A 41,674-nucleotide genomic window follows, 5' to 3' on the forward strand; every position below is an offset into this window, starting at 1 on the left:
GACGTGGCGGTGGCGCCCGGGATCGGCTTCGGCGAGCACGGCGACGATTACGTGCGCATCGCTCTCGTGGAGAACGAGCAGCGCATCCGCCAGGCGGCGCGCAACATCCGACGGTTCTTCGACCATGCCGACCAGACGCTCCACAATGTGGTGCCCCGATCAGCACCGGCAACGTAGGCTCACCAACCTCATACCCCACTTGGGCTGAGGGAACCCAACGAGCATTAGGGAGCGGTTGCGCTGCCCTGCTGAACCAGGAAGGCATCTCTGTCGTGCAGGATTACATCCGTAAGATCTTGACCGCTCGGGTCTATGACGTCGCGATCGAGAGCCCGCTTGATCCCATGCCGCGTCTGTCTCAGCGCCTGGGAAATCCTGTTCGGCTCAAGCGTGAGGATCTCCAGCCGGTGTTCTCGTTCAAGCTGCGTGGCGCATATGCCAAGATGGTTGGGCTATCGCGCGAGGCGCTTGAGCGGGGAGTGATCTGCGCCTCGGCCGGCAACCACGCCCAAGGTGTGGCTCTCGCGGCCCAGAAGCTCGGCGCCAAGGCGACCATCGTGATGCCGCGCACCACGCCTGCCATCAAGGTCCAAGCGGTAAAAGGGCAGGGCGGGCGCGTGGTCCTGCATGGCGAGGGCTTCGACGAGGCGTATACCCACGCCCGTCAGCTTGAGGCCGAGAAGGGCCTCACCTTCATTCACCCTTACGATGATCCGGATGTCATTGCCGGCCAGGGCACCGTCGGCATGGAGATCCTGCGCCAGCATCCCGATCCGCTCGAGGCCGTGTTCGTGCCAATTGGAGGCGGGGGGCTGGCGGCGGGAGTGGCCGTCTACACAAAGTTCCTGCGGCCCGAGGTGAAGGTGATCGGCGTTGAACCGGAGGACGCCGCCAGCATGGCGGGTGCTCTTGCAGCTGGTGAGCGCATCATCCTGAACCAAGTCGGGCTGTTTGCCGATGGCGTGGCCGTGCGCCGGGCCGGTGAGGAGACGTTCCGCCTCTGCCGCGAGCTGCTCGACGAGGTGATCACCGTCAGCACGGACGAGATCTGTGCGGCCGTGAAGGACATCTTCGAGGATACGCGTGCGATCGCCGAGCCATCCGGGTCCGTGAGCCTCGCGGGCTTGAAGCGATATGTGGAGCGGGAAGGGCCGCGGCCGCACGGTTTGGTTGCTGTCAACAGCGGTGCCAACATGAACTTCGGCCGGCTCCGGCACATCGCCGAGAGGGCCGAGATCGGCGAGCACCGCGAGGCTTTGCTGGCAGTCACCATTCCCGAGAAGCCGGGCAGCTACCGCCGCTTCATTCAGCTATTGGGCAAGCGCTCCATTACCGAGTTCAACTACCGCTACTCGGATCCTCAGGCAGCGCAGATCTCCGTGGGCGTGCAGCTCTCGGACGGCGATCCGGAGAAGCGGCAGATCATCGCCATGCTGCAGGAGCAGGGCTATCCGGTGCTCGACATGAGCAACAACGAGATGGCCAAACTGCATGTGCGCTACATGGTCGGCGGACAAGCGTCTGGCCTTCAGGATGAGCTGATCTTCCGCTTCCAGTTCCCCGAGCGGCCCGGAGCCCTTCTGAAGTTCCTCAATAGGCTATCCGGCAACTGGAACATCTCGCTCTTCCACTACCGCAACCATGGCGCCGATTATGGCAGGGTGCTGGCCGGTATTCAGGTTCCAGTCGCAGAGCGGGCGCAGCTCAAGCGCAGTCTGGATGAGCTTGGATACCCGTACTGGGACGAGAGCGACAATCCAGCGTATCGCTCCTTCCTGAACCGTGGCACAGTGGGCGCAACCAACCGGACCTGAGGCGTAACTGCCTGCGCCCTCCTTCTCGGCTGCGGGATTGGACCGGAAAGCGCTGGCCGGAAAGTTCCGGCCATGAGCCAAGCCGTACAAAGTGGCGTCGCTCCGGCTGGAGCAGCTTTGTTCTTCGTAAGATTGCCGCCAACACGGTCGCCCATAGGATGCTCCAAACTGAATAGTTGATCCTCGGGATCCGGAAGGCCTCTTTCTCCGAAACTCTCGGTTGAGGTCAGCGTGCGGGCGTGGGAGCTGGCTTGACCTTCCGCGTTGGCTTGCCACGCTCGGACTGAGAGCTCAGGTGAAAGGGGAGGACGAGTTGCTTCCTGCCTCGGACAGGGGCTTCCATCAGCCCAGCCCACTTGAGCCATTGCTGGAAATGAAGGTTGGCGGCCTGTTGAGCCTTCCTCTGTGTATCCTCGATGCCCTGCAATCTCACTCCGGCTGAGGCTGGAACGTCATTGAGATACCAACGGAAGCGACCCTGGTCGCTTCCGTTGGAAACACGATATACCCGCGCAAAGACGTGAAGGTGCAGGCTGCCCACCACATCATCAGGGTTGTTGTCGTCAGGAATGGTTGGCTTCCACCGCAGCGCCATCTCTCACCTTTCTCAGCACTCGCACTGGTTACGCGATTAGAGCTAAGGAGGTGTTATTGTGGTCGTGAGAGGGGTAAAATGCTCATCTCCGACTGCGCAATGGCATCAGCACGCGATGCGACCTGCTATTGGTCGAAAGGCCAACCTGAGTTGAGTCAACGAAGAGGTAGCATGAACCGAGTACGGAGATTTCAGCGGCTGCAGAAGTGAACTTTCACACCGGCAGGATCGCCGAATTATCTCAACACGAGGTTACTTCTTGCTCATGCAGGCTGGCGTTTCTCGTGAACATCATATTCCTATCGCCAAGTCTGGTCCTTTTCCTTGCCATCGCTCGACAAGCTCACAGTGATTGCAGTGTGAGACAGTTGATCGAGACTGCGGGTCAGCTCGTGAATGATCCAGCGTCTGGCCCGGCGTGCTGAGGATCGTTTCATCACCATCCTCCAAAGCTCCAAGAACGTCAGCGGCGCGGCCGGCTCGACGTATCGATCGTGACGAGGTTTCCGGTAATCGGATCAAGAATGGTCATGGGCAGTGCTCTCCCGTCAGGCACAAGACCAATGCCGCGCCGGCCGTTTGGATCAAGTTCGATCGAGATTGTGGTTACGAGACAATTACTGCACTCGGACATTCACGTCTCCAAGCAGACCGAGGCGGTTCATCCGCGCCCCGGCTGCTTTGGAGGAGAACGCTGATCTGTGAGCCGGATCTGCATGACCATGCTCGCTGCAAAATGGTTAATAGACCGCAAACAGGAGATTGCCCAGTCGCGACGGGCGCTCTTCGTCGGCTCGTTAACCTCCTGGTAACCACTTCGAGCGCGGAATGGACCTGCTTACGAGGGGCATGGCCGTCACTGCTTCAGTTCTCTTCGGCCTCGTCCCGTGTTGCTGTCTCTCGGTCTCGCTTGTGCCTGCGTGGGTGCCGTGCCTCCTCACGGTCTCTCTGGAGAAATGCCAGCGATGAAGAAGCCACGACCAAAGCAAACCAAAGCAAAGACGAAGGGCAAACAGGGCAAGGTTCTCGTTGTGACCTCCGGCAAGGGCGGAGTCGGCAAGACGACCTCAACCGCCGCTCTGGGTGCGGCACTCGCTCAGAACGGGCAGAAGGTGGTGGTCGTCGACTTTGATGTCGGCTTGCGCAACCTCGACCTCGTGATGGGTGCCGAGCGGCGGGTGGTTTTTGACCTGATCAATGTCATCAAAGGCGAGGCAAAGCTCGCGCAGGCTCTCATCCGGGACAAACGCCGGGACACGCTCGCTCTCCTGCCGGCCTCGCAGAGTCGCGACAAGGACAGTTTGACCGAAGAGGGAGTCGCACGAATCGTTGCCGATCTACGCACGCAGTTCGACTGGGTCATTTGCGATAGCCCGGCTGGCATCGAGAAAGGAGCCACTCTGGCGATGCGGCACGCCGATGTCGCTGTCGTGGTGGTGAACCCCGAGGTGTCCTCAATCCGCGACGCTGATCGGATCATCGGCATGCTCGGCGCCAAGACAGCCAAAGCCGAGAATGGGCAGTGCGTCGACAAGCATCTGCTTCTCACACGCTATGATCCCGTTCGTGCCAGGCGCGGCGAGATCATGAAGGTCGAGGATGTGCAGGAGATCCTGTCCATTCCGCTGCTGGGCATCATCCCAGAGAGTGGAGACGTGCTGCTGAGCTCAAATGTCGGAGCGCCTGTCACTCTGGGCAGTCCTGGCAGTGCTCCGGCTCAAGCCTACCTTGACGCGGCGCGGCGACTGATGGGCGAGAGTACCGGAATTGCTATCGCTAGCGACAAGCCTCGCCTATTGCACAGACTGTTCCCCCGACGAGCCGCATAGACTTGTGGGATTCTCTCACGAGAGCGGGATCTGATGCTGTTTGGGAGAGGTAACCACGCAGAATATATTCTGAAATCTGTAGGCTCACGAAGGTTACAGATGAAAGCCACGTGCTGCCTTACGGTTGACGTCATACGAGCGCGATCTTAAGGCACCATCTTTCCTCGTTAATAGCCAGCATGTGAGATGAAGCGGAACACCAGGCCCTTTTCTGTCGAGATCAAGAAATCCCGCATTCCAAGTCACCCTCATCACCTCCCGCCAAAGCCCCTATTCGAGCCGGCACCGGTTGAGCCCGCCAAAGTCTTCCAGAGGGAAGAGCCTGAGGCAGCTGCCAAGCCATCTCCTGTTCCACGCATGCTGCTGAGCATTATCGAGCCCATATGGGGTAGCTCGGATCCTGCTGAACCAGCCCGCCGCAAGCACTCTGCGCCAGGGGGCAATCGGGAACAAGTGGAGCTTGATCTGGCAATGAGCGCCTCCGAAGACGCGAAGAAAGCACACTCAGTTGTGCCGGGCGGCACCGAAGTCATGCCGCAGGCTGACATTGCTACGGAAGAGAATGCGATGTCCGGTCATGATGTTCAGGCTATGCAGGGCGAGAGTGCGAAAGCCAGTCCGCGGAGGCCGACGAGGAAAACTTCTGAAGTAGTTGAACAGATCGAAGCATCCCAGCCAATGGGTGACCTTGAGGAAACTCCAGACGCCGAGTTCACTTGGCCATCGGCGGTGACATCACCGCAAGCGGTCGACCGTAGGCTTATCAAACGTCAAGCAGCCGCTATTCAACTGCCGCGACATGAGCGGTGGAAGCGGCGTCTCCACCCTGCATCCTGGTGAGGTTAGCACCAAGCCGAGGCCGAACTGATTGGGCAGGGAGATCCCTGTCGGCATGAAAAGCCCTGCCATGTTCTCAGCGCAGTCCCTTCATGAGGCATGCTGCATTGCAGAAGGGCGCGATGCCGCCGATATCAGCAATGGCTGATTTCAAAGCGGCACCGCTTTTTTCCTCCCGGCGCTGTCGTATCGGCCGTCAGCTATGGTGGAACCTGGGTGATGACGGTGTGAGAAAGGCGGCGTATCGAGGCGGGTGTCGAGCCTGCCAGAACCTCTCCAGGAGAGCGATACGCCATGAACGAGACTACCAACATTGTCCGCCTTCGTCAGCCCGATATCATTGACGATCCCCTGACGGATATTCTCCGAGCCGGCGCCCGCAAGCTGCTGGCCCAGGCCATCGAGAGCGAGGCCGAGGCTTATCTGGCCAGCATGCGCGATCTAAAGCTGCCGGATGGCCGCGAGCGCCTGGTCCGGCACGGGCACGGTCCCGAGCGCACGCTCCAGACCGGCATCGGTCCCGTCGAAGTCAGCCGGGTCAAGATCCGCGACCGCGGCGCTGCGGGCGCGGATCGCATCCGCTTCACCTCGGCGATCCTGCCGAAATGGGCGCGGCGCACCAAAAGCCTGGATGCGCTGCTGCCGATCCTGTACCTGCGCGGGCTCTCCACCGGCGACTTCCAGGAGGCGCTCTCCGCCCTGCTCGGCCAGGATGCGCCCAACCTCTCGCCCTCGGTGGTCACCCGACTCACGGGCGAATGGCAGAGCGAGTACGAGCGTTGGCAGGCCCGCGATCTCTCGGCCCGGCGCTACGTCTATGTTTGGGCCGACGGCGTCTACCTGCAGGCCCGGATGGCGGACCAGGCTGAATGCATCCTGGTGCTGATCGGCGCCACCCCGGAGGGCAAGAAGGAGCTGATCGGCATCCAGGCCGGCGTGCGCGAGAGTGCCCAGAGCTGGCGCGAGCTGCTGGTCGAGATCAAGCGGCGGGGTCTGTCGATTGCGCCTCACATTGCTGTGGGAGACCGAGCGCTTGGGTTCTGGAAGGCGCTCGACGAGCTCTTTCCCGGCACGCATCATCAACGCTGCTGGCTGCACAAGACCGCTAACGTGCTCAACAAGGTGCCCAAGTCCGTGCAGCCAGGCATGAAGGGGGCCCTGCGGGAGATCTATCTCGCCCCGACCCGCGCTCAGGCCGAGGTCGCCCTCGATCTGTTCGAGGACGCCTATGGCGCACGCTATCCGAAGGCGGTGGAGTGCCTGCGCAAGGACCAGCGGGCGCTGCTGGCCTTCTTCGACTGGCCGGCTGAGCACTGGATCCATCTGCGCACGACGAACCCGATTGAGAGCGTGTTTGCGACCGTGCGGCACCGCACCGTGCGCACCAAGGGCGCGCTGTCTCCAACGACTGCTCGCCTGATGGTGTTCAAGCTCATCATGGCGGCTGCGAAAACCTGGCGCCGGCTGATGGGTGAAAACCAGTTGCCGAAGGTGATCGCTGGTGTCAGATTCCAGGACGGCAGCGAGGTCATCCTGCTGCCGACAAACAGCGCCGCCTGATCGGCCCCGTCACCTAAATTCCGTCATAGCTGATCGGCCGTTCCCTCTGGAAGGTTTTGACTGATTTGTCGGACCTAAACTTCGCCGGGCTTTGGCCCGGCTTTTCCTTGTCTGCCAATGCAGGCCGTTGACGTGTCTTAGCGAAAAGCTGGCCGTAGCGCATCTCGACTTTGGTCATGGACCGAGCGAGTGGACGAACCAGCTTGGCACAGTCGCTTTTCCCACGACAACAAGCCACAACTATAAGCTGTAGTCGGGCGTGCCCGGCTCGCGAAATCCCGCTTCTATACCAATCCTCCGTTGAATTGGCGCTCAGCCACAGAGCTGTCGCCAGCGATATTCCAGGTGCCAAGGTCGCTGCAGAGCGACTTGCAACGGACATCGTTGCAAGTCTGTTACATAAGGACCTGCCGATTTTCCGTCGTAATCTGGGGGAACACGATGAACCAGAACTCGAGCGTCCATCATTCTTCGTGCGCGAAACTACTGCCTCATTCGACGAACGCAAGAGCCACGCTGCCGGCCGCGCTGGCAGGCACGATAATGCGATCCGGCATTGCATGAGCACCAGCAATTTGCCCGGATCTGAGACTTTCGAGGACCAAATCAAGGGAGCGTGTTCGAAGGGTCAACGCGACCATGCGATCACCCTGACTTGTGGTGGTCACTGCCGCGCCGGCAAAGCGCCTGTCGACCTCAGCAGGGCTGAGAAAATGAACCGTAGCCTTGCCCGCCTGCAGGGCGTGACCACCGGAGACCTCGGTCACCGCTTCAGACCCAAAGATCGCCCGATAGAGGTCGGCTGTCTTCGATGGATCATTGGCCACGATTGTGAACTCGATGATATCGATGACGCCATTGGGATGCTGGCGCCATTCGTCACGCCAGACGAGTTCCGGTGTGAAATGATGGCAGAAGAAAACACGGCCGTTCGGGATCAGCTGTGACCCAAGCCTCACAACCCGAAACGCTGCATCCCGGGCGCCACCCGGAAGGGCGACGGGACGCGAGAACTCGGCCGGATTCTCGACGGGCACGCCTATGTCGGCAAGCGTGGAATGAAGTGCCAAAGACTCTGTTGTCTTGAACACCAGCCCTGTCAGGCCCGACGGATGCTTCCACAGATCCGCTCGCTCAGTCTGCCGCCCCGGTTCATACCCGAGCAGTTCGAGGTAGTTCTCGCCGAACACTGCGAGATGATTGCTCGATCCTAATGAGTGATGCCCCCGCTCGGTGAGCTGAAACCCCAGACGTCGGTACAAATCAGCCGCCGAATCGAGCTGATCGAGCACGTTGATAACCACATGGTCGAGCGTCGGTATGATCTGCCTCATTGTTATGCCCTTCAGTGCTCAGCCATTGGCTGTCTGAACTTTCTCCAACTTGCTCCGACGGCATCCGCCACCACGATCGTGGCACCTAGTGAGGCTGGGAGAGGCGCCACCTGCTGCTCCAAACAGGCCTTGCCAAAAGATCGAGCACGTTTGCATAGCAGTTCAATGCGCTCTGGTGAGAGGCCGAGGCTGACGTGTACGAGACATCGATCTTACACAACTGCTGAATTCATCGTCGGATAAATCCTTAGAACCTACTGTCTTATGAGTGCATTCAAGAGAGTCAGTTGTGCTCATTGCAAGCTGATGCAAGCGACGTCGTATGACCTGAGATCAACGATCGAGGCTTCGTTTCACATTCTGCTACTCGAAGATCATTGTGCATGCATCGACCGGTTCTGCCGGGGCACCAGACGATTGGGCCGGAACGGCGCGAGTGCCGCATCCGGGCGCTCTTCGAGCAACTCTGCTGCAACCATGGAACCTATCACCGGCGCGAGAGTGACTCCACTGTGCATGACTGAAATGTAGTATCCGTCGATTTCCGAAATAGGCCCGACTGCTGGCAGTCCGTCCGCCGGAATGGCTCGTATCCCAAGTTTGACGTCACTGGCCTTCATGGAAGTCAGCGCCGGAATAACGTGGCTCGCCTCTTGAATGAGAGCATTGGCCTCCGGCATTGCTGGACCAACGATGGAGGTGGGGCCAAGCGCGTGGGTTGCATCATTCTTGCAGATTAGAAGCCTACCTGACGTGTCGGGCCTGATGTGGCAACGCGGTGTGAACAGCACTCGGTCTAGGTGTATACCCGGGGCCTGCACATACACGAGCAAGCCATAGCTGGGATTCATCGGAACACGAAGTTCTTCCGGAAGCACAGGATCGTCAGCCCACCGGCCCATACAATTGACAACGATGTCAGCCCGACAGGAAGAGCCTGTCTCTGTCCTGACGCCCACAACCTTCTGGCCGGCCCACTCGACACCAGACACTCTTGTGTTGGTTACCACCGTCGTACCAAGCGCCGAGGCTGCCGCCAGCAAGCCACGCACATACGAAGCTGTGTCGACCCATCCCTCTTCAGGGAAAAACGCTACGGGAGCCTCGCCTATTGTGCCGGCGTCGATAAATGGTGCGAGGCTGACTGCCTGATCGGCTGAGATCCAGCGTGCTTTGTAGCCCCAGCCCTGAAGACGCTCGACATTGGTGACATGCGCCTCCTGGTCGCCCGCCTCGCGCCACTCCAGGCAGCCGGATTCATGGTACCAATCTCCGTCGAGTTCTTCGGCCAAGCGCCTATGGGCGCCCATCCCGGCGACGTTAAGGTCATGATACGCGCGTGGACTCTTATCGTGAGCATTGACCCAAGCGAAGCTGGTTGAGGATGTCCCACCGCCAATATCCCCAGCCTCGATCGCGGTGACTTTTGCTCCACCTTGTGCAAGCCGGAACGCGATCGAGGCCCCAACCACTCCTGCACCGATGACGATGAATGACTGTCGGGACACAGGCCCTCCCTTCCTAATCAGTTGATGCCAACGTGGCGGTGACAGCTATTACTCATGGGTGTCAGGACTTACCGAAAGGACCGGCGCGTCTGAAGATCGGTACTGTTCAGCCTCGTTTCCCACTGTGCCCGCAGAACTGTCTGGAGGATCCAGCGCAGATGAGCATGTACCCATTGATGCATCGCGTGGTCCTCCTTCCTGGCGTATCCAGAAGATCCCTCTTAGAATCTTGCGTACCGACGCGGTCTGAGGCCCGCATGGAACCAATTGACAAGCGAGACGGTATCGTAGACGGGAAGCCCAACGGCCTCGCTGATATCGGCCGAGAAGGGAGCCAGATTCGTGCATTCCAACACGAGTGCTCCGATCTCTGGATGATCTGACACAAAGCGTTTGGCGACCTCCAGAACTTCAGACCTAAGTTTCTCATAGGGCACGCTGGTGTCACCGTGCTTGATCCACCGGACAAAATCCGAGCTTTGGGGCATACCCGCGACGGGCGTGTCGTGCGGAATGCCAACAGCATCGAAGTATCGTCCGTTCAAAACTTCGCCGTTGTATGTCATTACGCCCACACGCTTGCCCGTCGGGATCAACTGTTGAACCATCGGGACTTGGAGGAGGCTGCTGGTCGCCACTGGCACAGAGCAAAAGTCTGCGAGTTCGCGCTGGTAGATCGAAAGGAACCCACATGTCGTGGTGATCCCGTCGACTCCGGCATCGATCAGCTCCTGCGCGGCTCTTTTGAACGGCTCAAGCAAGCTCACATTGTGAAGGTCCGTCATGCCGGTAGGGACAGCGTCCTGCACAATCTTGTACTGGACCGGGAAATCCCATGTTTCGGCGTTGCCGATGTCGCCAAGGTAGCGTTGGAAACTGGTGTTGACCATCAGGATGCCAATGGTGACGCCATAGTATGTCTTTTTACGCATGTGCTATCCAATTACAAACATGATGCCGTCCCATGACGTGGAATACGTTAAGCGGGCTCCAGCTCCACCACGAACGGCTCAAGGTAGTCATCCAAGTCAACCTCAAGGACCGAGTTGAAGATGTTCGTGGCGACCATCGTCCCGGCAAAGCCAACCAGCGTGACGACTCCAGTTTCGTCAAAGTGCCGTCTGAGTTCCTGCCAGATATCGTCGGAGAGCTTCCCACGCCGTTCCCCGATCGCTTGTCCAACCTTGAGGAGGATGGACTCGATCTCGGTCGGGTTGAAGTCCCGGGGCTCAATCCCGGCCTCTTTCAGCAGTCGGCGGAAGAAGGTGGCGCACAGGACGCAGTCGGAACCGGTCGAAATCGCATACGCGAAGACGTTGAAGGCCCGAACTCCGACAAGATCTTTCGCGGCTTTCTGCAGTTCGTAGAAGCCTTTGTACGTCCGATAAGCCGGAAGGGAATGCAGAATTGCCTTCTTCATATTTGTGACTTGGCCTACGCGGGCGACCTCGTCATCATATGCGGCATCCTGCTCGGAACTCCCGTGACCACGCTCGACAGCGCTAACCCTACTCATTGTAACCTCGTGTGTCTCAAGTGTCTCGATGTGTCTGATCAGTTCTGGAACTGATGAGGTGTCCTGCTACCATGCGGGAATCACGGTGCCGTTGAAACGTTGGATGATGTAGTTCTTGATCGGCTCAGACGCGAAAACAGCGATGAACCGCTTGACTTGAGGATCATCGACTTTGTCATTGCGTGCGCTCCAGACGATCGCCCACGGAGACGTCTTATCTTCGAGCATAATGGCGTTCTTAGGATCGAGGCCGGCCAAGACACCCTTGTTGAGGGTTACAAACGCGGCTCCGAGATCGCTTAACGACCGGGGCAGCATGATCTCGTCAAGCAGGATGAAATCAAGGTTCTTTGGATTCTCGGCAACGTCACGAACGCTGGCGCTGATCGAGGCAGGATCCTTGAGCTTGATCAAGCCTGCCTTCTGAAGGAGAGCCAAGGCGCGGGACTCGTTTGCCGGATCGTTCGGAATGCCGATCTTTGCGCCATTCGGGATTTCGGCAAGCGACTTGTACTTCGCCGAGTAGATGCCGCCGGGCGCGACGTAAGCAGGTTTGATCGCAGAGATCTTGTAGCCTCGTGACTCGTTCTGCCTCTGCATGTAGGGCACATGCTGGAAGTTGCTGACGTCGATATCGCCCGCCTGCGTGGCCTCGTTGATCTGAGTCGGTTCAGTGAATTCGGTCACTTCGACTTTGAAGCCTTCAGCATTGGCCTTCTTGGCAGCTTCCTTCAAAAAGTCAGCAAAAGGACCTGGAGATGCCCCAACGCGAAGGGCCGCATCGGACGCATAGCATAGACTGCTCAAACCAATCATAATTGCTGCGGTGGCGGTGCGAAGATTACTGAACTTCATCGGGCCATTCTCTTAGTGGTTGAACGTAAGCGTCAGGATCAATGGGTCACGATCGCTTAAACTCGGAAGCGAGATATTCGCGATCAAGCCTTGCAGCTGGCTACCCCTAAACCTTGCTTGGAAACGTGGTTATGACACTTGGGCGCGAGATACCGGGCGCGCTTGCGGCCGGTATCCCTTCACCTTACTTAACGAAGCCGGCCTCCCGGAACGCTTTTTCGGCGCCAGGGTGCAGTGGGACGGGCTGAACCCTCGCAGCCAAGGCTGGATCGTAGCGACCCATTGCTTGGTAGATATTCGCCAGTCGCGAGCGGTTGGAAATGATGGCCTTGGTCATCCCATACACGAGATCCTCGGGCAGATCGGAGGACACCAGGTAGATATTGCCCATTGAGCTGACTGAGACGTCGGCGCTCTGAAGCTCCGGGAAGGTGCCTGCTTTGATCACGCCACGACTGTAGCCGTACTTCTCCGAGAGGTTCTTCTGCAACTCCTCCGGAAATGAAGCAAACTTCACCTTGCGGCGTCCATCCACGATCTGGCTAGCAAGCCCGGACGGAATTTCACCGGCAGTCCAGAGCACGTTGAACTGATTGTCATTGAAGCCTTGGATGAGTTCGCCATAGGACGAAATCACTACTTTGCCACCGCCGTCACGGATCTTGGCAAAGGAGTTCCCGTAGAATTCGAGGGCACGCTGAAGCGTCAGGTGCTCGGAGGTCGCCGGCGCCGTGACGCCGATCGTGAGTTTCGGGTCGCTCAAAATCTCCGCAAGCGAACGCTTCTCTTCCACCGGTACATAGACCATGTAGTAGACGTCGACGCCGGTTGAGCCGAGGGTCCGCAGCTTGTCGTGCTTCTGCTTATAGGGTTCCTCACCCTTGAAGGCTGCAGCACTCAGGAAATCGATTCCCATACCAATCTGGCTGAGACCAGCCTGGATGCGGGTCGGATTGTCTTTACCGCCACCCGGAACAACGCGGATGCTGGTATCGGGTATCGCTTCCATCACGAGAGTCGAGACCCCCGTCGTCTGGGTGAACCAAGCACCGCCAGGCGAGCCGGAGGCCCATTCCAGGTTTTTCGTTTGAGCTGCGGCCGGAAGCGGTGCGGCGAGGATCGCGCCAAGCAGCGCAAGCTGTGACAGTCTTGAGAATAGACGGTGCGGCATAGGATTAGCTCCCTTCGTGCGGGTTAGAGGGACGGGCATCAGGTTGAAGGCGGAGACGCGAGGCCTCTTCAGCTTCGAACTCGGCGAGGGTCGCCGCATCGGCGGGGTACAGTCCAACCAGCTGGGCTCCGGCAGCAACACGCCTTTGAACCCAGGCCTCAAACCGGTTCTGCTTCTCCCCTCCAGTGGCGATGTCCTCAGCAAGGTGGGGTGGTACGACAAGAACTCCGTCCTCGTCGGCAACGATCAGGTCTCCTGGCCAAATCGCTGCGTCGCCACACCCAATCGGCTCACCCCAACCGGCAAAACTCAAACCTCCAATGGAGGGCGGCGAGGCGGTGCCGCTCGCCCAAACAGGAAGTCCAACCTGCCGCAGGCCGGGGAGATCCCGCACCACACCGTCGCTGATAATGCCCTGAACACCTTGGATACGAAGGCGATCGGCAAAGATATCGCCCACCGTGCCTGCGCCCTGATGCCCACGCGCATCAATGACAATGATGCTGCCTGCGGGTGCGGCATCGATGGCAGCGGGAAGAGCGTCGCGCCAGCCATAGCTCGCGGGCACGGCCTTGTCGTCACGCTCCGGTACAAAACGCAAGGTGAAAGCTGGACCGCAGATTGCCTGATCCCCAACCAGCCGGCGTGGGCCAGCGAGAAAGCTCCGGCGCATCCCGTTCTTGATCAACTGGCTCGACAGCGTCGGGGTACCGACGGCCGCAAGGCGGGCCAAGAGCGCGGGCGACGGCAGGGTAGAGTGATCGCACGATTCGGACATGGCGGCTCACTCGAACGCAGGATCGACAGGAACGCGGTAGGCTGTGACGAGCCGGTTGGTCTCGTTTGCCATGCCGATGACCGCGACAAGTTCGGCGAACATCGCGTCACTCATACCAGCCTTTCGGGCTGCAGCACTGTGACTGGCGATGCAATAAGTGCAGTTGTTCGTGACGCTGACGGCTAAATAGATCATTTCTTTGACCAACGGATCGAGAGCGCCCGGCGCCATCACCTCCTTGATGCTTTCCCAGGTCCGCTTCAGGGTCTTGGGATCACGGGCGAGATACTTCCAGAAGTCATTCACGTCGGCCACGTCGCGTGTGCGCTTGATATCGTCGATCACGGCTTGGGCTTCGGATGACATGTGCTCATAGGAAATCGGCTGCGGTCTGCTCATCGCTCTCTCCCATCGCTGTCCTCACCGCATTGCTTGCAGAACTCCACCGAGTTCGTTTGCACTTCTCCTCTTAGGGGGAGTGCGCCTGTGTGCATGCATCGAGCGACATTCACTGCACCTCTCCTTCCGGATGGCTGGCCAGCGCCGGCTGAAGCGGGGGATTGCTCTCGCGCGCTGCCATCGAGCGGCTTATCAAGATCATGGCACCGACCAGCGCTACGCCGACGGCGCCGCGTTGCCAGACGGGAACGGCATACCAGAGCGAGCAGAAGCACCCAGCTGTTATGAACCCGAGGCGCAACCACGCCGGAAGAGGTCCCCAGGCGTAGCCGACGAGACCTGCGGAGATTAGAACGAGCCCGGTTGCAAGAGCGGCGGCCGTGGCTCCAATGTCAAAGAGTGAGCCGCTCAAGATAAGACCGGGCTCGTAAATGTATGCAAGACCCGTCACGAAGCCTCCCAGCGCGAAGCGGCACGCATAGAAGCCCGTCTTCATCGGAGGCGATCCTGCGATCGTCGCCGCAGCGTCCGCAACCGGAGCCACAGGCGGCGAGGCGTCCGCCAGAACGGCGAAGTAGAAGATGAAAAGGTGAATCGCGATCAGCGGCACCCCATGCTCGGCGATCAGCGGCGCGCCAATCGCAGCTGTGATGATATAGGCCGGCGTTGTTGGAATGCCGACGCCAAGGAAGAGGCAGGTACCAGCGATCAACAACGCCAGCAGCAACAATGATCCGCCGGCCGCTGCCTTGATCATCCCGGTGAAGGCGAGCAGAAGCCCAGTATTGGTCAGTGCTGCGGTGATGATGCCTGCCGATGTGACCGCGACCGCAATCATCGAGATAAGGTACCCGCCATCCCGCAGTGCCACGAACACGACGCGCGGTCCCATGCGGGTGTGCCGCCTCAGCGCAGCGACGGCGACGGTTGCAATCGTCGCCCAGAAGGCCGCCAGATACGGCGAGAAGCGCATCATCATCAAGGTCACGAGGAGCGCCAGTGGCAGAACCAGGTGGGCGTCGCGCCCGAGATCGCGCAGGCTCGGCAAATCGCGCCTCGGAATGGCGCCGATACCAAGTTTCTTTGACTCGTAGTGGACCGCTGTGAGGATGTTCACGTAATACAGAATCGCCCCCATGGCGGCCGCAATGATGATTGCGGAGTAGGGGACCGCAATCATCTCGGACATGATGAAGGCTGCGGCACCCATCACGGGCGGCATCAGCGGCCCGCCGACACTGGAGGCCGCCTCAATGCCCGCAGCAAAGACCGGTCGGAAACCGAGGCGTTTCATGAGCGGGATCGACATGGATCCGGTCACGACGACATTGGCGACCGAAGAACCGCTCATCGTCCCGAAGAGGGCAGAAGAGATCACGGCCACTTTCGCTGGGCCACCCGTGAAGCGTCCGCCTGTCACGGCGCCAAAATTGCCGAAGAGGCGGCTCATGCCACTGGCCTGCATCAAAGACCCGAAGATTAGGAACGACGCAACGATGGTCGCGCTCATGACCGTCAAGGAGCCGTAAAGACCGCTGCCGACCGACAGGAAGTTGATCTCTGTAATATGAGCAAAGCTCAATGGTCGGGAATACCAAGCGCCTGGCAGAAGGTGGCAGACTGCCATGTAGCCGATCACAAGCAGCACGAGCCCAGCTAGCGTGTAGGAGATCGAACGCCGCGTCGCTTCGACAACGGTGAGCACCATCGCTGTGCCGAGAACATACTGAATGGGCGTCAGCGGATCGATAAAGCTCGTACGCTCATAAATCTCAGCCTGATTGAAATAGATATAGACGTTTGGGACGAAAGCACCAACGGCGAGCAGGCCATCGAGAACAGTGGGCCTACCCTTGGGAGAGGCTGGGCTCGCCGGAAAGATAAAAAAGACCGGCGGTACGAAGAGCGCCAAGTGCAGTGCGGCTAATTCCAAGGGCTCCGGATAGCCGTACCCGGCGAAGTAGAGGTGTAGCAGCACCGCCCCTACGGACCATAGGCCAAGGATCGCTCCAGGCACTCCCTCGATTTGCCGCATCATCGGTCCCTCATGGTGCAAACGGATCGAAGATCAGAACTCTTCGTCTCCGAAACCGGTACGTTGACTTGACCTTCGAACATTCCCCGCAGCAATTGTCGATTGCATACAATGATCAGAACAGCTTATACTCACCCGGTCAATTCCAAAGAACGGGCACTATGGAGAATAAAATTCTAAATGGCGAACGTTTTGTACGATAAGCCGAACACAATGATGCAATCAAGCCTGTTTCTGGTGATTTTTTGCTGCATGAAGGACAGCCTTGGGCCAAATGCTCGCGCACGATTGGGCACAACGATGTCAAGCACGAGAAGGGGGGCTGCAAATGACCGGGAATGAGGACCCATCGCCGATAGCCCGTGCTGGGTCATTCGACGTAGGGTCAGTGCCGGTTGCGGCCCAGCCGCTGCCGCAGCAAATTGCTGCGCACCTGCGTGACTTGATCATTCATGACATTTTGAAACCGGGTGAGCGCATCCGCGAGGTGCCGCTTGCAGAAGAACTCAATGTCTCCCGGACCCCGCTTCGTGACGCCCTGAAGATCCTCGCGGTCGAGCGGTTGGTCGACCTTGCTCCTAACCGCGGTGCTGTTGTCACCGATCTGAGTATTGAGGAAATGCGCGATCTGCTGCGGGTCTATTCCTCGCTGGAGGCGTTGGGCGCTCAGATGGCCTGCGAGCGGGCCCAACCAGCCGATATCACGGCAATCCACGGCTGGCAGAACGAAATGCTGGCCGCTTACGAGCGGAACGACCGTCTCCGCTACTTCCGGGCCAACCAAGCCTTCCATCTCAGCATCATCAAGGCCTCGCGTAATGCTTCGCTCATCGAGGTGCATGCGCAGCTCAATCTGCGGCTCTACCGCGTCCGCTATCTTGCCATTATGCAGCAACAGGACTGGACCTTCGTCAGCAGCCAGCATGAAGCCATTCTAGCCGCCCTCGATCGACGCGATGGACCGTTGCTCTCGCGTCTCCTCGTCGAGCATCTCTCCGGTGCCAGGCGAGCGATCGCAGCACTGGAGGCTGCGGGCCTATCCCAGGATCAGGAGACACCGGCCCGCTCGCTCGCCTGACCGGAGGGCAGGGCAGGCGGCAGTCTCCAATAAGGACGGACGATGCTACCATCACCAGACAAACCGACGCTGGCGACGCACTGGGGCACCTACCGGGTTCAGCTTGAGGAAGGCGTACCGGTGTTGCTTGCCCCGTATGAGGGTGATCCGGATCCCTCGCTGATTGCTAACGCAATGATTGCTGCCAGGACCAGCCCCGCGCGTGTTTTGCGGCCAGCGGTGCGACGCTCGTTCCTGAAGAACGGTGCCGCAACCGGCGGCGAAGGACGGGGCGCCGAGCCCTTCGTCGAGGTGAGCTGGGACGATGCTTTGGGGCTCGTCGCGCGCGAACTCGATCGGGTCCGGCAGGATCATGGCAACCAGGCGATTTATGGCGGCTCCTATGGCTGGGCGAGCGCCGGCAGGTTCCATCACGCGCAAAGCCAGATCCACCGCTTCCTGAACACGATCGGCGGCTACACGCGCTCGGTGCAGAATTACAGTTTTGCCGCGGCCGATACGATCCTGCCCCATGTGATCGGAGACCGGCGCGGGCTGGCAGCCGGACACACGCCGTGGCGTCTGCTCGCGGGCCATTCCGACCTGATCGTCATGTTCGGCGGCGCCTCTCACAAGAACGCACAGGTCAGCTCTGGCGGGCTCAGCCGCCATACCCTGCGTGAGGGGCTTCGTGCCTGCCGCGATGCCGGGCCCCAGCTGATCTCGATTAGTCCGATCCGCAATGACACTCATGTCGAGCTGGGGGCTGAGTGGTGGGCGCCGCGCCCGAACTCGGACGTCGCCCTGATGCTCGGGCTTTGTCACACCCTGCTGAGTGAGAGCCTCCACGATCGAGCCTTCCTGGCGCGCTATACGACCGGATTTGCCCAGGTCGAGGCCTATCTGACGGGTGACGAGGACGGCGTTGCCAAAACGGCCGAGTGGGCGGCGAGCCTCTGCGAAATTCCGGCGAACGAAATCCGCACCCTCGCCCGCCGGATGGCGGCCGGACGCACCTTCATCATGATGTCATGGTCGCTGCAGCGGGCGGACCATGGCGAGCAACCCTATTGGATGGCCATCACCCTGGCTGCCATGCTGGGCCAGATCGGGCTCCCTGGGGGCGGGTTTGGGTTCGGGTATGGTTCGGTCAATGGAGTTGGGAACGCCGACCACGAGCTTCCATGGCCCTCGCTCCCGCAGGGCACGAACGCGGTGGATGACTTCATCCCCGTGGCCCGGATTGCCGACATGCTGCTGAGTCCAGGCGAGAGCTTTGACTTCAACGGCGCACGGCGCGTCTATCCTGATATCCGGCTGGTCTATTGGGCCGGCGGCAATCCGTTTCACCATCATCAGGACCTGAACCGGCTCGTTCTGGCCTGGAAGCGTCCCGAGACGATTATCGTCCACGAGCCTTGGTGGACGTCGACCGCACGTCATGCCGACATTGTTCTTCCGGTCACCACGCAGCTGGAACGGAATGATATCGTCTGCGCCAATCGCGACCGGATGCTTGCGGCCTCGCATCGACTGACGGAACCGGCCGGGGAGGCTCGCGATGACTTCGCGATCTTTTCCGCACTGGCCTCACGGCTTGGGGCTGAAGAGGCCTTTACGGAGGGGCGCATTGAGGAGAGTTGGCTCCGGCATCTTTATGGGTTGGCACGCCAACGCATTGCCGCTGCGGATATGGAGGTTCCCGATTTCGATGCCTTCTGGCGCGAAGGTGTCACCCTGTTGCCGGAACCCGTCGCGGTCAAGCCGCTCCTCGCCGACTTCCGCGCCGATCCGGCACAGTTCCCGCTTGCGACCCCGTCGGGATTGATCGAGCTGTACTCGGAGCGGATCGCAAGCTTCGGCTATGTGGATTGCCCAGGCCATGCTGCGTGGTTACAGCCACAGGAATGGCTCGGGGCGCCTGCCGCAGATCGCTTCCCGCTTCATCTGATCTCGAACCAGCCGGTCACCAAGCTGCACAGCCAGTATGACCATGGCAGTCATGCCCGAATTGCCAAGATCAATGGGCGCGAGCCGATCCGCATGAACCCACAGGATGCGGGACGTCGCGGGCTTTCAGAGGGCGACATCGTACGTGTCTTCAATGATCGTGGCGCTTGCCTGGCAGGCGTGTGCGTTTCGGACGAGGTGCGTCCAGGCGTCGTCCAGTTGTCCACAGGAGCGTGGTTTGATCCCCTGGAGCCGGGTACGCCTGGTTCGCTGGATAAACATGGCAATCCCAATGTTCTGACGCCCGACCGTGGCACATCCGCGCTCGCCCAAGGACCGAGTGCGCATTCCTGCCTTGTCGAGGTCCAGATTTACGATGGCTCTCTGCCACCCGTCACAAGCCATCAACCGCCACCGATCCTGCGCGGGTCGTAGCTCATGTAATGGACCGAATTTGACCTCGACTCAAATTCCGGATCCCGCCAAAACGTTCGTTTTTCAGAACATCAGTTGGAACTCTGCCTTGGGGCCGAAATCGTAGCTACCACAATAGGATGCGTCTGCAGAAACTGCCAAGGTTCCGTTATATTGACAGTTTGTTCTTTATAAAGTACCTTACGTTCTGTTTGATGAACTCTGGGCAAGGATTATGGCCGCGACGGCAGAAATCATTGATCTCAACGAAGTGAGGCGCCAACGCCACGGGGTGACGCAGCTCCTAGCGCCGATGCCCGCCGTTGTGCCTGGGACCTGGGTTGCGGTATGGTTCTTCGTGCCCGTCTGGGTCGGGAATGCTTGGCCCATGCACCGGTAAGACGAGGGGCGCCGTGAGAGATATGCCTAAGGATCATCTCGCCGGTATCCCACATGAAGCTGAAGGCGATCTTGAGACTGAGGCTCACGAACTTGCCGAGATCGTCAGCCGCGCCATGTTGAGCCAGATTGAGCTGGGGCGGAGCGTTCCGACGATTTCGCTGTTGTGGAAGGTGGCGCGGGCGCTCAACGTCCCGTTTTCGGCGCTGACAAGCCCGAGTACTGGCAGCGGCACGGTTGTCATGCGTTCGAAGAGTGCGAAAATCCTGACGTCAGCGGATGGGAGCTTCACCTCAAGGGCGTTGTTTCCGTTCGAAGCGGAGCGGCGGGTCGAGTTCTATAAGCTCACCCTCGCCGCGCAGTCACAGGAGGACGCCGTTGCGCATGCGGCGGGCACCATCGAGAACCTGACCGTCGTGGTCGGCGATGTAGAGATCGAGGTCAACGGCTCCGTTTACAGTCTTCACGCGGACGATTCGATCATTTTCCAGGCCGACGTTCCGCACATCTACCGGAACCCCGGCCACGTGATGGCGATCATGTACCTGGTGATGTCCTACGTCGAGACGGTTTGATCGTTCGATCCTACGCCCCGAGTAGGCGCCGCCGCACCTTGCGGGCGGCAGCGCCTTTCAGAGAGGGCCTGTTCAGGCGCTCTTCTTCATCGGCTTGGTCTGCGCGCCCATGGCCGAGCCCATGCCAACGAGCATCATGCCGCCGCACATCATCATGCAGGGCATGCCCATTTCCATCATCCTCATCATGTTCTCGCAGCACATCTTGAACATGTCTGCGGACATGCCTTCCATCGGCATCATGGTGCAGGTCATGGAGCCGTCGGCGGCCATGTCGCAGGACATGCGGCACATCATGCCCGGCATCATCCCACCCATCTGCATCGGGGACATCATGCCACCCATCATCGGCATCATCCCGCCCATCGGCATCTGGGGCATCATGCCTGGCATCATTCCACCCATCATGGGCATTTGCATCTGAGGCGTCATGTTGGGCATCATGCCGCCCATCATCGGCATCATCCCCGGCATCATGTTGCCCATCATGGGCATTGCGGCTGAGCTGGTCATCTGTCTGTCTCTCGTCTGCTGGTCCGAAGTTCGCCAGCGTTTCCGCTGCGTCGAAGAAAAGGATGAGCCTGGCAGGGTTCCACAGCAACGCATCTCGCTGACAGGGCCGCTTCTTTCCTCCAATTTAATGGAGGTCGGGCCAACAGATCGAACAAACCGTCGTTTTATTGGATGCACCTCAGCTTTAGTGGACACCCCCGCGGACCACTCAACCAGCTTGCCAAACCCAAGTTTGTGCTGATCCTGCCAAAAGCAGGTGCCGGAATTAAGTCATGCCGCCGTGGGAGGCTACCGGCGCAGTGCCGGCTGGAGACGGGTGCGCACCCCGGATGCTGCGCTTTCCTCCCATAGGCGGAGAACGTTCAGCGTATTGGCCCCAGAACAGAGGAGTTCCTTCAGCTTGGCAAGTTTGTCCCAGTCTGTTTCGGGGTTGCCGGCCGAAGGGCTCCGCCGTAAGGAGACCGGCGGGCCAATGGAACTCTACCTCGTCTACTCAGCCGGCAATTTCATCCGCTGCGGGCCGGACGCCCCCTTCCTCCAGATCGGCGAGCGCAAGTACGGCAAGCCCATTCTGGATCGGGCCGTTCGCTACAACACGGACCTGTATGAGGCCTTGAAGATCAGCCTGACCTCGATGGACTCGACCATGCGCTCGAACATCGGAGTCGCCCTACCCATTAATCTGGCAATCGCCCGGCGCGATGCGTTCGCCTTCGAAGTGCTCCACCGGATCGAGCCGGGCGAGCCTTACTTCCATGACTTGATCGAGCGCTGGTCGGCTGCCTTACGCGCTGCTCACAAGAGCATTCCGCGTCCACCCTATGGACAGGAGCCGCCATGAGTGCTGGTTGCTGGTGACAGTCTGCTTCAGCGCTGCTTCCCGAAGCAGATTGTGCTCATCCGCTTGGCTTTGTGCCGAAACATCGATCAAGCCGGCCTGATCCGCCCTGATGTGTCGTCTTGCCGACAGACAAAGCATCTATATTCCTGCCACCATGCAGTCGGCCGGATAGTAGTCATGGAGGCCGGAGGTGAGCGACCAGCCCGAGAGCCATTTGATCATCAGCCGGAGCAGCGCAGGTTCGGCTGCATCTGTTGAGGATCATCCGCTGGTGCGATCGTTGCGTTCCATTCTGCGGGAGATCGATGATGAGTACGAGCGGGAGCGCGAGAACCTGCGCCGAACTCTGCCCAACAGCAATGTGAAGGATCGAACCCTAACGATGCTCAAGGCCAGGCACCTGCAGCGGCGGGAGAACTACGTCAGGGAACTGTCGGCGCTCCTGGACAGCCAAGCATGACAGCAACCCTCATCAAAGTGCCCGATCCGGAAGTCTGCTGGTTTTCCACCATGGAAGCCAATGTGTTGCGGCGGCTCGGCGACGGGGCCGGGGTCGACACGATCGCACGGGAACTTGGCCTGGCGGCACCTCTCGTTCAGGAATACGTCGGGTCGGTTCTACGAAAAGTGCGTGAGAGAGCTGACCAGCAGCGCTCCTGATCGACCGTCTCGTCGATCTCATTTCGCCCGGATGGCTTCCAAGCGAGGCAGAGTCGGCATTGGTCAACCGCAGGATGCTTCTCTTTGCCGCGGGCCTCGCGTGACTTACGCGCTCCAGGAATGCGGCCCCTGATGGGATGGGCCGTGCCGGTCAATTCGCATTGACGCGGTCACCGTACAGACCCGCTGGCTCTGCTCGTCTCGCACCTCGATGACGACATCACTGGTATCGCCCTTCGCCAGACGATTGGTGCCGATCTCAGCCGCTGAGCGGGCCGCCGCCTGCACGGCCGCCTCGAGGCTGTCGAACTCGGCTCCCTCGTCATCGTGCACGGGCGGCTTTCCACTCTGAACATCAAAATAGTAGCGGGCCATGGCACTCTTTCCTGTTCGCTGGCCCCGGTTTGGTTTTGATCTTCAACGGCTGTGCCGGTTGCGCGGCCAAGCGCCCTGGCCGAGGGTGCTGCCTCAAAATCCCTCAGCCAGGGCGTCAGCGGAGAGGAAGCCCTCCAACCACCCCGGCGCCATTGACCAACGGCACCAGAGCCTCTGTTAGGGCTGATACGCCACGCGCCGGTACACGCATCTTGCCGTAGCCATGGTAAACAATGTGTATGCGAAGACTGCCACGCCTTTCCCTTGGCCCATGACTTCACGCGCCATTGCATTGAACGTCGGCTGCGACAATTGTGCGCCGCACAAATGGCCTCTTCCCTCGTTGCCTTGTCAGATGCCGGGGAGAGGGTCATGGGTCACAAGAAAAGCATTCCTGCCGCGTGGGGCCAGCGTCGGACACGCTATGATCCGCCTGGTCTTGATGAGGCCATCGCGGCGGCACAGGGCCTGACACACCGGGTCGAGAGCCAGATTGCCATTGCGGCACAATTGATCGGCCTGCCGGAAGATGAAGTCCGAGGGCGCGTGCTGACGGTGCAGGCTCAGACCAGGCCGAGTCGACCGGGGGTTCCCCGAGGACGGCAGCCCAAGATCGTGGTTGTCAAACGGCGCGGTCTCCGCGCCACCTGAGCCTCCTCGTAACAGACCCGTCATGTCAGTTTGCTATCGCTCAAGACGTTCGAACGAGAGCGCACGCACCGGAAAAGAGCGTACAACAACAAACAGCCTGCAGGGGAAGCGCCAGAGGGCTCCAGACACATCAGAGGAGCCATGACATGGTCTTATACACGCTTTGCAAGCTGGCCGCCTTTGGTCGGCTGCCGCTGCCCCTGGTCATCGGCCGTCATCTGACTTGGATTCGCCATCAGCTTAAGCCCACAGATGAAGAGCGCGATGCGGCGCACCTCGCATCAGCCACAGACCTGCATGAACTGGAGTTCCGCATCCGGGGACTCGATCGTCCAGACCGGCACAGACGCGGACTGTTTCATCATTTCTGACGCGTTCACCAAATTACTCGACAACGAGCCCATCTTGTTACTGCGGGAGCTATGCCAGCGATCCGGTTTGGCGTGGAGAGTGCGATGCAATCTGCCTTCGTGGTTGGTCAGCTTGTCCGCGTCAGAGGAACTGGACGTCTGTGTGAAGTAGTGCGCGTTCTTCCTGTCACAGAGGATGGCATGCTCCTGTACGTGATCAGAAATGAGCAAGGGGCAAAACTGATTACACGACACCATGAACTCCGAAGAGCATAGGCCGGCATGCGTGGGCAATCGGCAGCCAGGACGCAGATCAGATACCAACTGACTACAGCTCACATCATGCACTGACAGATGAGATGATCATTCCCTGGTTTCCGAGTCGGGCGACGCCAAAGCGAAAATCATCTGCTCGTTCGGAATACCTTGTAGGACGAAACTGCCGAGAGGCTGAATTGTGTCAGCAGGAAAGTACGCTGCCATCTCTCGCGAACACACAGCAACCTGTTTCATGCTCTTGGCGACTGCTTCCAATCGGCTGATGAGGTTGACCGTGGGACCAACTACCGTGAAGTCCAGGCGATCGGCGCTTCCGATATTGCCGTAAGTGACAGGGCCAATGTGCAGACAGCCGACAAAGTGCAGATCACTCAGCTGAGCGGCCTTCCTCAGGGCTGCCTCCAAGGCACGGCGTGCGCGAGCACAGGCCTCCTCTCGTCCACCAGCTTCGACAGGAAAGATCGACAGCACGCCGTCGCCAATGAACTTCAGAACGTCCCCTCGCGCTGCGCGAACAGCCTCGACGATGACTTCGAGGTACTGATCGAGGCGCTCCAGGAGCTGGTCGGGCGCCAGTTGCTCCGCAAGCGCCGTGTACCCCCGCAGGTCCGTGAGCAGCACGGCCGCTTCGATCTCCACCTGATCGCCGCGGCGGATGGCACCGGCTGCGATGCGTCTGGCCGGACCATCGCCGAGGTAAGTCCGGAGCAGGCTCTCGGTTGAACGCCGCATGGCAGCTGGCTCTAACGCTGCGGCCAAGAACGGGCTGAGCTCCTGAATAAAAGCGACATCCTCCGGGCTGAAGCCACTGACGGCGTCTGTGGTGAATGCGGCCCCTTGCACCGAGCCGTCACCGTAGATGTAGGGAAGAGCAAGATAGTCGGTACTTCCAGCTGCGGCCAGTTCGAATAACACCGGATGATCCTTGGCCGGGTCCAAGTGCTGCAAGGAGCGCTGAAAGCGGGTACGGGTTTTGATCACGTGCTCGAAAGGGCTGCCGGCATAGGAACTCGTCGCCAGCATGCTGCGCGGAACGATGTACTCCTGGGCTTCAGCCCCGCGCACCCAGATGATTCCCCATGCTCCGATGAGAGGATTGGCCAGCCGCTGTCCGAGCCGCACCCGCCAGAGCGGGATGCCGGCCTGCACCAGCCGCTCGCAGGTCTGCGCTACGATCTCGACCGGCGTGAGGCTCACGCGAGCAGGGCCAGCCAGCCAGCTCGCAAGATCGAAGACACGGACATCTGGCTTCCGCCGGCTGGGCATGGTCGTCCCTTCAGAACCATCACGGAGATTACCTGCGGTGCGATTTTGCCATCACGAGGACGATCTCTCGTATCCCAGTATTACTCCTCAAAGCAGGAGCCACTGTCCAGGATTGTCCGAACCGCACTCACCGATGGCCTTGTACAGCCCTGCTTCGGATGATTTCTCAGTATCGCTCCCATGGCACCCTGATACACGCGGGATATCGTCGGTCGTCCAGCGCCGCCGTTCCGAGCCGCTCAAGATGTCGATTAGAGAGTTGGCTAGTTACAGTTATAACAGTAAACCTACCCCTGAGCCCCTGCTTAACTTGGCGGCTGGAAGAGAATTGCCACTTATTGGACTATAACCGTCCTAAGCCGATACTGCGGCCCAGAACTGTAGCCCTGCGCCCACGCTTGCGGAGGTTCCTGTGTTCTGCCGCCGTTTGCCACCCTGCTGGCGCGAGTGCTACCGGGACGGGGAAGGAACACCACGAAGGAGCAGCCGAATGAATGATCAGACGTCGGTGAGCCATGATGCAACCCTGACCCTTCATGCCGGAGCGGGGCCTCGGGAGATCGGATTGCCGGCATCGTCCCCTCCAGTGATGGCGACCAGCTTCTTCACCCATCCAGACGCGGTGGGTTTCTCAGCCAACGATCTGAATGAGGCCGCGCCTCATTTCTACGCGCGCTGGAGCAATCCGACCCTCGCGCTGCTGGAAACTCGCTTGGCTGCACTCGAAGGTGGCGAGGCGGCCCTCAGCTTTACCAGCGGCATGGCGGCAATCAGCGCCCTGTTTCTGGATCGCCTGAGCAGCGGTGATCACCTGGTTCTGTCCAATGTCTGTTACGCAGGTGTTGCAGAGCTTGCCCATGATATTCTGCCCAAGCACGGCATCGCCGTCACAGCCGTCGACGCGTCGAACCTTGAGGCTGTGGCTGCGGCAATGCGGTCAAACACCAAGCTCGTCCACGTTGAGACGCCAGCCAATCCGATCCTCCGCCTGTCCGATATAGCCGCCATCGCTAAGATCACCCATGCTGGCGGAGCCGAACTCTCGGTCGATGCAACCATCTCCACCCCACTCGGCACCAAGCCGCTGGCGCTTGGCGCCGACTATGTGGTGCACTCGCTGACCAAGTATATTGGCGGGCATGGCGACGCCCTCGGAGGCGCCGTGATCGGCCGACAGGAGCAAATCGCCGCCTTACGCAAGGGTAGCCTCATCCATCTGGGCGGCTCGCTCTCGCCCTTTGCCGCCTGGTTGATCCTACGCGGGCTAGAAACCCTGGCGCCCCGCATGATGATGCACGAAGTGAACGCCCGCCGAATCGAGGCTTTCCTGGCCGATCACCCCAAGGTGCGGTCGGTGTTTTGGCCGGGCTCTCCCCGCCATCCGCAGCATGAATTGGCTCAGCGCCAGATGCGGAACTTCTCCGGCCTGCTGGCTTTTTCGGCCAAGGAAGAAGGTGGAGCATTGGCCCGCCAGCTCGCCGAGCAGCTGCGGGTGGTCTCGTATGCGGTTTCACTGGGCAAGACCAAGAGCCTGCTGTTCTACATTCCTACAGACGACATTCTACGGTCATCGTTCCACTTGGAGGGGGCGGAGGCCCGCTCCTACCGCGATTGGGCAGGCGACGGGGTGTTCCGCTTCTCGGTCGGGCTGGAGGATCCGGACGACATTATCGCCGATCTGGAGCAGGCGCTCGGATGAGCAAGGCCGCCAAACCTCCTTCCGTTAGCTTAAGTAGGATCCCTAACTTTTCTTCCGGCATCTCTTCGGCTAGCTCGGGGTATGAAAGCTGATAACTCTGTCCTCGCTCCAGCTCCCAAGGTCAGCCATCGCGCTAATCGCCTTTTGGCGGCCCTGGAGCCGGACGACTTCGCGGCACTGGAGCCGCACCTGGACGGGGTTTCCCTGCAGCAGGACCAAGTGCTGTACGAGGCGGGGGATCCTCTGAGGCATGCCATCTTTCCTCATGACACGGTGGTGTCGCTGGTGGCCGTGCTGAAGGACGGCCGCTCGGCCGAGATGGCGGTCTATGGTCGAGAAGGGGCCCTAGGCCTCGTCAGTGCGATGACAGCCAGCCACTCCTTCGGGCGCTACATCGTGCTGAATTCCGGCACTGCCTCCCGAATCGAGCTGGAGCGCCTGCACGCGGTGATCGGCCAGCGCCCGAAGGTGCGCCAACTGGTGCTGCGGTTCGCCGAGGCGATGATGGCCCGGGTTCTGCAGAACGTCGCCTGCAATGCCGTCCACAGTGTCGAAGCCCGCGCCTGCCGCTGGATCCTGAGCATGCACGACCGGCTCGATCGGAACACCGTGCCGCTGACGCATGAGTTCCTGGCCGACATGCTGGGCGTGCAGCGCTCCACCGTCAGCAGCATCACCCGATCACTCCAGGAGGCAGGTCTCATCAAACAAGGCCGTGGTGTCATCACGGTGACCGACCGCGCCAGTCTGGAGCAGACCTCTTGTGAGTGCTACGGCACTGTTCGCAGCAGCTTTGAGCGGCTGCTCCCTCACACCTATGGGAATACCTCGACCACCAATCGACGTCAGCAGCCGCAATGTTCCTGATCCTCGTTCCACGCGCCGGCTGAGCGCACCGGCCTCGCAGGCGAAATCGGTCGCCCTACCTATGATCCTTGGATACAAGCAGGGAGGGTAGAATGTCCGATCACGTCTACAAGGTCGTTGAACTGGTGGGCTCGTCGACGAGCAGCATCGAGGATGCAATCCAAACGGCAATCAAGCGTGCCGACCAGACCTTACGCAACCTGAGGTGGTTTGAGGTGGTGCAAACCCGGGGACATGTGGAGAACGGCGAGGTTCACCATTACCAAGTCGTGCTCAAGGCGGGTTTCACGCTGGAAGGTGAACATCCATAACAGGATACGGCCTCGTGCGACGGGGCGCGATCAGGCGAAACGAAAGCCTGCCCTCAGCGGGTCAAGACGCGCGGCGCTCTACGCTCCACCACAACAGGTTGTCGGCCTGGCGCAACCCGAGCCTGAGTCAGTGGCCGGCTGGAGAGGCGTGGCCTGGCGGCGGCTGCCTTGAGAATCGCGGCTCTGACCTCTGCCTCCGACAAGCCCATCAGCCTTGCGGCAATCTCTGCCTGACCATCAACCCCGTCGGTGAGACCCTGCGCGGCATAGATCGCCTCTTCCAGGGAGGGAGGATTGAAGCGGAGTGAGGTCTGGACGCCAGACGGCTTCTTTTTGGGTGCGGGCATCGATCAGTTCTAACAATAGAACTTGTGGCTACGGATCTTGGACAGGATGTAGATAACGAACATGGAGGCCCCCAGCAGTGACCGGCCTTAGTGGCCGGCGATCATTGTTCTTGCTGCGCTGCAGCATAGAAGGATCGGGCCTTTCCTGAGGAGCAGCATCCTCGAAGAGGTGCTATGCCTTTATGTCATAGCATTCGGAAATGGCGGCTTCTTCAGAAGCAATTGATCGCATCCCTATGTAAATTCTTAGTTTCCATCTTTCGCTCGGCTCGGTTTAAGGCTTGAGGAAGTATAGCACTGGACCTCGGCACCCGGAGCGTTAACGCGACACTCTCCTGAACCTATCAAACAGTTGGTTCCCAGATCCCATCGACGGCAAACGCCTCGCCGTCGCCCGGCCACGGCGGCATGGTGGTTCCCACCGCCGTCAGGGGCTCGGGCGAGACGGAGCGAAACTGGAAGCGGGCTCCAACCGGGATTGAGATGGCGACCCCAGGCTCCACGTCCACGACTTCTTCCCGGTCATGCCAGCGGCGCCACATCTGCCCCCGACCAGAGACGAAGTACCAGACCTCCTCAACGCTCCGGTGCGCCATGGCCCTCGAGACCGCGTGCGGCGGCAGCGTGAAATGCGCCAGGCTGCCCCGGCTCGTGCTGCACAGGACCCGCACCTCGGAGCCATCTGGAGCAGTGGCATCTGGAAGCTCCCCGAGGCGGTTCGTCGCAACCGACATGGAACATACTCCTGCGGGCAGCGGGTGACGGTTACCACATTAGACTAAGCAATGCGATGTCAGGCCTCCGCCAGTGGTCTTCCCCCTGAAGCAGGTGCTCTCAGCAGAGGACACCGGCAGCGAGGCGGCCAGAAACTCCTGTTCATGCGTATGGTCGGAAACATCGCATCTGGACAAGCGGCTAGGAAGGGCAGGTCTCCGTTGCCGGCAGGCACTCGCAGCCAGTGCAATCAACAGGAGAGGTTGCGTTCGAAGCTCATCACTGAGGAAAGGGTTAGCTCGAAAGTCCGTCAGTTGCCCCCGACAACCATTTATCCGCTGCTGCCTGTCCCACATCACGAAGCTGAAGCAAGAACGGCCAATCCAGATTGAGCGCGCTCGATTGGCTCAGCAGCGGAAAGCTCTCCTCAGCCGCGATATGGTGGAGATGTAGCTTGCGGAGCTTGCGCGAGAGAACTGATCCTCCCGGCTCAGCGCCAGACAATGACCGCATGGCAGCGAGAGCGTCCATATCCCGCAGAAGTGAGCTGTTGAAGGTAATCTGCTCCATGCGCTTGGCGATCTCAGAGGATGTTGTTGGCATCTCTGCGCCAGCCGTTGGCATGATTTGCACAATCAGAGCTTCAGAAGCTCGTGAGGCAGAAACCAGCGGGATCAGTGGCGGGTTGGCCGAGTACCCGCCATCCCAATAGGCTTCACCATCAATCGAGACGGCATGATGAATAACCGGAAGGCAAGCGGACGCCAGAACGGCGTCGAGCGTTAAAGCCTTCTCACGAAAGATGTGCAATTTGCCATCGCGTACGCGGGTAGCTCCAATGAGCAGCCGCACACTGGGATTCGCCCGCAGGGCATCGAAGTCAATTTCGCTGGCCAACAGCGATTTGAGCGGGTTCACGTTAAATGGATTGAACTGGTACGGGGATAGGACGCTGGTTGCCATGGCCAGTGCGGCACCGGACTGCGTCCGAGGCGCAGTATCGCTGGCGCGCCTCCAAAAACGCTCCAGTTTCTGTCGCGCACCCAATCGGCCACCTTCGGACAGCCCCGAGGCCAGAAGAACAGCGTTGACCGCGCCGGCACTTGCGCCACTCACAGCATCCAGCACCAGATCATCCTCGGCCAGCAGGCGATCAAGGACGCCCCAGGTGAACGCACCAAAAGAACCACCGCCTTGGAGAGCCAGAGAGAGTCGTCTCCTGCTGGTCTTCGACGCGATGACCCGGCGCCGAATTGGGGCAGGTGCGTCGGCTTGGGTGCCGTGGGCAGGGTGAGAGCCGATCAGGAGGTCTTGGAGTGAGAGTTTCATGGCGAACAAACTGTGCAGTGCACCACAAAGTTCAACAAGGCAGACCTGCTCAAAATGCAGCCATTAGCGGGTCCCAGCAGATTATGCGCACAAAGCAGCTCGTCTGCCGAGAAACTGATCAGTTTTGGCGCAGTCAAGGAAGTGCTCTGGCGATCCATGTTATCGACGCATGGCGATGCAGATTGGTGCCCGCGTGCCGCATTGCAGCTACTTTCGCAGGAGCATGCTGGAGATGGGAAAAACGGCGCTCGGCTAATAAGCCAACCTTCGCCAAAAGCGGGGGAGGGCGTTCTTGATGCCAGTTTGCTCGCTTGAAGAGATCGCGTCACGGTGGAGGCCGCGCTGCTGGCCAAGAGATGTCAAAATAGCTATCGGAGCGATGTTCAGCTCCTAGTGAGTCCCTCTCAGCAGCCAATCATCTTTGGACGCATCGTTGAGTACACCAGGCTCGAAGAGCGACGGCTGTGCTGACTCCGAGATTGTCTCAGGCCGCAAGCCGGTGACATTCACAAATGGAATGATCCGGCTGATACCAGCAGCGAGAATACCAAAGACATTGATCCCCAGGGCATCAATAGTCTCGCAACCTTATGGTCCGCTCCTTGATCCGGTTCCGGCCATACGAGCATCTCACATGGGACATCAGTTGCAACCGCACGGTTCTCACCCACCTTTGTGCGGACGACCACAAGTGTCAGCGAGTAGATCCCCTGATGTAAGCACTTGTTAACCATGTGGGCGGATCCTGCTCTTCTGAGGGGCGCCATATGGCTCGACAACCGCTTGTTCTTCTGGTTTCCAAGGATCGACTGACTGGCATCCTGACCAGCAACGGCCTTCTTGGCTATGGGTATGACGTCTTGGTGGCGGCCAGTGTTGAGAAAGCTTTCGATCTTCTCCGCACAACCCCGCGCATCAGCGTTCTGGTCATCAACGTAGAGTTGGGGAACTTCTCCGAGGGTTTGGCACTCGCGAAGGCCGCCCGCAAGGATGACCCGAAGATCAAGGTCGTCTACACCTGCGGCATTCCCAACAGGCTCCCGGAGCGCGAGAAGGTCACTGGCGCTCCCTGTCTGCGAACGCCGTACCATCCGCACCAGCTTGTCGGTGTCATCGGGCAAATATCAAACCGGTCCGTTCCTGACGAGCATGAGATGCACGCCGTCTAACATCTCGGATCGGATCTGACGTGCTCTTGAGGAGCGAGGTGGCGTTAAGAATCTAGCCCGCAATGCTGGCCTCAGGCCAGTCTCAGGCGCCTTGCATTCGCCTGGACTTGCCTTCGGTAATCCTGCACGACCTGATGAGCCGACCCACCGGCAGCAACTGTCATCGCGGCGTCCATGAAGGCGAGCATCTTCTCTGTCACCATGAGCTGCGCCTCAGCCGGAGTACCCTGATCCATTGCAATCTGCGCCAAGCGCAGGCTTATCACACTTTGCGCTTCCAGGCCGAGCAGAGTCGTATCGAGGGTGAGCCTGACCCAGGATCCCAGCATCGTTGCTTCTCCAGTGCTACGGATTGCTTGGCGAGCCGTTAAGCTGATCAAGCAAGCGCCCTTGATGCAATCAGGAAGTATGCACAGCAGCAAACAGACGAGAGCGCCCGACGGCGAGCCGGACGCTCTAAACAGGCTGATGGTGCCTGTGATTACTTTGCACGCGCTGTAGACTTTGCCGGGGCAAAGGTCGCCTGCGCAGCAGAGTAGAGGGCACCGAACGGCGCAAGGCTGTCCTGGGCCAGCTTGGCATAGAGCTCACGGGTCCTCGTCGACTGAGCAACGAAGCCTTCGTAGGCGCTCTTCGCATATTCGGTCTGGATCTCGATCACCTTGTCGAGCGACTTGACGCCAACGAGCTTTTCGAACGTGGAGGCAGTCTGCTCAAACGACTTCTTGGCATAGTCGGCGGTCTCGACAGCGATCGCCTGCGTGCCGGTGGTGGCAACCTCGATGGCCTTCACGGTTGCGCCAAAGCTGTCTTTGCCGAGTTTCTGAACGGTTTCAAACGGCTGGTTCATGATGGTTCTCCAAAAGGGCGCCTTGCCCGCTGTAAGATGCAGCCGCTAAAGACTCCGGCTGCTGGTTTATTGTGCATCGCACCATAAAAGTCAAGGCTTATTGTGCGGTGCACAATCGCAAGGTTTGGGCTATATTGCCGCGTGCCGCTACCAATCCGTCCCGAATGCTTGCTCCCTCGTGTTGCACTGCCATATGAATGGTCGAGCTTGCTGCCTGCGGCTGTGCCGTTGTTGCGTTCCACAATCCAGCAAGCTTGCCTGCCCAATTGTGCGTACCTGTCTCTGGCGTTCTTTCACCCCTTGGCGGGATCTCGCCTTACGACCGCTGCAGGCTCTGTACGGTCGATGATGCCGGATCCTCTGCTTTGTCTGCGAGGAATGATGATCAACCGAACCATCGGCCAAACTCCGCCTGATAAGGCCAACGAACTCTTTGCCCAGCTGCTGGGGACAGCCAATGATGCTGCCGAGACCCGCGAACAGCTGCTCGCAAGCCTGGCCCATGAGCTGGATCTTCTGGCCAATCTGCAGGAGCAGCACCTGTTTCCGGTGCTGGAGAACCACCCAGAAACCGCCGACCTCGTCCGCGAAGCGCGGGATGACAATCAGCGGACCAGGGCTCTTCTGGACGAGCTTGCCGCCACGCCGAAGGACAGCGATACGTTCCTGCCGAAGGTCGAGGAGTTGAGGAAGGTGTTCCAGCAGCACATCCGCAACGACAAGAACGAACTGCTGCCGGTGGTGCTGAAGGTCCTGAACGAGGAGGAGGTCGAGGCGGTCGTCGAAAAGGTTGAGGAGGAGATCGCCGAGGCCACGCGGGCGGCCAGCGACCAGCCGGTCCGGCGCCCGAGGGCTAAACGCGCACCGCACGCAGGCGGCAACCTGCTGGCAGCAGTTGAGGCTATTCCGGAGGCCACCCAGGACGTCGAGCAGGGGATCCAAGCGACGGCTCAGGTCAGTCTGCCTGTCGCGGCCGAAATCGTCGACCGTGCCATTGAGGTCACTGGTGTCCAGGGTCAAGTGACATCAAACCTTCTGGATCACGCGCCACGATATCTGCAAGCCGTAGCCCGTTCGAACAGGATCCTGGCCCGCGGAACCGGCACGATCGCACTGGAATGGTTCGGCCTCAGACAGGAGCGCCTGCTCAAAAACCTTGATGGCATGAACGAGTTATTGGCCTGTCGCTCGATACCGGATCTCGTGAGCCTCCAGAGCTCTCTGATCCGTCAGAATGTTGAGCACATGATCGGCAACAGCCAGCGTCTCGCGCAGATCTCGGCCCAGGTTGCGCAAGAGGCCACGCAGACGATCATGTCTCCGACGGCGGATCGGCCCATCTCCTGACAGGCTCTATCAAAGCACTCCCGGCCCTGCTGCCGGGAGTGCGGCAAGGCCGTGTTAGTCAGGAGACAACCATTCTCTTGGACCGCGGCGTCGTTCATGACTTAGTAGTGATCATGCAATAGCCAAGCCACTTTCGATCCGGCATAGTCCGCGTCTGTGGGCCTGTAGCTCAATGGTTAGAGCCGGCCGCTCATAACGGTCTGGTTCCCGGTTCGAGTCCGGGCGGGCCCACCACATATCGACCCAACGCCGTTTAGACCTGCCCGCTCATCCAAACCAACCCGTCCGATAATGACCGATCCCTCTCCCTCTCAGGAGGCCGACCTCGTCGACCATCACGGCTATCGCATCCGCCTCAGCCCGAGCAGCTTGGACTGGATGGCCCTCGTGACCCGGCCCGACCATAAGCCCACCCTGATCATGGCCCCGGAGCGGGAGACGGTCCTGGCCAAAGCCCGAGAGTGGATTGATCACCAGCTGGCCCCGGACGCGAGCCCGCAATGACCTACAGCCTGATCCAGCTGGCGCCCGGCTCCTATGACCTTCTCCTCGGCGACACCATCGTGGCCAGCGTGGTGAGAAGCGGCCTGCGCCAGCCCTATACTTGGACCGCCGAACTGCTTGAGGAGTTGCCGCGGAGCAGGCGACCCGCACCGTTCCGGGAGATCGAGCACAGCTTTCCGTCCTTGGAGGAGCTGTGCGCCTGGCTTGGCCACCCAGCTGTGAAGACCAACAACCGAGGCACCGCGTCTCAGGGGGCATGAGAGAGAAACGCCCCGGCGGAGGCGCTGTCTGAAACCTCGACCGGAGCGGGTGTGCCAAGGGAATGACGCACAGCTTGAATGTACGTCATCCTAAGCCAGCGGCAATGCGGCTCTCAAAGGCCAGCAGATCACGCGCATCAAGGCCCGCCGTGTGACCTGCCGGCTACAGACATCAGCGTCGAAATCCGACATATCGCATCGCCGAGCGACACAATTGGATCGCCCTCTCCACCATTTTCCAGAACCTGCCGAGTTCATCGAGGTCTTCATCATGCCGCCGACAGAGGTTGCAGCGCCTGTCTTTGTTCCGACACATGCCCCGACATTCACACAAGCCGCCGTGCGGTTTGTCGTTTCCTTTGCCGCCCTGATCGGCCTGAGTTTGCTGCTGGCCGCGCTCTAAGGCCACATTGTTCGGCGCCTGTGCTGATTCCGATACAGCCAAAGCGCTGGCCATCAGGCATATTGGCGGCGTCCTTGAAGGAACGGCTGGGGGGCCGAATCTCCCTGGAAGGGGAGCGCCTCTGCCCTGCACGAGGCGCTTCTCTTTACCAGGACAGGCGTGATCACGCTACCAACGTGCGTGGCTGTGCCCAAGGATGAGCTCTCGCGACAAGTGCTGATCGATACGCTGGTGATCTCGACCTGGCATATGAGCGGAAACGCGAGGTCCTCAGCAGAGGCTCACGCGGCGCTACGCTGACGGCGCCGATGCTCGCAAAGCTCAGAGACGAGTGCCGCATCAGGCAGCCCTCCAGGCAGTCACCTGCGGCCCTCCCAAACCCACCTGAAATCCGCTTGAAACTCGGATCCCTTCATGCGGCGGACTACCGTCGACAGACTACCACGGTGAGCATGAGATAATTGGCCAACCGACGCAAGGCGCCCGAAATGAGGTGGCAGGATCGAGCGCTGCTCGGCCAAGTCGAGCTTAAAAGGAAACGCTCCAGCCAAGAGAGGTTCGCTTTAACTCTCAGCCGGAGCGCCGTAACTCCCGTAGGGGCAACTACTTGAGCCACGTCTCATAGGCTAAGTGGTCTCCATCCATCCGCAACTGAGCAAGAGGAGTGGGTCTTTGGTCCTGGACCACGCCCTGTTTCCTTTCAGGAGTAGCTCCAAAATCCAAATGCTTCGGCGAAGGTCGATCGGTCTATCAGCCAGGATGTCTGCATGCAAAATGAAGTGACATCGCGCTTTGGATCCAGGCCAGGCAGTCTGACAGTCGAGGCCGCCCGATGTAGCAGCTTGCCAGTTTAAGGATGATCACAGGCTTTTGCTCGCTCTCACGCGAATGCTCCGGTGGCTGTCGATCCCGCAAGTGGGTCCTAGGTCGTGTGGACGGATTTGATGAGGATGAAGCTCAAAGCAAGCGCGACGAAGGAGCCGTAGTTCTCGTCCGTTTTCTCGCAGCGTAAGGCAATGCGCTTGAACCGCTTGAGCTTTCCCATGGTCTGTTCGATGCGAGCCCGCCCACGATAGAGCGCTTTGGGAAAGAACTTCGGCTTGTCCTTGGTCGTCGTGCGGTACGGAATGGCCGGGCAGATGCCGCGGGCCCGGGCCGCCTGTCGGTTGGCTTTGGCGTCATAGCCCTTGTCGCCTACCGCAGCGCGGGGCGTGATGTCCGGCCCGACGTCGAGCAGGGTTTCGAAGTGCGGGCTGTCGCTGGCCTCACCGCCGGTCAGGCAAAAGCCCAGCGGGTCACCATCCCAGTCGGTCTTGAGGTGGATCTTGGTCGAGAAGCCACCCCGGGAGCGACCTAGCGCTTGTCGGCTCTGCCCCCTTTTGCCCCGGCCGCCGAGACATGGGCGCGTACGATGGTGGAATCGAACATCTGCACCAGATGCGCCGTGCCACTCAGGGCCGCCAGGGCCTCAAAGAAGGCCTCGAACACGCCCGCCCGGCTCAAGCGCCAAAAGCGTTTCCAGACCGAGTTCCAGTGGCCGAAGCACGCCGGCAGCGCCCGCCAGGTGATGTTGTGGACGGTGAAATAATGCAGCGCCTCCAGGAAGCGGCGGTCGTTGCGGCCCTTGGCGCCGCGCCGGGAGCACGAGCCGGCAAACACCCGCAGCACCGTCGCCCAGTCGTCCTCCGTCATTCCCGTCAGCATGGTCGCGCCTCCTGAAGCCGACCTGCCATGAATCATTGCCTGCCTGATTTGGGAATCCACTCACCCAATGCTCATCCCAATCCGTCCACATGGCCTAACCTGAATCTGCGGGAGACAGGGACAGAGAAACTAATCAGCTTTCTCCTAATGGCCTATGTGCCGGGCTCGAAATTTGAAGCAGCATTGGAGAACCTGAGAGCGGCTATCGGCGAAACCGGAGGCGCTTGACAGGATCGGCCGCACTGGGACGAGAGGCGAAGATGAATCGAGAACAGCAAGCCGCTCGGATCGAGAAGATTGTTGCGACGATTGCCGAGCGGGCCGTCAGCGTGCCCTCTGGTCACCGCTCCGCCTACATCGAGGATGAAGTTGAGAAGGTGCGGCAAGCCTTCCTGCAGACCTATGAGGCTGATGAGGGGCTGAGGGGTTACGCCATGGAGTTCGTCGACAAGATGAGCGGGTGGATCGAGGCCCGAGTTCACGCGCTGGAGACCGGGGCATCCGGCGAGCCGAAGCGGGAGGGAAGGGAGGAGCTAAAGTCCTGAGCCGGGAGCGCGCCATCGCGCAGATGGAGCGATCTGCGTTGCAGTCGACGCAGTGAATCTCTCGCATGGCAGACCAGGACGGAGGTTCTGATCAGATTCCAAACGCCGCTGGAGCCGCTCCCCACAGCCGAAGCGGCTTGCCAGGAGACCGTGTCGTTCGCTCGCTTGAGTCGATCGGCACGATGATGGAGGTCATTCCGCCATAGAGGACAATGTAGCCTTGCTGCCTGAGATCGCGCTCGGCGTGGTTCAGGGTTTCGAGCCAGGGGCGGAGAAAGTTCAGCATGCGAGCCTCACACCAGGAGAGTTCCTTGGGCTAAGCAAGAACCATGCCCAGCTGCCCGATAGAGGTCCGTCGCTAGCGCGGGCAAGCGGCGGTGAGACGATGGCTAACCCATCTCATTCCACGGCGCAGCAAGGAATCTCGATGGTGGGCTCTACCCTCAACTGGGCTGAGACACGGAGGCCCGCCCACAACTTCGTTAAGCACAGCTGAATGGTGCCTTGCCCTTACGTACTAATGCGTACCTCTTAGTGAGTAGATTGAGCCCTATCCCCTTGCTCAGCCAGGGTTCTTCATCATTGATGAACATGCAGGATTGGCTTGGGGCGACACGACGGGGGCAGGGGATGTTTGGCGATCAATACGGCTGTGCGGTCGGCTCGAATGGAGAGGCAGGTCGCTCCGATCAGCAGATCGTCACTGCATTGCTCTGCGGCAACGCGCTGCTGGGCGCGGGGCTCACGCATCTTCTGACGGGGACCCGCTTTAAGGTTATCGACGCAGGACGCCCCGGAGAGAGCGCGTCAGCTGGTCAGGCTGACGCAGTCCCAGGTCTGTATGTCATTGACGCCAGCGGATCGCCCCAGCAAACAATCACGCTTGTTGAAGACGCCAAGCGGCACCACCCCTCGGCTCGCATCGTAGTCATCGCCACGAGCTTTGATCTTGGCCTGGTCCGGCTTACGGTCGCGGCCGGGGTGGATAGCTTCTGCCTCGCTACAGTTGACCGTGAGGTGCTGATCAACGTTCTCGAGCTGACAGTTCTGGGCGAGCCGATTCTGCCGGGAAGCGTGCTCCAGTCCCTGCTCGATGAACCGTCCACGGTTTCAGCTCTGGCTCCCACCCCGTCGACATCCGAGCCCAACACTCCTGATCCGCGGGTGGAGAAACTGTCGCCTCGCGAGACGGTCATCCTGCAGTCGCTGATGGGTGGGGAGGCCAACAAGGTCATTGCCCGCAAGCTCGAGATCACGGAAGCGACGATCAAGGTTCACGTGAAGTCGATCCTGCGCAAGATCGGGGCCGCCAACCGCACCCAAGCCGCCATGTGGGCCAACGAGAACCTCCGCCCTGGCGATCGCCCGTTCCTCAATGCTTAGTACCTCACCAGAGACGGTAGTCGCCAACAACCTTCTGCTGAGGATCATCTCGGCTCATCGCCGTCCTTCGGTGCCCACGGAGACATCGGGCGCGATCAGGAGATGCTGGTCGAGTGCCGGGTTAACCACCGGGTTGCGTTTGGAGCAGATCCCGCCAAACTGTCGTGCCCTGTCGGTCGTCGTGACGTAACATTGCATCGATTGAATCGACCAGCACCTCTTGTGGAAGGCGCACACCCGATGAGCACCACCCGTGTCTTTCTGCTCGCCTCCTCCCTGGCTCGATTGATCGAGAGGGAGAGAGGAGGTCAGCTTGTCCGACGAGGCTACTTCCCGGAAGGACCAAGCCGCAGCACCCATGTCCAGCTGGAAGGCGAAGCAGGGCACCTTGTCCTGGTCTCCCCTCATCCCGCCGGGATGCACGAGGATCTGACCGCGATCTCCCGCCTGCAGGCCGAGGCTCTGCTCGAGTTGGCCGCCGGACAGGTCGAACTCCAGAATGTCAGCGTGGACATCGGCTCCTACATCGCCGCCGTCCATCGCTTCATCAGTCCGGGACCGCTCGATCTGATCACTATCGTGTTCAAGCACGACAAGGCAGCGCGAAAGTTCCAGCCTCCGGCCTGGTTCGGGCCCGAGGTCACCAGTGATCCCAACTATCAAACTCGCGCCATCGCTCTGGCCGGTCTGCCATCCCCTGCAATGATAGAGGTCACGGACGCAGCCCTCCACAGCCTGCTCGATATCTTGGACAATCGCGCTGGCGAGCCCCAGCCGCAGCCATCCCAGGCGGCGCGTCCGCCCGCGGCTTCGGAGCCGGTCTTAGATCCTGCGGCCGAACAGGAATTCGACAGGCTCAACATCGAGGACAGCGTGATCCGGGAACTCGCCCGCTCATTGCAGCCACAGGGACGCTGATCTTGTCGTCAATATAGTTGAGCTTGCATCGGAGAGGATCCTTGCCTGGATCCATGCAGGGAAAGCACTGGCGGCTTAATCAGCTCGGGGTGTCTGTGTCAGGGGAGGCACAGGTCATCCGCCGAGGATGAGGACAATTGATGGTTGCCGCCCAGGCCGAAAATGATGATGGATTGATCGGCAACTCGCCTCTGACAAGAACCGACAATGACCTACGGCCTGATCCAGCTGGCGCCCGGCGCCTATGATCTCCTCCTCAACGGAGAGGTCGTGGGGAGTGTGGTGCGCAACAGTTCCTCTCAGCCTTATACGTGGACAGCGGAACTCCTCGAGGATTTACCGCCAGCACGCAGGCCAGCACCCTTTACCGACCTTGAACATGTCTTCGCTTCGCTGGAGGATCTTTGTGATTGGCTCGGAAGTCCGGCGATGCATGGTGACGCCTGGGAGCGGTGAGCATACCCTTTCGATGGAGTTCAGACGGGATGCTGATCCGCGTTCACCACTGGTTCAGTGGTGGGCCGGCATCTTAGGATACCGGTTGCCCGACCGTACTCCCGGCCAAGCCCAGGACCCTCGCTCCCTCTCATCGTTGGACTGGGTCGGGTTCTAGCCTCAATCCGTAAATGTTGCCCCGTAATAGACCCCATCTGTCCAGATCAAGCGAACCCGAGCGGCCGCCCCATGGTCTGGAATTTGCAGCTGAAACTCCATGGGAATGTCGGCTGGCTCAGACACCACAAGACGCACTCCGGTCTGAGACAGATCCCAAATGGCGCATTCAATCGGTGCCGGAGCCGTCTTGTCTGCGATCCACCCTTTCAAGGGGGCGGAGAAGCGCTCACTCGAACGACGCTCGGGCGTTCCAAAGGGCATGCACATGGTCCTACGACGGAAGGCCACTCATAGGAGAGCAGGCTGACTTGGGGCTTTGCTGCTGAGAGAGCCGGCGGCCTCGATATCGCGCCAGGTCCGACGAGGAGCCCGGTAGGACAGTCCATCCGTGCCAACTCCCGGGGCTCGTCGATAGCTGTCGTCGACAGGCAGCTGAGCTCAGACTGAGCTGATTTGCCGGAGGTGACAAGCGGCTCAATTGGGGCGCGGCAGCGTGGCACACTTCTCGAGATCCAGTATAGACGCACCTCCGGGCAGCCGGTTCTCTCTCGGCGGATGGCGATGAACCACAGGTTTCCCGAAGTCGAAGTCGACCGACAGAAACTCATCTCTCTGATGCGAAGCCTTGACTGATCATCCTGCTGAAGCCGGAAACAGCCTTGTTGCAGACCGCGCCAGAGATTTTCCGCATCTGAGATCTCTGGCGCGGTGTTCTAAAGGTCCCTGGGGGCGGGCAGGAGGAAGGATCCCATCGCCTGGGACGGCCGCAGGAGCGGCTTTTCAGGTCCTTTGACCACGAACCGGGTGGCGGCTGGATCGAAGTCGAGTTCCAGGTCCATCGCGGCCTTGAGAGCTTCAGCGTTGGCCGGTCCATAGATCCGGTCAAGAAACGCCGCATCGTCAGCGGAAACGAGGATCGAAAGATCCGTCTTCTTGGCGGCTGCGGTTAGCGCTGTCATTCCCGAGATCGGCTCGGCCTGATCGGTGTTTGTGAAGATGAACACGGCTGGCCGCAGTGGCTTGTCAGCCACCTGTTCGTTGCGGCCGTGGATCGCTTCGTCAATGATCTGCTGCCACAGGAGGCGTGTCAGGAGATTGTAGGCCGCGGCATGCTGGCCGTGTCGGGTCGGGCAGCACACATAAACGGT

General features: G+C 60.0%; 45 protein-coding genes, 1 tRNA gene and 3 pseudogenes. 27 read left to right on the forward strand and 22 right to left on the reverse strand.

Features of this window, described 5'->3' with window-relative positions:
- Positions 1 to 177 (forward strand): annotated as a pseudogene (locus tag KBI52_RS32935) (aminotransferase); the annotation flags it as partial.
- 95 nt (positions 178 to 272) lie between these two features.
- On the forward strand, positions 273 to 1,814 hold the full coding sequence (ilvA, locus tag KBI52_RS13525) for a threonine ammonia-lyase, biosynthetic (protein ID WP_210808084.1): 1,542 nt from the start codon (positions 273 to 275) through the stop codon (positions 1,812 to 1,814).
- Between the two features lie 226 nt (positions 1,815 to 2,040).
- Here ilvA and KBI52_RS13530 read toward each other — a convergent pair whose 3' ends face one another.
- Positions 2,041 to 2,409: a hypothetical protein gene (locus KBI52_RS13530; RefSeq protein WP_210808086.1), complete on the reverse strand. Its 369-nt coding sequence runs from the start codon at positions 2,407 to 2,409 to the stop codon at positions 2,041 to 2,043.
- A gap of 965 nt (positions 2,410 to 3,374) precedes the next feature.
- Here KBI52_RS13530 and minD point away from each other — a divergent pair.
- The 3 genes from minD to KBI52_RS13545 all read left to right on the forward strand — a co-directional run bounded on the left by minD (position 3,375) and on the right by KBI52_RS13545 (position 6,635).
- Complete coding sequence (minD, locus tag KBI52_RS13535) at positions 3,375 to 4,238, forward strand: septum site-determining protein MinD (RefSeq protein WP_210808163.1); 864 nt, start codon at positions 3,375 to 3,377, stop codon at positions 4,236 to 4,238.
- A 186-nt stretch (positions 4,239 to 4,424) separates the two neighbouring features.
- Positions 4,425 to 5,078 (forward strand): hypothetical protein, encoded by a 654-nt coding sequence (locus KBI52_RS13540; protein ID WP_210808088.1) that lies wholly within the window; start codon positions 4,425 to 4,427, stop codon positions 5,076 to 5,078.
- A 291-nt stretch (positions 5,079 to 5,369) separates the two neighbouring features.
- Positions 5,370 to 6,635 carry an IS256 family transposase gene (locus KBI52_RS13545; RefSeq protein WP_210808090.1) on the forward strand — a complete coding sequence of 422 codons (1,266 nt, stop codon included), beginning with the start codon at positions 5,370 to 5,372 and terminating at the stop codon, positions 6,633 to 6,635.
- A 491-nt stretch (positions 6,636 to 7,126) separates the two neighbouring features.
- Here KBI52_RS13545 and KBI52_RS13550 read toward each other — a convergent pair whose 3' ends face one another.
- The 9 genes from KBI52_RS13550 to KBI52_RS13590 all read right to left on the reverse strand — a co-directional run bounded on the left by KBI52_RS13550 (position 7,127) and on the right by KBI52_RS13590 (position 16,234).
- Positions 7,127 to 7,969, reverse strand: coding sequence for a VOC family protein (locus tag KBI52_RS13550; protein ID WP_210808091.1), 843 nt, complete (start codon positions 7,967 to 7,969; stop codon positions 7,127 to 7,129).
- Between the two features lie 374 nt (positions 7,970 to 8,343).
- Positions 8,344 to 9,477, reverse strand: coding sequence for an FAD-binding oxidoreductase (locus tag KBI52_RS13555; RefSeq protein WP_210808094.1), 1,134 nt, complete (start codon positions 9,475 to 9,477; stop codon positions 8,344 to 8,346).
- Between the two features lie 221 nt (positions 9,478 to 9,698).
- Complete coding sequence (locus KBI52_RS13560; RefSeq protein ID WP_210808096.1) at positions 9,699 to 10,409, reverse strand: aspartate/glutamate racemase family protein; 711 nt, start codon at positions 10,407 to 10,409, stop codon at positions 9,699 to 9,701.
- Positions 10,410 to 10,456: 47 nt separating this feature from the next.
- Complete coding sequence (locus KBI52_RS13565; protein ID WP_210808098.1) at positions 10,457 to 10,993, reverse strand: carboxymuconolactone decarboxylase family protein; 537 nt, start codon at positions 10,991 to 10,993, stop codon at positions 10,457 to 10,459.
- A gap of 66 nt (positions 10,994 to 11,059) precedes the next feature.
- Entirely contained in the window at positions 11,060 to 11,848 is a 789-nt protein-coding gene (locus KBI52_RS13570; protein ID WP_210808100.1) for a MetQ/NlpA family ABC transporter substrate-binding protein, read from the reverse strand.
- Positions 11,849 to 12,032: 184 nt separating this feature from the next.
- Positions 12,033 to 13,019: a TAXI family TRAP transporter solute-binding subunit gene (locus tag KBI52_RS13575; protein WP_210808102.1), complete on the reverse strand. Its 987-nt coding sequence runs from the start codon at positions 13,017 to 13,019 to the stop codon at positions 12,033 to 12,035.
- Positions 13,020 to 13,023: 4 nt separating this feature from the next.
- Positions 13,024 to 13,797 carry a ribonuclease activity regulator RraA gene (locus KBI52_RS13580; protein WP_210808104.1) on the reverse strand — a complete coding sequence of 258 codons (774 nt, stop codon included), beginning with the start codon at positions 13,795 to 13,797 and terminating at the stop codon, positions 13,024 to 13,026.
- A 6-nt stretch (positions 13,798 to 13,803) separates the two neighbouring features.
- Complete coding sequence (locus KBI52_RS13585) at positions 13,804 to 14,196, reverse strand: carboxymuconolactone decarboxylase family protein (RefSeq protein ID WP_210808106.1); 393 nt, start codon at positions 14,194 to 14,196, stop codon at positions 13,804 to 13,806.
- 109 nt (positions 14,197 to 14,305) lie between these two features.
- The gene (locus KBI52_RS13590) at positions 14,306 to 16,234 is read right to left on the reverse strand and encodes a TRAP transporter fused permease subunit (protein WP_210808108.1); all 1,929 of its coding nucleotides are present in this window, start codon (positions 16,232 to 16,234) and stop codon (positions 14,306 to 14,308) included.
- Positions 16,235 to 16,559: 325 nt separating this feature from the next.
- On the opposite strand from KBI52_RS13590, the gene KBI52_RS13595 reads away from it, so the two are divergent.
- From KBI52_RS13595 to KBI52_RS13605, 3 genes are all read left to right on the forward strand, one after another.
- A complete protein-coding gene (locus tag KBI52_RS13595; RefSeq protein ID WP_210808110.1) occupies positions 16,560 to 17,309 on the forward strand; it encodes a GntR family transcriptional regulator in 750 nt (249 codons plus the stop codon).
- Between the two features lie 42 nt (positions 17,310 to 17,351).
- Positions 17,352 to 19,673 carry a molybdopterin guanine dinucleotide-containing S/N-oxide reductase gene (locus KBI52_RS13600; protein ID WP_210808112.1) on the forward strand — a complete coding sequence of 774 codons (2,322 nt, stop codon included), beginning with the start codon at positions 17,352 to 17,354 and terminating at the stop codon, positions 19,671 to 19,673.
- Between the two features lie 401 nt (positions 19,674 to 20,074).
- On the forward strand, positions 20,075 to 20,626 hold the full coding sequence (locus KBI52_RS13605; protein ID WP_247654382.1) for a helix-turn-helix domain-containing protein: 552 nt from the start codon (positions 20,075 to 20,077) through the stop codon (positions 20,624 to 20,626).
- Between the two features lie 72 nt (positions 20,627 to 20,698).
- Here the strand turns inward: KBI52_RS13605 and KBI52_RS32940 are convergent, their stop codons facing one another.
- Positions 20,699 to 21,082 (reverse strand): hypothetical protein, encoded by a 384-nt coding sequence (locus KBI52_RS32940; protein ID WP_247654374.1) that lies wholly within the window; start codon positions 21,080 to 21,082, stop codon positions 20,699 to 20,701.
- Between KBI52_RS32940 and KBI52_RS32945 the strand changes: the two genes are divergently transcribed.
- The 4 genes and pseudogenes from KBI52_RS32945 (at position 21,069) to KBI52_RS13625 (ending at position 22,640) form a co-directional block, all read left to right on the forward strand.
- Positions 21,069 to 21,380: a hypothetical protein gene (locus KBI52_RS32945; RefSeq protein WP_247654375.1), complete on the forward strand. Its 312-nt coding sequence runs from the start codon at positions 21,069 to 21,071 to the stop codon at positions 21,378 to 21,380. The genes KBI52_RS32940 and KBI52_RS32945 overlap by 14 nt on opposite strands.
- A 141-nt stretch (positions 21,381 to 21,521) precedes the next feature.
- A pseudogene (locus KBI52_RS13615) lies at positions 21,522 to 21,980 on the forward strand (peptidase); the annotation flags it as partial.
- A gap of 280 nt (positions 21,981 to 22,260) precedes the next feature.
- Positions 22,261 to 22,440, forward strand: coding sequence for a hypothetical protein (locus KBI52_RS13620; RefSeq protein ID WP_210808116.1), 180 nt, complete (start codon positions 22,261 to 22,263; stop codon positions 22,438 to 22,440).
- A complete protein-coding gene (locus KBI52_RS13625) occupies positions 22,437 to 22,640 on the forward strand; it encodes a hypothetical protein (RefSeq protein WP_210808118.1) in 204 nt (67 codons plus the stop codon). The genes KBI52_RS13620 and KBI52_RS13625 overlap by 4 nt, the downstream gene beginning before the upstream one ends.
- A 105-nt stretch (positions 22,641 to 22,745) precedes the next feature.
- Here KBI52_RS13625 and KBI52_RS13630 read toward each other — a convergent pair whose 3' ends face one another.
- Positions 22,746 to 23,015, reverse strand: coding sequence for a hypothetical protein (locus KBI52_RS13630; RefSeq protein ID WP_210808120.1), 270 nt, complete (start codon positions 23,013 to 23,015; stop codon positions 22,746 to 22,748).
- Between the two features lie 372 nt (positions 23,016 to 23,387).
- On the opposite strand from KBI52_RS13630, the gene KBI52_RS13635 reads away from it, so the two are divergent.
- Together KBI52_RS13635 and KBI52_RS13640 are read left to right on the forward strand one after the other, a co-directional pair.
- A complete protein-coding gene (locus KBI52_RS13635) occupies positions 23,388 to 23,666 on the forward strand; it encodes a hypothetical protein (protein ID WP_210808122.1) in 279 nt (92 codons plus the stop codon).
- 146 nt (positions 23,667 to 23,812) lie between these two features.
- Positions 23,813 to 24,037: a DUF3563 family protein gene (locus KBI52_RS13640; protein ID WP_210808124.1), complete on the forward strand. Its 225-nt coding sequence runs from the start codon at positions 23,813 to 23,815 to the stop codon at positions 24,035 to 24,037.
- Between the two features lie 342 nt (positions 24,038 to 24,379).
- Here the strand turns inward: KBI52_RS13640 and KBI52_RS13645 are convergent, their stop codons facing one another.
- Positions 24,380 to 25,561: an adenylate/guanylate cyclase domain-containing protein gene (locus tag KBI52_RS13645; RefSeq protein ID WP_210808126.1), complete on the reverse strand. Its 1,182-nt coding sequence runs from the start codon at positions 25,559 to 25,561 to the stop codon at positions 24,380 to 24,382.
- Between the two features lie 490 nt (positions 25,562 to 26,051).
- Between KBI52_RS13645 and KBI52_RS13650 the strand changes: the two genes are divergently transcribed.
- From KBI52_RS13650 to KBI52_RS13660, 3 genes are all read left to right on the forward strand, one after another.
- Positions 26,052 to 27,260 (forward strand): PLP-dependent aspartate aminotransferase family protein, encoded by a 1,209-nt coding sequence (locus tag KBI52_RS13650; RefSeq protein WP_210808128.1) that lies wholly within the window; start codon positions 26,052 to 26,054, stop codon positions 27,258 to 27,260.
- 144 nt (positions 27,261 to 27,404) lie between these two features.
- Positions 27,405 to 28,127, forward strand: coding sequence for a Crp/Fnr family transcriptional regulator (locus tag KBI52_RS13655; protein WP_247654377.1), 723 nt, complete (start codon positions 27,405 to 27,407; stop codon positions 28,125 to 28,127).
- A gap of 92 nt (positions 28,128 to 28,219) precedes the next feature.
- On the forward strand, positions 28,220 to 28,438 hold the full coding sequence (locus KBI52_RS13660; protein ID WP_210808132.1) for a dodecin: 219 nt from the start codon (positions 28,220 to 28,222) through the stop codon (positions 28,436 to 28,438).
- A 691-nt stretch (positions 28,439 to 29,129) separates the two neighbouring features.
- Here the strand turns inward: KBI52_RS13660 and KBI52_RS13665 are convergent.
- Both KBI52_RS13665 and KBI52_RS13670 read right to left on the reverse strand, forming a co-directional pair.
- Positions 29,130 to 29,519 (reverse strand): cupin domain-containing protein, encoded by a 390-nt coding sequence (locus KBI52_RS13665; protein ID WP_210808134.1) that lies wholly within the window; start codon positions 29,517 to 29,519, stop codon positions 29,130 to 29,132.
- Between the two features lie 274 nt (positions 29,520 to 29,793).
- Positions 29,794 to 30,828 (reverse strand): patatin-like phospholipase family protein, encoded by a 1,035-nt coding sequence (locus tag KBI52_RS13670; protein ID WP_210808136.1) that lies wholly within the window; start codon positions 30,826 to 30,828, stop codon positions 29,794 to 29,796.
- 767 nt (positions 30,829 to 31,595) lie between these two features.
- Between KBI52_RS13670 and KBI52_RS13675 the strand changes: the two genes are divergently transcribed.
- The gene (locus KBI52_RS13675) at positions 31,596 to 31,997 is read left to right on the forward strand and encodes a response regulator (RefSeq protein ID WP_210808138.1); all 402 of its coding nucleotides are present in this window, start codon (positions 31,596 to 31,598) and stop codon (positions 31,995 to 31,997) included.
- Positions 31,998 to 32,068: 71 nt separating this feature from the next.
- Here KBI52_RS13675 and KBI52_RS13680 read toward each other — a convergent pair whose 3' ends face one another.
- Both KBI52_RS13680 and KBI52_RS13685 read right to left on the reverse strand, forming a co-directional pair.
- Positions 32,069 to 32,326: a hypothetical protein gene (locus KBI52_RS13680; protein ID WP_210808139.1), complete on the reverse strand. Its 258-nt coding sequence runs from the start codon at positions 32,324 to 32,326 to the stop codon at positions 32,069 to 32,071.
- Between the two features lie 152 nt (positions 32,327 to 32,478).
- A complete protein-coding gene (locus KBI52_RS13685; protein WP_210808141.1) occupies positions 32,479 to 32,847 on the reverse strand; it encodes a phasin family protein in 369 nt (122 codons plus the stop codon).
- A 207-nt stretch (positions 32,848 to 33,054) separates the two neighbouring features.
- On the opposite strand from KBI52_RS13685, the gene KBI52_RS13690 reads away from it, so the two are divergent.
- From KBI52_RS13690 to KBI52_RS13710, 5 genes are all read left to right on the forward strand, one after another.
- Positions 33,055 to 34,194 carry a phasin family protein gene (locus tag KBI52_RS13690; RefSeq protein WP_210808143.1) on the forward strand — a complete coding sequence of 380 codons (1,140 nt, stop codon included), beginning with the start codon at positions 33,055 to 33,057 and terminating at the stop codon, positions 34,192 to 34,194.
- 158 nt (positions 34,195 to 34,352) lie between these two features.
- A tRNA-Ile gene (locus KBI52_RS13695) sits at positions 34,353 to 34,428 on the forward strand.
- A 57-nt stretch (positions 34,429 to 34,485) separates the two neighbouring features.
- On the forward strand, positions 34,486 to 34,698 hold the full coding sequence (locus tag KBI52_RS13700; protein WP_247654378.1) for a hypothetical protein: 213 nt from the start codon (positions 34,486 to 34,488) through the stop codon (positions 34,696 to 34,698).
- Positions 34,695 to 34,958, forward strand: coding sequence for a hypothetical protein (locus tag KBI52_RS13705; RefSeq protein WP_210808145.1), 264 nt, complete (start codon positions 34,695 to 34,697; stop codon positions 34,956 to 34,958). The genes KBI52_RS13700 and KBI52_RS13705 overlap by 4 nt, the downstream gene beginning before the upstream one ends.
- 214 nt (positions 34,959 to 35,172) lie before the next feature.
- Complete coding sequence (locus tag KBI52_RS13710) at positions 35,173 to 35,361, forward strand: hypothetical protein (protein ID WP_210808147.1); 189 nt, start codon at positions 35,173 to 35,175, stop codon at positions 35,359 to 35,361.
- A 922-nt stretch (positions 35,362 to 36,283) separates the two neighbouring features.
- On the opposite strand, the pseudogene KBI52_RS13715 reads toward KBI52_RS13710, so the two are convergent.
- Positions 36,284 to 36,712 (reverse strand): annotated as a pseudogene (locus KBI52_RS13715) (IS5 family transposase); the annotation flags it as partial.
- Positions 36,713 to 36,714: 2 nt separating this feature from the next.
- The gene (locus KBI52_RS13720) at positions 36,715 to 37,065 is read right to left on the reverse strand and encodes a transposase (protein ID WP_210808149.1); all 351 of its coding nucleotides are present in this window, start codon (positions 37,063 to 37,065) and stop codon (positions 36,715 to 36,717) included.
- 260 nt (positions 37,066 to 37,325) lie between these two features.
- On the opposite strand from KBI52_RS13720, the gene KBI52_RS13725 reads away from it, so the two are divergent.
- Positions 37,326 to 37,610, forward strand: coding sequence for a hypothetical protein (locus KBI52_RS13725; RefSeq protein WP_210808151.1), 285 nt, complete (start codon positions 37,326 to 37,328; stop codon positions 37,608 to 37,610).
- 91 nt (positions 37,611 to 37,701) lie between these two features.
- On the opposite strand, the gene KBI52_RS13730 is transcribed toward KBI52_RS13725, so the two are convergent.
- Positions 37,702 to 37,896, reverse strand: a complete 195-nt coding sequence (locus KBI52_RS13730) for a hypothetical protein (RefSeq protein ID WP_210808153.1) — start codon at positions 37,894 to 37,896, stop codon at positions 37,702 to 37,704.
- A 272-nt stretch (positions 37,897 to 38,168) separates the two neighbouring features.
- On the opposite strand from KBI52_RS13730, the gene KBI52_RS13735 reads away from it, so the two are divergent.
- The 3 genes from KBI52_RS13735 to KBI52_RS13745 all read left to right on the forward strand — a co-directional run bounded on the left by KBI52_RS13735 (position 38,169) and on the right by KBI52_RS13745 (position 40,367).
- Entirely contained in the window at positions 38,169 to 38,993 is an 825-nt protein-coding gene (locus KBI52_RS13735; protein ID WP_247654379.1) for a response regulator transcription factor, read from the forward strand.
- Between the two features lie 240 nt (positions 38,994 to 39,233).
- On the forward strand, positions 39,234 to 39,911 hold the full coding sequence (locus KBI52_RS13740; protein WP_210808155.1) for a hypothetical protein: 678 nt from the start codon (positions 39,234 to 39,236) through the stop codon (positions 39,909 to 39,911).
- 207 nt (positions 39,912 to 40,118) lie between these two features.
- Positions 40,119 to 40,367, forward strand: coding sequence for a hypothetical protein (locus tag KBI52_RS13745; RefSeq protein ID WP_210808157.1), 249 nt, complete (start codon positions 40,119 to 40,121; stop codon positions 40,365 to 40,367).
- A gap of 159 nt (positions 40,368 to 40,526) precedes the next feature.
- On the opposite strand, the gene KBI52_RS34135 is transcribed toward KBI52_RS13745, so the two are convergent.
- Together KBI52_RS34135 and KBI52_RS13755 are read right to left on the reverse strand one after the other, a co-directional pair.
- On the reverse strand, positions 40,527 to 40,793 hold the full coding sequence (locus KBI52_RS34135; RefSeq protein WP_371823170.1) for a PilZ domain-containing protein: 267 nt from the start codon (positions 40,791 to 40,793) through the stop codon (positions 40,527 to 40,529).
- Between the two features lie 446 nt (positions 40,794 to 41,239).
- Positions 41,240 to 41,674, reverse strand: a 435-nt coding sequence (locus KBI52_RS13755; protein WP_210808161.1) for a hypothetical protein, incomplete at its 5' end; no start/stop codon positions are given.

Origin of the sequence: Microvirga sp. HBU67558, from assembly GCF_018069605.1 — a bacterium.
Taxonomy (GTDB): Bacteria; Pseudomonadota; Alphaproteobacteria; order Rhizobiales; family Beijerinckiaceae; genus Microvirga; species Microvirga terrae.

Excerpts from the sequence above, each read along its gene's own strand:
- KBI52_RS13530 (WP_210808086.1), bottom strand. The coding sequence starts at position 2,409 with ATGGCGCTGCGGTGGAAGCCAACCATTCCTGACGACAACAACCCTGAT.
- minD (WP_210808163.1), top strand. The coding sequence starts at position 3,375 with ATGAAGAAGCCACGACCAAAGCAAACCAAAGCAAAGACGAAGGGCAAA.
- KBI52_RS13540 (WP_210808088.1), top strand. The coding sequence starts at position 4,425 with ATGAAGCGGAACACCAGGCCCTTTTCTGTCGAGATCAAGAAATCCCGC.
- KBI52_RS13545 (WP_210808090.1), top strand. The coding sequence starts at position 5,370 with ATGAACGAGACTACCAACATTGTCCGCCTTCGTCAGCCCGATATCATT.
- KBI52_RS13550 (WP_210808091.1), bottom strand. The coding sequence starts at position 7,969 with ATGAGGCAGATCATACCGACGCTCGACCATGTGGTTATCAACGTGCTC.
- KBI52_RS13560 (WP_210808096.1), bottom strand. The coding sequence starts at position 10,409 with ATGCGTAAAAAGACATACTATGGCGTCACCATTGGCATCCTGATGGTC.
- KBI52_RS13565 (WP_210808098.1), bottom strand. The coding sequence starts at position 10,993 with ATGAGTAGGGTTAGCGCTGTCGAGCGTGGTCACGGGAGTTCCGAGCAG.
- KBI52_RS13570 (WP_210808100.1), bottom strand. The coding sequence starts at position 11,848 with ATGAAGTTCAGTAATCTTCGCACCGCCACCGCAGCAATTATGATTGGT.
- KBI52_RS13575 (WP_210808102.1), bottom strand. The coding sequence starts at position 13,019 with ATGCCGCACCGTCTATTCTCAAGACTGTCACAGCTTGCGCTGCTTGGC.
- KBI52_RS13580 (WP_210808104.1), bottom strand. The coding sequence starts at position 13,797 with ATGTCCGAATCGTGCGATCACTCTACCCTGCCGTCGCCCGCGCTCTTG.
- KBI52_RS13585 (WP_210808106.1), bottom strand. The coding sequence starts at position 14,196 with ATGAGCAGACCGCAGCCGATTTCCTATGAGCACATGTCATCCGAAGCC.
- KBI52_RS13590 (WP_210808108.1), bottom strand. The coding sequence starts at position 16,234 with ATGATGCGGCAAATCGAGGGAGTGCCTGGAGCGATCCTTGGCCTATGG.
- KBI52_RS13595 (WP_210808110.1), top strand. The coding sequence starts at position 16,560 with ATGACCGGGAATGAGGACCCATCGCCGATAGCCCGTGCTGGGTCATTC.
- KBI52_RS13600 (WP_210808112.1), top strand. The coding sequence starts at position 17,352 with ATGCTACCATCACCAGACAAACCGACGCTGGCGACGCACTGGGGCACC.
- KBI52_RS13605 (WP_247654382.1), top strand. The coding sequence starts at position 20,075 with ATGCCTAAGGATCATCTCGCCGGTATCCCACATGAAGCTGAAGGCGAT.
- KBI52_RS32945 (WP_247654375.1), top strand. The coding sequence starts at position 21,069 with ATGCCGCCCATCATCGGCATCATCCCCGGCATCATGTTGCCCATCATG.
- KBI52_RS32940 (WP_247654374.1), bottom strand. The coding sequence starts at position 21,082 with ATGATGGGCGGCATGATGCCCAACATGACGCCTCAGATGCAAATGCCC.
- KBI52_RS13625 (WP_210808118.1), top strand. The coding sequence starts at position 22,437 with ATGACAGCAACCCTCATCAAAGTGCCCGATCCGGAAGTCTGCTGGTTT.
- KBI52_RS13630 (WP_210808120.1), bottom strand. The coding sequence starts at position 23,015 with ATGGCCCGCTACTATTTTGATGTTCAGAGTGGAAAGCCGCCCGTGCAC.
- KBI52_RS13635 (WP_210808122.1), top strand. The coding sequence starts at position 23,388 with ATGGGTCACAAGAAAAGCATTCCTGCCGCGTGGGGCCAGCGTCGGACA.
- KBI52_RS13640 (WP_210808124.1), top strand. The coding sequence starts at position 23,813 with ATGGTCTTATACACGCTTTGCAAGCTGGCCGCCTTTGGTCGGCTGCCG.
- KBI52_RS13645 (WP_210808126.1), bottom strand. The coding sequence starts at position 25,561 with ATGCCCAGCCGGCGGAAGCCAGATGTCCGTGTCTTCGATCTTGCGAGC.
- KBI52_RS13650 (WP_210808128.1), top strand. The coding sequence starts at position 26,052 with ATGAATGATCAGACGTCGGTGAGCCATGATGCAACCCTGACCCTTCAT.
- KBI52_RS13660 (WP_210808132.1), top strand. The coding sequence starts at position 28,220 with ATGTCCGATCACGTCTACAAGGTCGTTGAACTGGTGGGCTCGTCGACG.
- KBI52_RS13665 (WP_210808134.1), bottom strand. The coding sequence starts at position 29,519 with ATGTCGGTTGCGACGAACCGCCTCGGGGAGCTTCCAGATGCCACTGCT.
- KBI52_RS13670 (WP_210808136.1), bottom strand. The coding sequence starts at position 30,828 with ATGAAACTCTCACTCCAAGACCTCCTGATCGGCTCTCACCCTGCCCAC.
- KBI52_RS13675 (WP_210808138.1), top strand. The coding sequence starts at position 31,596 with ATGGCTCGACAACCGCTTGTTCTTCTGGTTTCCAAGGATCGACTGACT.
- KBI52_RS13680 (WP_210808139.1), bottom strand. The coding sequence starts at position 32,326 with ATGCTGGGATCCTGGGTCAGGCTCACCCTCGATACGACTCTGCTCGGC.
- KBI52_RS13685 (WP_210808141.1), bottom strand. The coding sequence starts at position 32,847 with ATGAACCAGCCGTTTGAAACCGTTCAGAAACTCGGCAAAGACAGCTTT.
- KBI52_RS13700 (WP_247654378.1), top strand. The coding sequence starts at position 34,486 with ATGACCGATCCCTCTCCCTCTCAGGAGGCCGACCTCGTCGACCATCAC.
- KBI52_RS13705 (WP_210808145.1), top strand. The coding sequence starts at position 34,695 with ATGACCTACAGCCTGATCCAGCTGGCGCCCGGCTCCTATGACCTTCTC.
- KBI52_RS13720 (WP_210808149.1), bottom strand. The coding sequence starts at position 37,065 with ATGCTGACGGGAATGACGGAGGACGACTGGGCGACGGTGCTGCGGGTG.
- KBI52_RS13725 (WP_210808151.1), top strand. The coding sequence starts at position 37,326 with ATGAATCGAGAACAGCAAGCCGCTCGGATCGAGAAGATTGTTGCGACG.
- KBI52_RS13730 (WP_210808153.1), bottom strand. The coding sequence starts at position 37,896 with ATGCTGAACTTTCTCCGCCCCTGGCTCGAAACCCTGAACCACGCCGAG.
- KBI52_RS13740 (WP_210808155.1), top strand. The coding sequence starts at position 39,234 with ATGAGCACCACCCGTGTCTTTCTGCTCGCCTCCTCCCTGGCTCGATTG.
- KBI52_RS13745 (WP_210808157.1), top strand. The coding sequence starts at position 40,119 with ATGACCTACGGCCTGATCCAGCTGGCGCCCGGCGCCTATGATCTCCTC.
- KBI52_RS34135 (WP_371823170.1), bottom strand. The coding sequence starts at position 40,793 with ATGTGCATGCCCTTTGGAACGCCCGAGCGTCGTTCGAGTGAGCGCTTC.